This window comes from Nocardia sp. CA-084685, from assembly GCF_050955785.1.
In the GTDB taxonomy this organism is placed as follows: Bacteria; Actinomycetota; Actinomycetes; order Mycobacteriales; family Mycobacteriaceae; genus Nocardia.
Genome location: NZ_CP192094.1, coordinates 8,960,545 through 9,017,000, shown reverse-complemented (window position 1 = coordinate 9,017,000; position 56,456 = coordinate 8,960,545). Strand labels below are relative to the sequence as shown.

At 65.6% G+C, this 56,456-nt stretch carries 55 protein-coding genes and 5 tRNA genes (2 of these 60 only partly in view); 41 read left to right on the top strand and 19 right to left on the bottom strand.

All coding sequences use genetic code 11. From position 1 onward, the window contains the following. Positions 1-400 carry the 3' portion of an alpha/beta fold hydrolase gene (locus ACQP2U_RS39755; protein ID WP_433712311.1) on the top strand. It extends 359 nt beyond the left edge of the window, so the window shows 400 of its 759 coding nt (coding positions 360-759); its start codon lies off the left edge, out of view; it ends in the stop codon at positions 398-400. An 86-nt stretch (positions 401-486) separates the two neighbouring features. On the opposite strand, the gene ACQP2U_RS39750 is transcribed toward ACQP2U_RS39755, so the two are convergent. After that, positions 487-1,371 (bottom strand): A/G-specific adenine glycosylase, encoded by an 885-nt coding sequence (locus ACQP2U_RS39750; RefSeq protein ID WP_433716739.1) that lies wholly within the window; start codon positions 1,369-1,371, stop codon positions 487-489. A 147-nt stretch (positions 1,372-1,518) separates the two neighbouring features. Between ACQP2U_RS39750 and ACQP2U_RS39745 the strand changes: the two genes are divergently transcribed. Then, the gene (locus ACQP2U_RS39745) at positions 1,519-2,142 is read left to right on the top strand and encodes a carbonic anhydrase (RefSeq protein WP_062991596.1); all 624 of its coding nucleotides are present in this window, start codon (positions 1,519-1,521) and stop codon (positions 2,140-2,142) included. 120 nt (positions 2,143-2,262) lie between these two features. Next, positions 2,263-2,943, top strand: a complete 681-nt coding sequence (locus ACQP2U_RS39740; RefSeq protein WP_433712310.1) for a hypothetical protein — start codon at positions 2,263-2,265, stop codon at positions 2,941-2,943. Positions 2,944-3,030: 87 nt separating this feature from the next. Here the strand turns inward: ACQP2U_RS39740 and radA are convergent, their stop codons facing one another. Continuing rightward, on the bottom strand, positions 3,031-4,437 hold the full coding sequence (gene radA / locus ACQP2U_RS39735) for a DNA repair protein RadA (RefSeq protein ID WP_063042760.1): 1,407 nt from the start codon (positions 4,435-4,437) through the stop codon (positions 3,031-3,033). A gap of 85 nt (positions 4,438-4,522) precedes the next feature. Continuing rightward, positions 4,523-5,218, bottom strand: a complete 696-nt coding sequence (locus tag ACQP2U_RS39730) for a hypothetical protein (RefSeq protein ID WP_433712309.1) — start codon at positions 5,216-5,218, stop codon at positions 4,523-4,525. A gap of 388 nt (positions 5,219-5,606) precedes the next feature. Between ACQP2U_RS39730 and carD the strand changes: the two genes are divergently transcribed. The 6 genes from carD to ACQP2U_RS39700 all read left to right on the top strand — a co-directional run bounded on the left by carD (position 5,607) and on the right by ACQP2U_RS39700 (position 10,145). Next, positions 5,607-6,095: an RNA polymerase-binding transcription factor CarD gene (gene carD / locus ACQP2U_RS39725; RefSeq protein WP_011206964.1), complete on the top strand. Its 489-nt coding sequence runs from the start codon at positions 5,607-5,609 to the stop codon at positions 6,093-6,095. A 2-nt stretch (positions 6,096-6,097) separates the two neighbouring features. After that, a complete protein-coding gene (gene ispD, locus ACQP2U_RS39720) occupies positions 6,098-6,802 on the top strand; it encodes a 2-C-methyl-D-erythritol 4-phosphate cytidylyltransferase (protein ID WP_433712306.1) in 705 nt (234 codons plus the stop codon). Between the two features lie 2 nt (positions 6,803-6,804). Continuing rightward, entirely contained in the window at positions 6,805-7,272 is a 468-nt protein-coding gene (gene ispF, locus ACQP2U_RS39715) for a 2-C-methyl-D-erythritol 2,4-cyclodiphosphate synthase (protein WP_433716738.1), read from the top strand. A gap of 64 nt (positions 7,273-7,336) precedes the next feature. Beyond that, a complete protein-coding gene (cysS, locus tag ACQP2U_RS39710) occupies positions 7,337-8,764 on the top strand; it encodes a cysteine--tRNA ligase (RefSeq protein WP_433712305.1) in 1,428 nt (475 codons plus the stop codon). After that, positions 8,764-9,741 (top strand): 23S rRNA (guanosine(2251)-2'-O)-methyltransferase RlmB, encoded by a 978-nt coding sequence (rlmB, locus tag ACQP2U_RS39705; protein ID WP_433712303.1) that lies wholly within the window; start codon positions 8,764-8,766, stop codon positions 9,739-9,741. Before cysS ends, rlmB begins: the two co-directional genes overlap by 1 nt. 125 nt (positions 9,742-9,866) lie before the next feature. Then, entirely contained in the window at positions 9,867-10,145 is a 279-nt protein-coding gene (locus tag ACQP2U_RS39700; RefSeq protein WP_433712302.1) for a DUF4190 domain-containing protein, read from the top strand. 9 nt (positions 10,146-10,154) lie between these two features. Here the strand turns inward: ACQP2U_RS39700 and ACQP2U_RS39695 are convergent, their stop codons facing one another. From ACQP2U_RS39695 to kstR, 7 genes are all read right to left on the bottom strand, one after another. Further along, on the bottom strand, positions 10,155-10,964 hold the full coding sequence (locus ACQP2U_RS39695) for an enoyl-CoA hydratase/isomerase family protein (protein ID WP_433712300.1): 810 nt from the start codon (positions 10,962-10,964) through the stop codon (positions 10,155-10,157). 533 nt (positions 10,965-11,497) lie between these two features. Further along, on the bottom strand, positions 11,498-12,670 hold the full coding sequence (locus ACQP2U_RS39690; RefSeq protein ID WP_433712299.1) for an acyl-CoA dehydrogenase family protein: 1,173 nt from the start codon (positions 12,668-12,670) through the stop codon (positions 11,498-11,500). A gap of 670 nt (positions 12,671-13,340) precedes the next feature. After that, positions 13,341-14,210, bottom strand: a complete 870-nt coding sequence (locus ACQP2U_RS39685) for a metal ABC transporter permease (protein WP_433712298.1) — start codon at positions 14,208-14,210, stop codon at positions 13,341-13,343. Continuing rightward, complete coding sequence (locus ACQP2U_RS39680; protein ID WP_433712297.1) at positions 14,207-15,115, bottom strand: metal ABC transporter ATP-binding protein; 909 nt, start codon at positions 15,113-15,115, stop codon at positions 14,207-14,209. Before ACQP2U_RS39680 ends, ACQP2U_RS39685 begins: the two co-directional genes overlap by 4 nt. 113 nt (positions 15,116-15,228) lie before the next feature. Then, the gene (locus tag ACQP2U_RS39675) at positions 15,229-16,110 is read right to left on the bottom strand and encodes a metal ABC transporter solute-binding protein, Zn/Mn family (protein ID WP_433712296.1); all 882 of its coding nucleotides are present in this window, start codon (positions 16,108-16,110) and stop codon (positions 15,229-15,231) included. Between the two features lie 185 nt (positions 16,111-16,295). After that, entirely contained in the window at positions 16,296-18,866 is a 2,571-nt protein-coding gene (gene otsB / locus ACQP2U_RS39670) for a trehalose-phosphatase (protein ID WP_433712295.1), read from the bottom strand. A gap of 284 nt (positions 18,867-19,150) precedes the next feature. Then, complete coding sequence (gene kstR, locus ACQP2U_RS39665; RefSeq protein WP_364357558.1) at positions 19,151-19,816, bottom strand: cholesterol catabolism transcriptional regulator KstR; 666 nt, start codon at positions 19,814-19,816, stop codon at positions 19,151-19,153. A gap of 165 nt (positions 19,817-19,981) precedes the next feature. Here kstR and ACQP2U_RS39660 point away from each other — a divergent pair, with 165 nt between their 5' ends. The 9 genes from ACQP2U_RS39660 to ACQP2U_RS39620 are packed head-to-tail and all read left to right on the top strand — an operon-like array spanning position 19,982 to position 27,917. Continuing rightward, a complete protein-coding gene (locus ACQP2U_RS39660) occupies positions 19,982-22,156 on the top strand; it encodes an acyl-CoA dehydrogenase family protein (RefSeq protein ID WP_433716737.1) in 2,175 nt (724 codons plus the stop codon). Between the two features lie 25 nt (positions 22,157-22,181). After that, on the top strand, positions 22,182-23,246 hold the full coding sequence (locus ACQP2U_RS39655) for an acyl-CoA dehydrogenase family protein (protein WP_433712294.1): 1,065 nt from the start codon (positions 22,182-22,184) through the stop codon (positions 23,244-23,246). After that, positions 23,231-24,391, top strand: a complete 1,161-nt coding sequence (locus ACQP2U_RS39650; RefSeq protein ID WP_433712292.1) for an acyl-CoA dehydrogenase family protein — start codon at positions 23,231-23,233, stop codon at positions 24,389-24,391. The genes ACQP2U_RS39655 and ACQP2U_RS39650 overlap by 16 nt, the downstream gene beginning before the upstream one ends. 58 nt (positions 24,392-24,449) lie before the next feature. Next, on the top strand, positions 24,450-25,367 hold the full coding sequence (locus ACQP2U_RS39645; protein ID WP_433716736.1) for a bifunctional MaoC family dehydratase N-terminal/OB-fold nucleic acid binding domain-containing protein: 918 nt from the start codon (positions 24,450-24,452) through the stop codon (positions 25,365-25,367). Then, entirely contained in the window at positions 25,364-25,774 is a 411-nt protein-coding gene (locus ACQP2U_RS39640) for a MaoC family dehydratase (protein WP_433712290.1), read from the top strand. The genes ACQP2U_RS39645 and ACQP2U_RS39640 overlap by 4 nt, the downstream gene beginning before the upstream one ends. Continuing rightward, on the top strand, positions 25,771-26,958 hold the full coding sequence (locus ACQP2U_RS39635) for a lipid-transfer protein (RefSeq protein WP_433712289.1): 1,188 nt from the start codon (positions 25,771-25,773) through the stop codon (positions 26,956-26,958). The genes ACQP2U_RS39640 and ACQP2U_RS39635 overlap by 4 nt, the downstream gene beginning before the upstream one ends. A 48-nt stretch (positions 26,959-27,006) precedes the next feature. Beyond that, positions 27,007-27,213 (top strand): type II toxin-antitoxin system HicB family antitoxin, encoded by a 207-nt coding sequence (locus ACQP2U_RS39630; protein ID WP_433712288.1) that lies wholly within the window; start codon positions 27,007-27,009, stop codon positions 27,211-27,213. Continuing rightward, complete coding sequence (locus ACQP2U_RS39625) at positions 27,213-27,440, top strand: type II toxin-antitoxin system HicA family toxin (RefSeq protein ID WP_433712286.1); 228 nt, start codon at positions 27,213-27,215, stop codon at positions 27,438-27,440. The genes ACQP2U_RS39630 and ACQP2U_RS39625 overlap by 1 nt, the downstream gene beginning before the upstream one ends. Before the next feature lie 36 nt (positions 27,441-27,476). Beyond that, positions 27,477-27,917 (top strand): NUDIX hydrolase, encoded by a 441-nt coding sequence (locus ACQP2U_RS39620; protein ID WP_433712285.1) that lies wholly within the window; start codon positions 27,477-27,479, stop codon positions 27,915-27,917. Between the two features lie 87 nt (positions 27,918-28,004). Here the strand turns inward: ACQP2U_RS39620 and ACQP2U_RS39615 are convergent, their stop codons facing one another. Further along, positions 28,005-28,583, bottom strand: coding sequence for a TetR/AcrR family transcriptional regulator (locus ACQP2U_RS39615; RefSeq protein ID WP_433712284.1), 579 nt, complete (start codon positions 28,581-28,583; stop codon positions 28,005-28,007). A gap of 64 nt (positions 28,584-28,647) precedes the next feature. On the opposite strand from ACQP2U_RS39615, the gene zapE reads away from it, so the two are divergent. The 6 genes from zapE to ACQP2U_RS39585 all read left to right on the top strand — a co-directional run bounded on the left by zapE (position 28,648) and on the right by ACQP2U_RS39585 (position 34,024). Continuing rightward, positions 28,648-29,601 (top strand): cell division protein ZapE, encoded by a 954-nt coding sequence (zapE, locus tag ACQP2U_RS39610; RefSeq protein WP_433712283.1) that lies wholly within the window; start codon positions 28,648-28,650, stop codon positions 29,599-29,601. 137 nt (positions 29,602-29,738) lie between these two features. Next, positions 29,739-30,683 (top strand): DUF4129 domain-containing protein, encoded by a 945-nt coding sequence (locus ACQP2U_RS39605; RefSeq protein WP_433712281.1) that lies wholly within the window; start codon positions 29,739-29,741, stop codon positions 30,681-30,683. Next, complete coding sequence (locus tag ACQP2U_RS39600) at positions 30,680-31,174, top strand: hypothetical protein (protein WP_433712280.1); 495 nt, start codon at positions 30,680-30,682, stop codon at positions 31,172-31,174. The genes ACQP2U_RS39605 and ACQP2U_RS39600 overlap by 4 nt, the downstream gene beginning before the upstream one ends. A 45-nt stretch (positions 31,175-31,219) precedes the next feature. Beyond that, entirely contained in the window at positions 31,220-32,182 is a 963-nt protein-coding gene (locus ACQP2U_RS39595) for an AAA family ATPase (protein WP_433712279.1), read from the top strand. Between the two features lie 103 nt (positions 32,183-32,285). After that, complete coding sequence (locus ACQP2U_RS39590) at positions 32,286-33,572, top strand: DUF58 domain-containing protein (RefSeq protein ID WP_433716735.1); 1,287 nt, start codon at positions 32,286-32,288, stop codon at positions 33,570-33,572. Next, entirely contained in the window at positions 33,569-34,024 is a 456-nt protein-coding gene (locus ACQP2U_RS39585; RefSeq protein ID WP_433712278.1) for a hypothetical protein, read from the top strand. Before ACQP2U_RS39590 ends, ACQP2U_RS39585 begins: the two co-directional genes overlap by 4 nt. Positions 34,025-34,232: 208 nt before the next feature. Here the strand turns inward: ACQP2U_RS39585 and ACQP2U_RS39580 are convergent, their stop codons facing one another. Continuing rightward, the gene (locus tag ACQP2U_RS39580; protein ID WP_433712276.1) at positions 34,233-35,093 is read right to left on the bottom strand and encodes a MaoC/PaaZ C-terminal domain-containing protein; all 861 of its coding nucleotides are present in this window, start codon (positions 35,091-35,093) and stop codon (positions 34,233-34,235) included. A gap of 173 nt (positions 35,094-35,266) precedes the next feature. Then, positions 35,267-36,991 carry a 3-oxosteroid 1-dehydrogenase gene (kstD, locus tag ACQP2U_RS39575; RefSeq protein WP_433712275.1) on the bottom strand — a complete coding sequence of 575 codons (1,725 nt, stop codon included), beginning with the start codon at positions 36,989-36,991 and terminating at the stop codon, positions 35,267-35,269. 105 nt (positions 36,992-37,096) lie between these two features. On the opposite strand from kstD, the gene ACQP2U_RS39570 reads away from it, so the two are divergent. From ACQP2U_RS39570 to ACQP2U_RS39505, 14 genes are all read left to right on the top strand, one after another. Beyond that, positions 37,097-38,737 (top strand): FAD-binding protein, encoded by a 1,641-nt coding sequence (locus tag ACQP2U_RS39570; protein WP_433712273.1) that lies wholly within the window; start codon positions 37,097-37,099, stop codon positions 38,735-38,737. Position 38,738: 1 nt separating this feature from the next. Further along, the gene (locus ACQP2U_RS39565) at positions 38,739-39,524 is read left to right on the top strand and encodes a 2-keto-4-pentenoate hydratase (RefSeq protein ID WP_433712271.1); all 786 of its coding nucleotides are present in this window, start codon (positions 38,739-38,741) and stop codon (positions 39,522-39,524) included. Positions 39,525-39,534: 10 nt separating this feature from the next. Further along, positions 39,535-40,449: an acetaldehyde dehydrogenase (acetylating) gene (locus ACQP2U_RS39560; RefSeq protein ID WP_433712270.1), complete on the top strand. Its 915-nt coding sequence runs from the start codon at positions 39,535-39,537 to the stop codon at positions 40,447-40,449. Between the two features lie 12 nt (positions 40,450-40,461). Next, positions 40,462-41,496: a 4-hydroxy-2-oxovalerate aldolase gene (gene dmpG / locus ACQP2U_RS39555; protein WP_433712269.1), complete on the top strand. Its 1,035-nt coding sequence runs from the start codon at positions 40,462-40,464 to the stop codon at positions 41,494-41,496. 528 nt (positions 41,497-42,024) lie between these two features. After that, positions 42,025-42,909 (top strand): hypothetical protein, encoded by an 885-nt coding sequence (locus ACQP2U_RS39550; RefSeq protein ID WP_433712268.1) that lies wholly within the window; start codon positions 42,025-42,027, stop codon positions 42,907-42,909. Continuing rightward, the gene (locus ACQP2U_RS39545) at positions 42,894-44,231 is read left to right on the top strand and encodes a hypothetical protein (protein ID WP_433712267.1); all 1,338 of its coding nucleotides are present in this window, start codon (positions 42,894-42,896) and stop codon (positions 44,229-44,231) included. The genes ACQP2U_RS39550 and ACQP2U_RS39545 overlap by 16 nt, the downstream gene beginning before the upstream one ends. A 599-nt stretch (positions 44,232-44,830) precedes the next feature. Beyond that, the gene (locus tag ACQP2U_RS39540; RefSeq protein WP_433712266.1) at positions 44,831-45,316 is read left to right on the top strand and encodes a hypothetical protein; all 486 of its coding nucleotides are present in this window, start codon (positions 44,831-44,833) and stop codon (positions 45,314-45,316) included. Positions 45,317-45,324: 8 nt separating this feature from the next. Further along, positions 45,325-47,046 carry an asparagine synthetase B family protein gene (locus ACQP2U_RS39535; protein WP_433712265.1) on the top strand — a complete coding sequence of 574 codons (1,722 nt, stop codon included), beginning with the start codon at positions 45,325-45,327 and terminating at the stop codon, positions 47,044-47,046. A gap of 17 nt (positions 47,047-47,063) precedes the next feature. Further along, positions 47,064-47,795: a hypothetical protein gene (locus tag ACQP2U_RS39530; protein ID WP_433712264.1), complete on the top strand. Its 732-nt coding sequence runs from the start codon at positions 47,064-47,066 to the stop codon at positions 47,793-47,795. Between the two features lie 455 nt (positions 47,796-48,250). Beyond that, positions 48,251-48,328, top strand: a tRNA-Tyr gene (locus ACQP2U_RS39525). A gap of 4 nt (positions 48,329-48,332) precedes the next feature. Then, positions 48,333-48,408 (top strand) — tRNA-Glu (locus ACQP2U_RS39520). 1 nt (position 48,409) lies between these two features. Continuing rightward, positions 48,410-48,482: transfer RNA gene (locus ACQP2U_RS39515), tRNA-Ile, on the top strand. Positions 48,483-48,487: 5 nt separating this feature from the next. Further along, positions 48,488-48,560, top strand: a tRNA-Asp gene (locus ACQP2U_RS39510). Between the two features lie 4 nt (positions 48,561-48,564). Beyond that, positions 48,565-48,637 (top strand) — tRNA-Lys (locus ACQP2U_RS39505). A 196-nt stretch (positions 48,638-48,833) separates the two neighbouring features. Here the strand turns inward: ACQP2U_RS39505 and ACQP2U_RS39500 are convergent. Continuing rightward, complete coding sequence (locus tag ACQP2U_RS39500; protein ID WP_433712263.1) at positions 48,834-49,403, bottom strand: TetR family transcriptional regulator; 570 nt, start codon at positions 49,401-49,403, stop codon at positions 48,834-48,836. Between the two features lie 126 nt (positions 49,404-49,529). On the opposite strand from ACQP2U_RS39500, the gene ACQP2U_RS39495 reads away from it, so the two are divergent. After that, positions 49,530-50,960 (top strand): MFS transporter, encoded by a 1,431-nt coding sequence (locus ACQP2U_RS39495; protein ID WP_433712262.1) that lies wholly within the window; start codon positions 49,530-49,532, stop codon positions 50,958-50,960. Between the two features lie 37 nt (positions 50,961-50,997). Here the strand turns inward: ACQP2U_RS39495 and hsaB are convergent, their stop codons facing one another. Genes hsaB through hsaA form a run of 4 tightly spaced genes read right to left on the bottom strand, consistent with a single transcriptional unit; the run spans position 50,998 to position 54,552 of the window. Continuing rightward, the gene (gene hsaB / locus ACQP2U_RS39490) at positions 50,998-51,573 is read right to left on the bottom strand and encodes a 3-hydroxy-9,10-secoandrosta-1,3,5(10)-triene-9,17-dione monooxygenase reductase subunit (RefSeq protein WP_433712261.1); all 576 of its coding nucleotides are present in this window, start codon (positions 51,571-51,573) and stop codon (positions 50,998-51,000) included. A gap of 29 nt (positions 51,574-51,602) precedes the next feature. Next, entirely contained in the window at positions 51,603-52,508 is a 906-nt protein-coding gene (hsaC, locus tag ACQP2U_RS39485) for an iron-dependent extradiol dioxygenase HsaC (RefSeq protein WP_433712260.1), read from the bottom strand. Further along, positions 52,508-53,386 (bottom strand): 4,5:9,10-diseco-3-hydroxy-5,9,17-trioxoandrosta-1(10),2-diene-4-oate hydrolase, encoded by an 879-nt coding sequence (hsaD, locus tag ACQP2U_RS39480; RefSeq protein ID WP_433712259.1) that lies wholly within the window; start codon positions 53,384-53,386, stop codon positions 52,508-52,510. The genes hsaC and hsaD overlap by 1 nt, the downstream gene beginning before the upstream one ends. 2 nt (positions 53,387-53,388) lie before the next feature. Further along, positions 53,389-54,552 (bottom strand): 3-hydroxy-9,10-secoandrosta-1,3,5(10)-triene-9,17-dione monooxygenase oxygenase subunit, encoded by a 1,164-nt coding sequence (gene hsaA, locus ACQP2U_RS39475; protein ID WP_397033904.1) that lies wholly within the window; start codon positions 54,550-54,552, stop codon positions 53,389-53,391. Positions 54,553-54,791: 239 nt separating this feature from the next. Between hsaA and ACQP2U_RS39470 the strand changes: the two genes are divergently transcribed. Both ACQP2U_RS39470 and ACQP2U_RS39465 read left to right on the top strand, forming a co-directional pair. Continuing rightward, positions 54,792-55,988: a Rieske 2Fe-2S domain-containing protein gene (locus ACQP2U_RS39470; RefSeq protein ID WP_433712257.1), complete on the top strand. Its 1,197-nt coding sequence runs from the start codon at positions 54,792-54,794 to the stop codon at positions 55,986-55,988. Further along, positions 55,988-56,317 (top strand): hypothetical protein, encoded by a 330-nt coding sequence (locus ACQP2U_RS39465; RefSeq protein WP_433712256.1) that lies wholly within the window; start codon positions 55,988-55,990, stop codon positions 56,315-56,317. Before ACQP2U_RS39470 ends, ACQP2U_RS39465 begins: the two co-directional genes overlap by 1 nt. Here ACQP2U_RS39465 and ACQP2U_RS39460 read toward each other — a convergent pair whose 3' ends face one another. Further along, on the bottom strand, positions 56,318-56,456 hold the final stretch of the coding sequence (locus ACQP2U_RS39460; protein WP_433712255.1) for a cupin domain-containing protein. Its footprint extends 272 nt past the window's final position; the window shows 139 of its 411 coding nt (coding positions 273-411); its start codon lies beyond the right edge, outside the window; the stop codon is at positions 56,318-56,320.

The window sequence follows — 56,456 nt, the reverse complement described above, 5'->3', positions numbered from 1 at the left end:
GATCGAGGCCTGGCCGCAGCCATTTCCGAATGCGGACGCGGTGTTGGATTTCTTCGGCCCGATCGCCGGGCGGTACTTCCTCGACTCTTTCGATCAGGGGCCGGACGGCTATCGCCTACACGGTTCGGTCGCGACCTTCCGCGATATCTCCGAGGAGTGGGGGACCCGCGACTTCTGGACGCAATGGCGCGCGGTCGAAGCGCCGGCGCTCTTGATCGAAGGCGAATTCACCATCACCCCCGCGGGGCAGATGCGGCAGATGGCCGAGGTCCATCCCGATGCCGTCTACGTCCGAATCCCGAACTCCGGACACCTGGTTCACGACGATCAGCCCGAGCGCTACCGCACCGAGGTAGAAGCCTTCCTTCGCAAAATTCTCGACCACCGCGTACGAGATTGATCTCGTCAGCTGGACAGGGCTGACAAGCCGTCGTGGCCCTTCATGTGGTCGGGATTGCGGCCACTACAACCCCGGTTGCGATTGGTTCAGCCCTCGCCGGCCAGGGCGAACAGCCCGTCGGGAGTCTGTTCGATGAGGCCATCGACGAGCAGCGAGTCCAATGCGCGGTCGCGTTGGCCGGGATCGCGAGTCCAGGCCAGATCCAGGCGGATTCGCTCGACCGGACCAGCCGCCTCGCGCAACACGTCGAGCAACCGGCCACGCGCCTGACGATCGGTGCCCTCGTACTTCTGCGTCTTGCGCACCACATCGGAGACCGGCCTGCCCGCGGAAACCCACGCGCATTCGGGCAGCGGGCAGCGCGAGCAGTCGGGCGTGCGAGCCCTGCATACCGTCGCGCCGAGCTCCATCAGCGCGGCGGAAAACATTGCGGCATGGTCGATTCGGCGCGGCAGTAGCGCTTCGGTCTCGGGCAGATCGCGCGACGACGGATTCCCCGCCTCCGCCCGCCCGTGCACCGCACGCGCGACCACGCGGCGAACATTGGTGTCCACCACCGGAACTCGCTGTCCGTAGGCGAAACAAGCCACCGCACGCGCGGTATACGCGCCGATACCCGGCAGACCGAGCAGCACATCGACATCGGTCGGCACCTCGTCGCCGTGCTCCTCGGCGAGCACCTTGGCGCATTCGTGCAGCCGCAACGCCCGCCGCGGATAGCCGAGCTTGCCCCAGGCGCGCAGCACCTCGGCCTGCGATGAGGCCGCCATGGCCGAGGGGACGGGCCAGCGCGCGACCCACTCGCGCCAGATCGGCTCGACCCGCACCACCGGCGTCTGCTGCAGCATGATTTCGCTCATCAGGATCTGCCAGGCGGTGACGTCCTCGCGCCGCCACGGCAGGTCCCGCGCGGTCGCCCGGTACCAGTCCAGCAACGACTCGGCATCCACCCGGTTGCTGCCCGTCGTGATCTCGGTTTTTCCGCCTGTACGCTGTTGCGCTGCGCCGCCCTCCGACACTGCCCTCACCGTTCCTATTGTCCTGCGGCCGGTCGATATTTGCCGAGCCGTAACGAACCGGACTCGCTGGTAACCACTGCGATGTGCACAATGGTCGGTATGCCGGATTCCAACCCGATCAGTGCCTGGAAATCCCTTCGCGAGGGCAATGAACGCTTCGTGAGCGGCAACCTGCTGCATCCTAGCCAGGGTGCGGTCGACCGGGCCAAGCTCGTCAGCGGCCAGCACCCGCACGCGATCCTGTTCGGCTGCGGTGACTCCCGCGTTGCCGCAGAACTGATTTTCGACCAGGGCCTCGGCGATATGTTCGTCGTGCGCACCGCGGGCCATGTCGTGGACAGCTCGGTGCTCGGCTCGATCGAGTACGGTGTGCAAGTCTTGAATGTGCCGCTGATCGTGGTGCTCGGGCACGACAGCTGTGGTGCGGTGAAGGCCACCATCGACGCGCTCGACGGCGGTGAAGTACCCGGCGGATTCATCCGCAGTGTGGTCGAGCGGGTCGCGCCGTCGATTCTGATCGGCCGCAGGGAGGGACTGTCCACCGTCGACGAGATGGAGGCCAGGCATGTGGTGGAGACCAGTCGACTGCTCATGCAGCGCTCGATGATCATTTCGCAGCGCGTTGCGACGGGTGAGTGCGCGATCGCCTGCGTCACGTACAAGCTGGCCGAGGGCGAAGTGAAGTTGCAGCGAGTCGTCGGCAATATCGGTGAGCTGGTCTGATACCGCGGTCCGAGACGCCTGACGGTGGGAGCGGAATTTACCTGCCATGCGCGGGTTTTCCGATCCGACACGCCGGGGTCCTGAGTCGCTGTACCGGATCGTGCCCTTACCGTTGACTCCGTGCTGGAACCGAATGGACCGCTGCCTCCGGAGATCTACTGGCGACGCCGCGCGCTCGCCGTAGGCGTCCTGGTCGTGGCGCTCGCACTGGTGATCTGGTTGGTATTGACGGTCACGCGCGGCGGCGATTCGCCCGGTACGACCAAGGCGGCCGCGGCGAGTTCCGCGTCGGCGACGAATAAGCCAGCGGGCGCGTCCGCCTCGACGCCGCCGCCGACGACCGGCGAATCCAGTGCGAAGCCCTCCGGCACCACCGCCGCGGCTGCCAACAACAGTCAGGTCGCCGCGGGTAGCTGCCCGGATCAGTCGCTCGCGGTGAAGGTTACCGTCGAGCAGCCGACCTACAAGACCGGCGAGAATCCGGTATTCGGCATCGTGATCACCAATATCTCGTCTACGGCCTGTTCGCGCGATGTCGGCTCCGGACTCCAGCAGGTCTCGGTGACCACCCTCGACGGCCAGCGCCGCCTGTGGTCGAGCACCGACTGCTACCCGGACGGCGCCCCCGACGTCCGCACCTTGAACCGGGGCGAGCAGGCGGCCTTCATGGTTACCTGGTCCGGCTCGACCTCCCAGCCCAATTGTGCGGGCGACCGCGTCCAGGTCCCGCCCGGCGCGTATGCCGTTATCGCCCAATTGGGTTCACTACGCAGCGCCGCCGAACCCTTCAACATCGCATGACCTGTCGCATATCCAGTGGCCATCGCGCACAGCCCGCGCGCGACAGCCACTGGCAGTGCGTGATCACTCGGGTTGTGCGGGAGCGGGTCAGAAGTCGGGGGCGGTCTCGGTGGCCGCGGCGCGCTGTTTGCGAAGACCCGCGAGGCGGATGGCCGATTTGACGTCGGTCACCTCGTGGATCTTCATGCCGCTCTTGGTGCGTGCCAAGCCTGGTGGCACCAGGGCGGTGGTGAAGCCGAGGCGTTCGGCTTCGGCGAGTCTGCGCTCCAGACCGGTGACCCGGCGCACCTCACCCGCCAACCCGACCTCACCGAGGATGACCCAGCCGACCGGCAATGCCTGATCGCGCTCGGCACTGGCAATGGCAAGTGCCACAGCGAGATCCGCGGCGGGCTCGAGCAGGCGCATGCCGCCGACCGTCGCGGCGTACACGTCGTGCTTGCCGAGGAACACCCGCCCGCGGCTCTGCAGTACGGCGAGCACCATCGCGACCCGGTTGTAGTCGAGTCCGCTCACCGCGCGCCGCGGATTCGGGATCTCGGTGTGCACGGTCAACCCCTGCACCTCAGCGACCAGCGGCCGCTTACCGTCCATCGCCACCGTGACCGCCGTGCCCGATACCGAATCGGTGCGGTGGTGCAGGAACAGTCCGGACGGATCGGTGACGCAGGAGATCCCGTCGTCGTGCAATTCGAAACAGCCGACCTCATCGGAGCTGCCGAAGCGGTTCTTGATGCCGCGCACCATGCGCAGGGTGGAGTTCTTATCGCCCTCGAACTGCAGCACCACATCCACCAGATGTTCGAGCGTGCGCGGGCCCGCGACATTGCCGTCCTTTGTGACATGTCCGACCAGCAGCACCGCGATTCCGCTCGCCTTGGCCAGTGATGTCAGCGCCGCCGCCACCGCGCGCACCTGGGTCACGCCGCCGATGGTGCCGTCCACCTCCGGGACGAGCATGGTCTGCACCGAATCGACCACCAGCAGCGTCGGGCGCACCTGTTCGACATGGCCGAGCACGATCGACAGATCCGATTCGGCTGCGAGATAGACCCTTTCGTGTACCGCATTGGTCCGGTCGGCGCGCAGCCGAACCTGTCCGGCCGATTCCTCGGCGGTGACATACAGCGACTTCTCGTCGCGCTGGGTGGCCCACCGGTGGGCGACCTCCAACAGCAGCGTCGACTTGCCGACGCCGGGTTCACCGGAGAGCAGTACGACCGATCCGGGCACGATGCCACCGCCGAGCACTCGGTCGAGTTCTTCGACACCGGTCGGCCTGGCCTTGGTGACCTTCGAATCGATATGCGAGATGGGTGCGGCGGCGGTGCTCGGCAGCATGGCCTTGCGCCCGACCGGTGATGCCGCCGTGGCCGCCGATCCGGCTACCTCGTCGACGGTGCCCCATGCGCCGCAGTCCGGGCATTTGCCCACCCACTTGGCGACCTCGTACCGGCATTCGGAGCATCGGAAGATCGACTTGGTCTTGGCCACACGCGCACCTTACGTATCGCCCCCGACAACCTGATACGAAAACGGCTGCCGCGCGAATGCGCGACAGCCGTTCGAAGGCAGTGGATCAGTGTCCGCCCTTGTGCTCGCCTTCGGTCGCCGCGGCCTGGCCCTCGTGCCGGTCGGTTTCCGCGCCAGCGTCGACTGGGACCTGCACGGTGACGGTGCCGTTCTGCTTGAAGTTGAATGTCACCGGGTAGGTGAGGCCTGGGGTGATGTCCTTGGTCAGGCCGGTGATCTCGATCAGGCCCGGCTTCTTCTCCGGGTCGACGGTGTTCTTCTGGCTGGCCGTTCCGGGCGCGGCGCTGCTGCTCGGCGTCGCGCCGTGCTCGTCGGACTTGGCGGCGGTTGCGGCACCGGGGGAGGTCGCCGCGACGACGGTCTGCTGCGGGGCGATCTGGAAGGCCGAGGCACCCGCGGGCGGGGTGATCTTCACCGTGCCGAGGTCGGTGGTGATGCTGGTCAGCTCGTCGGTGACGGTCTCGCCATTGTTGACGACCGACAGCGCGATGATCGCCTTGCCGCCCTTGGCATTGGTGTAGTCGGTGCCGATGGCCGGGAAGACGATGTGCACATTGCGCAGCGAGATCCGGTCGATGTCGGCGTGGTTGCCGTTGACCGCGGCGACCTGGGTCGCGGTCTGCGCGACCTGGCCCGAACTGCAGCCGGACAGCACGAGGGCCGCTCCGGCGGCGAGCGCGGCGACCGAAACCATGCGACGACGCGCCCCTGTCGAGGCGGTCACAGCTTTCAGGGCAGTCACGGGTTGTCCCTCCATGTCGACCGGGCTTACTCCGCTAGGGAGAGTAATAACTAGGCAGCGTAGTAGTAGCGTCCGCGGCCGGGGCGCGGGGGTTGTGTTGAATCCGTGGGTCCCCAGGGCTGGCAGGTTCGGACACCCCCATGCTCGGCATCCGTTGGGTAACGGTTTTGCGTGGCGGCGGCGTGGTTGCGGACACGATACTCGGCTCGCGGACCGTCCGGTGTGCTATTCGCGCCGGTCGATAACCTGTTCTGGCACAACGCAATGCACACCGCGCCGGTTCTGTCAACCCCCACGGTTGGCTCGTTGTGGCCCTGACCTGCACAGTTGATCGCGCCGTTATCGAGTCGCATGTTAAACTGTGAACATCGAAAGGGGCACGGGACACATGATTTTTAAGGTCGGAGACACCGTCGTTTACCCCCACCACGGAGCGGCGCTGATCGAAGCTATCGAGACTCGCACCATCAAGGGTGAGCAAAAAGAGTATCTGGTCCTGAAGGTCGCCCAAGGTGACCTGACTGTTCGCGTTCCCGCAGAGAACGCCGAATATGTCGGCGTGCGCGACGTCGTCGGCCAGGAGGGTCTCGATCGAGTCTTCCAGGTGCTGCGTGCGCCGCACACCGAAGAACCGACTAACTGGTCTCGCCGCTACAAGGCCAACCTGGAGAAGCTCGCCTCCGGCGATGTGAACAAGGTGGCCGAGGTCGTTCGCGACCTCTGGCGTCGGGAGCAGGACCGCGGCCTGTCTGCGGGTGAGAAGCGGATGTTGGCCAAGGCCCGTCAGATTCTCGTCGGTGAGCTCGCGCTCGCCGAGGGGACCGATGACGGCAAGGCCGAGACGCTCCTCGATGAGGTTCTCGCCGCGGCTTCCTGACCGTGAACGTTTCCAACAGCGACGGATCCGTCGTTGCGTTGGTGCCTGCCGCCGGTCGTGGCGTGCGTCTGGGTGAATCGACTCCCAAGGCGTTCGTCACGGTCGGCGGCACACCTATGGTCCGGCTGGCCGTCGACGGCCTGATCGCCTCCGGCGCGGTCGACCGGATCATCGTGATGGTCCCCGCCGAACTCGTCGAGAGCGCCGTTGCCCTGCTGCCGCCCTCGGAGTCCGTGCGCGTGGTCATCGGCGGCGCCGAGCGCACCGATTCGGTGCGCTGCGGTATCGCCGCCGCCCCCGATGCCACCCATTTCCTCGTGCACGACGCCGCCCGCGCCTTGACTCCGCCCGAGCTGATCGCCCGGGTCGTAGCGGAACTGCGCGCCGGGGCCGAGGCCGTCGTGCCCGCATTGCCGGTGGTCGACACCATCAAATCCGTCGACGCGCGCGGCGAGGTCACCGGCACGCCCGACCGCGCCGGTTTGCGCGCCATTCAGACCCCCCAGGGTTTCGCCGCCGACTTGCTGCGCGCTGCCTATGCCGATCAGCGGCTGCAGACCACCGATGACGCCGGTCTGGTCGAACTGCTCGGCACCCGGGTGCGCACGATTCCGGGCGACCCCATGGCTTTCAAGATCACCACCCGGCTCGACCTGGTGCTGGCGAATGCCGTGCTGGAGGGTGCGCGGACGGCAGGTCCGGCATGAGTATGCGCGTCGGCATCGGTAGCGATGTCCATCCGATCGAGGCGGGCAGACCGTGCTGGATGGCGGGTCTGCTCTTCGACGGCGACGACGGTTGCGCCGGACATTCCGACGGCGATGTCGCCGCGCACGCACTGTGCGATGCGCTGCTTTCCGCGGCCGGACTCGGCGATGTCGGTGCGATCTTCGGTACCGGTCGGCCGGAATGGGCGGGCGTTTCCGGCGCGGCCATGCTCAAAGAAGTGCGAAGGCTCCTCGATGAGGCGGACTTCGAAATCGTCAATGCGGCGGTCCAGGTGATCGGCAATCGGCCGAAGATCGGACCGCGTCGCGCCGAGGCCCAAGAGGTGCTCGGCGAGCTGCTCGGCGCCCCGGTCTCGGTGTCGGGCACCACAACCGACGGCCTCGGATTGACCGGCCGCGGCGAGGGCATTGCGGCAGTGGCCACCGCCCTGCTACAAGAGTGTCGCTGATCCAGCTTCCGCCGACCTGAGCCGCTCCGTGAACGGCCTTATCTACCAGCTAGGATCGACTTCCGTGACTCTGCGCCTTTTTGACACCGACACGCGGACCATGCGCGATTTCGCGCCATTGGTCCCCGGCCGTGCCTCGGTGTACCTCTGTGGCGCCACCGTGCAGGGGGAACCACATATCGGCCATGTGCGCAGCGGAGTCGCATTCGACGTACTACGGCGCTGGCTGCTCGCCCACGACTACGACGTGTGGTTCATCCGCAATGTCACCGATATCGAGGACAAGATCCTGACCAAGGCCGCCGAGGCGGGTCGGCCCTGGTGGGAGTGGGCGTCCACCTACGAGCGCGCGTTCGACAAGGCCTACCAGACCCTCGGCGTACTGCCGCCTTCGGTGGAGCCGCGCGCGACCGGCCACATCACCCAGATGATCGATCTGATGCAGCGGCTGATCGAGCGCGGGCACGCCTACGCCTCCGCGGGCAACGTCTATTTCGATGTGGTCAGCTATCCGGAATACGGCAGCCTGTCCGGGCACAAACTCGATGACGTGCACCAAGGCGAAAGCGCGGGCGAGGGCAAGCGCGATCCGCGCGACTTCACGCTGTGGAAGGCCGCCAAACCCGGCGAGCCGACCTGGCCGTCGCCGTGGGGTCCCGGTCGACCCGGCTGGCATCTGGAATGCTCCGCCATGGCCGAGTTCTACCTCGGCTCCGAATTCGATATCCATTGCGGCGGAATGGATCTGGTCTTCCCGCACCACGAGAACGAGATCGCCCAGTCCAAGGCGTCCGGTGCGGGTTTCGCGCAGTACTGGCTGCACAACGGCTGGGTGACCATGGGCGGCGAGAAGATGTCCAAGTCGCTGGGCAATGTGCTCTCGGTGCCGAATGTGCTGAAAAAGGTGCGGGCCGTTGAACTTCGGTTCTATCTCGGCAGCGCGCACTACCGATCGATGCTGGAGTACTCGGATAAGGCGCTCTACGATGCCGCGGCCTCGTATCAGCGGATCGAGGCCTTCGTGCATCGGGTGGCCGAGCGGGCCGGGGAGATCGCGGTCGGCAAATGGACCGATGCGTTCGCCGAGGCGCTCGACGACGATCTGGCGATTCCGCGGGCCCTGGCCGAGGTGCACCGGGTTGTGCACGAGGGCAATAAGGCGCTGGAGTCGGGTGCGATCGATGAGGCGGTCGAGTTGGCCGGGCAGGTCCGTGCCATGCTGAATATTCTCGGCGTCTGCCCGTTCGACCCGCAGTGGTACACCCCACAGGACAATTCCGTCGCGCTGGATGCACTGGACGTCCTGGTGCGCGCCGAACTCGACCGTCGCCAGCAGGCGCGCGCCGCGAAGGACTGGGCCAGTGCCGATGCGGCGCGGGACCGGTTGCAGGCCGCCGGAATAGAAGTGACCGATACTCCGCAGGGTCCGGAATGGTCGCTGGGCGCGGCACAGCATTCGCCGGGCGCGGTACAGCGTGGAAAGGCGAACTGATGGCAGGTAATTCGCAGCGTCGCGGCGCTATTCGCAAGGGTGGCAGCAAGAAGGGCGCGGTCGTCGGCTCGGGTGGGCAGCGTCGGCGCGGTTTGGAGCCGCGCGGTGCGACCCCGCCCGCTGAGGCGCGCACCAAACATCCCGCCGCCAAGCGTGCCGCCGCCAAGGCGAAGGCAGCGGCGCAAGGTAGGTCGGGTCCGCGCGGTGGCGCGCGTCCGGCCGGACGCAAGAGTGACGACGGTCCCGAGATGGTGCTCGGCCGTAATCCGGTCGTCGAATGTCTGCGTGCCGGTGTGCCCGCGACCGCGCTGTATGTCGCGGTGGGCACCGAGAACGACGATCGGCTCACCGAAAGTGTGAAGATCGCCGCGGATGCGGGCATTTCGATCCTAGAGGTGCCGCGTACCGATCTGGATCGGTTGAGCGCCAACGGACTGCATCAGGGTGTGGCGCTGCAGGTGCCGCCGTATCGGTATGCCCATCCGGATGATCTGGTTGCGCGGGTCCAGGATTCGGCCGAACCCGCCTTGCTGGTCGCGCTGGACAATATTTCCGATCCGCGCAATCTCGGTGCGGTGATCCGTTCGGTGGCCGCCTTCGGTGGCCAGGGTGTGCTGATTCCGCAGCGGCGCAGCGCCAGCGTCACCGCGGTGGCCTGGCGGACCAGTGCCGGTGCCGCAGCCCGGCTTCCGGTCGCCCGCGCGACGAATCTCACTCGCACACTGAAGGATTGGGCGTCGCGGGGATTTCAGATCGTCGGTCTGGACGCGGGCGCTGACACCACCATCGATGATTTCGACGGCCGCATCCCGACCGTGATCGTGGTCGGTTCGGAGGGGAAGGGCCTGTCCCGGCTGGTTCGCGAAACCTGTGATTCGATCCTCGGCATTCCGATGGCGGGTCCGGTGGAATCGTTGAACGCGTCCGTCGCGGCGGGTGTCGTACTGTCCGAGATCGCGCGCCAGCGTCGAGTCTGAGGACCGCGGCTGGGGCACCGGCAGGCCTGTTCGAATCGCAACGGGCGGACCGGGAATCAGCCATCGGGCAAATCGGCCGCCGGGGTTGAACCGCAAATCGACTCCGGCCCCGTAGAATTCGACTCGTGGTCATCCCGAATCAGGCTCCCCAGGAGACAGTCGAGCATCCGCATGCGACGGCGGTGCTGGCGCTCGGTGCGGCGAGTCTGTTGTGCTGCGGTGCGCTGGGACCGGTGGCCTGGGCGCTCGGCAGACGTGCGCTCGACCAGATCGAGGAATCCCATGGTGGTTACAGCGGCCGCGCCCAAGTGCTGGTCGGCTACATCCTCGGCGTAACCGGCACGATCCTCATGGTCTGCATGGCGATCGTCTTCCTGCTCATCCTGATCGGCGGGCGCGCGTAGCCAAGCGGGTCAATCCAGGCTGGGGCGTCGCTTATCGCCACTGCTGTCCCAGGTGGGCCATTCCTCGCTGATGCTGCCGGTCCAATTGGGCTGGCGGCGCTCCCGGAAGGCCGCCATCGCCTCACCGCCGTCGATGCTCTTGCCGACGTGCTCGTTCAGATCGGTCTCCAGTTGTCCGACCATGGCCGGGCTCATGCCGAGGCTCTCCCATAGCAGCCGCTTCGACAGTGCCACCGGCAGCGGCGCCGCCCCGCTCGCGATGTCATGGGCGATGGCCAGTGCCGTCGGCAGCACCTCGCCCGCGGGCATACAGCCATTGGCCAGGCCCATGGCCTTGGCCTCGTCGCCGTCGAAGGTGCGACCGGTCAGCATGATGTCGGCGGCATTGGCCATCCCGACCAGGCGCGGCAGCGTCCAGTGCGCGTAGCCGTCTGCGACTACACCGCGACGCACTTGATTGAGTCCGTAGACCGCGTCACGGGCCATGTACCGCAGATCGCATTGCAGGGCCAGGGCGAGGCCGATGCCGACCGCATGTCCGTTCACCGCCGCGATCACCGGTTTGCGCACTCGCCACGGTGCCGGGTCGATGGTCGCGCTGACCTCGCCGACCCGGTTGGACAGATCCGCCCCCGCGCAGAACGCGGGCGCCGTGCCGGTAATTATGACCGCGCGAATCGCATCCTCTACATCGCAACGCTGTAGTGCCGCACTCAATTCGGCGGCCATGGCAGGGGTGACGGCATTCTGCTGTGCAGGTCTGTTGAGGGTGAGGACGGCGATGCCCGCGGAGACATCGACGAGCAGTTCCGAACTCATGCCACTGGATGGTAGTCGTGTTGTCGGCCGCGCGGGCGCGGCGTGTTCGCGGGCTCGGTTTAATGGCCGCGGCTTCGCCGCGGCGGGTTCGCGGCCCCCTGGTGTCTCGCGTCCGAGCCGTCGAGACTCGCGCCTGCGGCGCATGCGCTTCGACGGCTCGGACGCGAGACGGGCCGCGAACTCCTCGCTTGTAAGTCAGCTCCGTGGTGGTTGGTGGTGGCGGGGGTGTTCGGCACCTGGTGCACGCATGCCGGAAAAGCGGGGCCCGCGCCTGCGGCGCATGCGCTTGGACGGCTCGGATGCGAGATGGGCCGCGAACTCCTCGCTCGTGAGGTTCGCTCGGTGGTGGTTGGTGGTGGCGGGGGTGTTCGGCACCTGGTGCACGCATGCCGGAAAAGCGGGCCCCGCGACTTCGGCGTATGCGCTTGGACGGCTCGGATGCGAGATGGGCCGCGAACTCCTCGCTCGTGAGGCTCGCTCCGTTGGGGTGAGGTGTAGCCGTATATGCCGGTTCGATTGACATGCTGGCCAACTCACCTGCGCAAGACGTGGCGGCCGATGGCGTACTTGTGCACCTCGGTCGGGCCGTCGTAGAGGCGGAAGGCGCGCATATCGCGGAAGATCATTTCGACGACGGTCTCATCGCTGATGCCGATGCCGCCGAGCACCTGTACGCAGCGGTCGGCGACCTTGAACAGTTCCTCGGAGACGTACGCCTTGGCGATCGAGCTCTCATGCCTGGCCTTCTCGCCCTGGTCCATCAGCCAGCAGGCGTGCCAGATGGTGAGGCGGCACTGGTGCAGGGCGATCTCGTTATCGGCCAGCATGAACGAAACGCCCTCGTGGTCGCCGATCGGTTTGCCGAAGGCGGTGCGGGTCCTGGCGTATTCGACCGCGATGGACTGTGCGCGTTCGGCCGCGCCGAGCCAGCGCATGCAGTGGGTGAGCCGGGCCGGAGCCAGTCGCAGCTGGGCGTAGCGCAGTGCCTGACCGGTCTCGCCGAGCAGCGCCGCTTTGGGCAGCACCAGATTCTCGAAGCGCACCACGCCGTGACCGCCGACGTAGTTGCGGTCCATGGTGTTCATGGTGCGTTCGATGATGATGCCGGACTGGTCGCCCTCGGTCAGGAACAGCGTCGGGCCGTCGGGCACATGCGGGTTCGGTGCGACGCGCGCCATAATGATCCAGGTCTTCGCGCCGTCCGCGCCCGTAATGAGCCATTTGCGGCCGTTGATGGTGAAGTTCTCGCCGTCGAAGACGGCCTCGGTGGCCAGTTGATTCGGATCCGAACCGGCGCCGTCCGGTTCGGTCATGGCGAAGACGGTGCGGCGGTGTCCGGCGACCGCGGGGGCGAGGTGGCGCTCGATCTGCTCCGGATTGGCGATCTTGGAGAGCAGGAACATATTGCCCTCATCGGGTGCGGCGCAGTTCATGGCGACCGGGCCGAGGGTGGACCAGCCCGCCGCCTCGTAGATCACGGCCTGCTCGATATGGGTGAGGCCGCGCCCGCCGAGGGCTTCCGGGGCCTGCACGGTGAGCAGTTTTTCCGCGCGGGCGAGCTCGACGAGTTCCTGGCGCAGTTCGTCGCTGGGGCCGTGTGAGGTGAGTCGCGGATCGCGCTCGAAGGGGACGATCTTGTCGATGACGAACTGACGGACCCGGTCGCGTTCGGCGGCGAGTTCGGCGGGAATCGTGAAGTCGATCATTGGTCACCATTCGTTCGATGGGGCGCGTGGGTCGAGCATACGAAACCACAGGTTCGCGACTGAAGGCGACCGCCATCAAATGCTTTCCGCGACTACTATGCCCTGCTTACCTGCACTGATACTGGATATCAGCACGACCGGTGGGTGTGCGTGGGCTGGGGTTTGTGCGTGGGCTGGGGTGCGTGCGCGCGCTGGGGACTGTGCGCGGGCTGGTGGTGTGTGCGTGCGCTGGTGGTGTGTGCGTGCGCTGGTGGTGTTTCCGTGGCTGATGGTGTGCGTGCGGGCTGTGGTGTGCGCGCTGGGGTTTGTGCGTGAGCTGGGATGCGCGGCTCCTTTGGAGCGCGGGTGTGGTGCTGGGGTGGCCGTCCGGGGGATCGGCGTGCCGCAGATGACGTGCTTAGTGATCATTTCGCGGCGGGCGATTTCGTGCGCGGCACCTTGGGGCGCGGTGTGGTATTGGGGGCGCTGCTGGGGTGGCCGTGTGGGGGATCGGTGTGCCGTAGATGACGTGCTTAGTGGTCATTGCGCGGCGGGCGATTTCGTGCGCGGCACCTTTGGGGCGTGGGTGTGGTGCTGGGGGAGGCTCCTGGAGCGGCCGAGTGTATGAATCGGCATGCCTTACACGGCGTTCAGAAGATCTCGGTGTGGAGCGCAACACGCCTGTGTGGGGTCAGTGAGTGCGGGCGGCCTGACGGCGGCGCGGGCCGATGAGGCGGCAGATGAGGTAGATGAGGAAGGAGATGGTGGTGACGAAGGTGGAGACCGGGACGCCGGGGGCGAGGGACAATACGATGCCGCCCAGCGCCGCCGTTTCCGCGAACAGGACCGCGAGCATCGTGGCTCGCACCGGATTCGCGGTCAGCTGTGCCGCCGCGGCCGCGGGGGTGATGAGCAGGGCGAGTACCAGCAGCGCACCCACGATCTGCACACCGAAGGCCGCGGTAATGCCGAGCATGACCGCGAACACCACTGAAAGCGCTCGCACCGGAACGCCGCGTGCGAGTGCGACTTCGGGGTCCGAACTCGCGAAAAGCAGCGGCCGGTATACCACCGCAAGGACGGCGAGGACCAAAACGGTGCAGGTCGACAGCAACGCCAGCCCGTTGTAGCCGACGCTGACCACCTGACCGGTCAGCAGCGAGAACTTCGACCCGGCGCGTTCGGGACCGAGCCATAGGAACAGCACCGAGAGTCCGAGTCCGAACGACAGCACCACCGCGATCACCGAATCGCGTTCCCTGGCTTTGGTTCCGAGCAGACCGAACAGCACCGCCGCCACCACCGAGCCGACGATCGCACCCAGCCCGACCCCGATTCCGGCGAGCAGCGCGGCGGCCGCACCGGTCAGCGAGAGCTCGCTGGTGCCGTGCACCGCGAACGACATCTGCCTGCTGATGATCAGTGGTCCGATCACACCGGCCAGCAGCCCGAGCAGCGCGGCCGCGAACACCGCCTGCTGGACGAAGGAGTAGGACAGCAGGTCAGCGGTGGTGCTGAAGTCGAACATCTTCGAGACGACATCGGCGAGCTTGTCGATCACGAACGAACCCCGCTCGTTTGCGGCAGTGCATCGGAAAGTGTTGCGCCGTCGCAATGTGGGGCCCCGGCCGCACCGAGGGCGTCCATGGTGTCGCCGGTGCCGACCACGACGAGCCGCCCGCGCACCCGAAGCACATCGACCTCGGTCTGGTACAGCTCCGAGAGCACCGCGGAGGTCATCACCTCATCGGGTGTGCCGATCCGGAACTTCCCGTCGACCAGGTACAGCACCCGATCTACCAGCGGCAGAATGGGATTGATCTCGTGTGTCACGAAAAGTACTGCCGTGTCATGGGTTCGCCTGCGTCGATCGATAAGCTCCGAAACCAATCGCTGGTTCGCCAGGTCCAGGCTCAATAGCGGTTCATCGCAGAGCAGTACCTTGGGATCGCCGACCAACGCCTGCGCCACCCGCAGCCGCTGCTGTTCGCCGCCGGACATGGACTCCAGTGGCGCATAGGCGAATTTCTCCGCGCCCACATCGGCGATGGCGGCGCGGATCTTGCGTTTGCGCTCGGCCCGACGACGCAGTCCAATGCCCCAGCGGTGCCCGTCGACGCCGAGTCCGACCAGATCGACCCCACGCAGCTGCACTCCCGCATCGATCGTCTTCTGTTGCGGCACATAGCCGATATCGGGATTGCCCGCACGTGCGGGCAATCCCCCGATATGCGCGGTGCCGGAGCTCAGCGCGAGCTGACCGAGCAGCACCTTCAGCAGCGAGGTCTTGCCCGACCCGTTCGGCCCGAGAACGGCGACGAATTCACCGGGCGCGATCTCGAGATCCAGCCCTTGCCAGAGTCCGCGTTCGCCGAATGACAGGCTGGCGGAATCGAGTTCTACCGCGGCCGGGCGGGTATCGGACCGCCGCTGCACGGTGTCTTCGGTGGTCAGCGCAACTCCCATGGGCCCACCCGGCACCGGGTCACCACCCCTCATCGAATCGCCGCGCGATGCTCGCCCACCCGTCACCCGACCGCCACCCCTCACGGAATCGCTACGCGATGCTGTCATTTCGATCAGGCCAGCGCCGCGGCCAGAGCCTGGGCGTTCTTGGTCTGCCACTGAATGTAATCGACACCGTCGGACAGCGTTTCGGTTACCTCGACAATGGGCAGCCCGTTCGACTGCGCGAGCGCCCGCAAATCCTTGGTGATCTTGTCCTCGGTCTGGATGTTGTAGATCAGGGCGCGGACCTTCTTACCGGTCAGCAGATCCTGGGTGGCGGCGACGGCGGCCGGAGCCGGATCGGTCTCCTGCTCGATCGCTTCCTGGAATTCGTGCGGCGTCAGATCCTGGGTTCCGGCGGCGACCAGTAGGTAGTGCGCGAGGGGCTCGGTCTGCAGGACAGGGGTCTTGGGGTGCTCGCCGGCGATCTTGGTGGCGATGGCGGTGATCGCGGTCAGCTGGCTCTTGAATGCGGCGGCGCGGTCGGTGTAGGCGGCGGCGTGGGCGGCGTCGATTTCACCGAGGGTGCTCGCGATCCGGTCGGCGACCGTACTCACCGTGGCGATGTCGTAGAAGACGTGCTCGTTCTCGTCGCTCTTATCGGTGCGGGATTCGAAGGCGTCGACGGTGTGCTTGTCCTTGCCCTGGATGGCCTTCTCGACGAACTCGTCGTAGCCGCCGCCGTTGAAGACGATCAGATCGGCATCGCTGATCTCGGCCGATTCCACCGCCGAGGTCTCGTGCGAATGCGGATCGGCGGCGGGATCGGTGATCAGTGAGGTCACCGAGGCATCGGGGCCGGCGATGGTTGCCGCGATATTGCCCCACACATTGGTGGAGGCTACGATGCTCGGCTTATCCGAAGCCTTCGAACTACCGCATGCGGTGAGCGCCAGTGCGGTGGCTATCCCCACGGCGATACCGGCGAATTTGATGGCAATCCGTGTGTTCACGCGCGGGGTACTCCTGGTAATGCGGCAGATCTGAGCTGACTCTAGATCATAATGGAAATCGTTACCATTTGAACTGTAGCAGGATGCCCTGCTGAAGCACGAGTCGATGTTCGCCGCATCACTATGGGCCGGATATGGGGTGGGCCCCGCGAACCGATTGGTTCGCGGGGCCCGGAGTGGTCGACTCAGACGAACGCCTCCACCGGCTTACCCAACAGCTGTGCACAGCGCAGCAGGCCGAGGTGGCTGTATGCCTGTGGATGGTTGCCGAGTGAGCGCTCGGCGACCGGGTCGTACTCCTCACTGAGTAGGCCCGTCGGTCCGGCGACGTCGACCAGCTGCGCGAACAGCGCCTCGGCGTCCGAGCGCTTACCGATCAGCAGATACGCCTCGACCAACCAGGCCGCACACAAGTGGAAGCCGCCCTCGCCGCCGGGCAGGCCGTCGTCGTGGTGGTACCGGTACACCGTGGAACCGCTGCGCAGTTCCGCCTCGGTGGCGACGACCGTGGCCGCGAAACGCGGATCCGACGGCTCGATCAGTCCGCTCAGGCCGATGTGCAGGGTCGCCGCGTCCAGATCGGTGCCGTCGTAGGCGGCGGTGTAGGACTGGACGTCATCGTTCCAGCCCTTGGTCTTCACCTCGTCGGCGATGGTCTCGCGCAACGTGATCCAGAGCGGATCGATTTGACGCTGGAACCGCTGCGCGAGGGTGATCGCCCGGTCCACGGTCAGCCAGCCCATCACCTTGGAGTACACGTGGTGGCGCGGGTTGCCGCGGATCTCCCAGATGCCATGGTCGGGTTCCTGCCAGCGCCGCTGCACCGCGGAGACCATGGCGTGCACCAGTTCCCAGTCGGCGTCCGGCAGCGCCTTGGCCGGATCCGTCAGCCCCTTCGCCTCGCGGCCATGTGCCAGCGATGCGATGAGATCGACGATCGGACCGAAAACGTCCAGCTGCACTTGCATATTCGCGGCGTTACCGACGCGCACCGGACGCGAACCCGCATAGCCGGGCAGCTGATCGATCGACGCCTCGGGCGGCAGGGTTTCGCCGTAGAGCGTGTACAGCGGGTGCAGGCGCTCCGGCCCGGGCAGCGTCTCCAGGACCCGGTGTACCCAGCCGAGGAATTCCTCGGCCTCGGTCAGCGAGCCGAGTGAAACCAGTGCCTGTGCGGTGAGCGAGGCATCACGCAGCCAGCAGTAGCGGTAGTCCCAGTTGCGTACGCCGCCGATATCTTCCGGCAGCGAGGTGGTGGCGGCGGCCAGGATGGAACCCGACGGCGCGTGCACCAGCCCGCGCAGCGTGAGCGCCGAACGCTTCATCAGATCCGGCTTCAGCGGCGGCAGTTGCAGTTTGGCCGACCACTTGGACCAGTAGTCCTCGGCATCCCGGCGCCGCTCCGGCTCGCTGACCATGGCGGGCGCGAGATCCTGAGTGCCGCAGCGCATTTCCAGCACGATCGGGCCACGGGACGGATCGACGACCGCGCGCGCGGAGCTGTGCATGCCGTCGGACTGGATCTGCCAGTGCACACCGGGCGAGCGCAGCACCATCGGATCATTGGTGCCGACCACGCGCAGACCGTTCGATTCGATTTCGATGCTGACCGGCACCTGGCCGAATTCCGGTCGGGGCGCGAAGGTTACGACCGCCTTGGCATCGCCGGTGATCACTCGGGTCAGGTCGGTGCGGGTGGGTGCCACATCGTGCGGCAGGTAGTCCACCACTTGCAGTTTGGCCCAGCGGGTTTCGACGGTCATGGTGCCGTCGACGTAGCGCTGCGACAGCGGCAACCCGGGGCGTTCCGGTTCGATGGTGAAGTGTCCGGCCTGTGGTCCGCCGAGCAGATGGGCGAAGACCGCGGCTGAATCCGGCTCCGGATGGCAGAACCAGGTGACCGTCGCGTCGGGTGTGAGCAGCGCCACCGAGCGCGGACTGGCCAGCATGCTCAGCCGCTCGATGCGCGGCGCGCTCGCACCGGCCAACCAGGTGCGCCGCTCCTCGAGCAGGTAGGCCAGCGCCCAGGACACCGCCTCGGTGCTGTCCACCCGATATTTGGCCAGGCTCTCGCCCTCGCCGACCTTGATGCCGACATCCGGACCGGACAGCATGCGGAAGGCCTTCTCATCGGTGACATCGTCGCCGAAGAACACCGCCGCCGACGCGCCCTCCTGATGCCGGACGGTATCGAGCGCGACGCCCTTATCCGTCTGGATCACCGCGAGCTCGATAACCGACTTACCCTCTGTCACCTGCACGCCGACCCAACAGGCCGCCCCCTGGCGCACCGCCTTCAGTGCGCGCAGCCCGATTTCCGGACTCGCATTGCGCACATGCAGCGCGACGCTGGCCGGTTTGATCTCGACGCTGGCGCCGGGATTTTCCGCGGCGATCTGCGTCAGACTGGTCTGTACTTCGACCAGTAGTTGTTTGGCGTCATTGTCGATGGCGTGTACGAAACCCACATCGAATTCCGAACCATGACTACCGATAAGTTGCACCTCGACCGGAAGTCGCGACAATGCCGCGAGATCTCGCAGTGCACGGCCGGAGATCACGGCGGCGGTCGTTCCGGTAAGACCGGCAAGCGCTCGTAGCGCGCTTACCGATTCCCGATGGGGAAAGGCCTTGGCCGGGTCGGACACGATGGGTGCGATTGTCCCGTCGTAGTCCGATGCGACCAAAAGCCGTGGCACGCGCGCGACCGTCGACAGTGCACGGCGAAGTTCGAGTGGCAGATCCTGTGCGCTCACGCATCCAACCTAGTGATCGGAGGAGTTTTTTCAGGGGCACGCGTGACAATACTGTGTTGTATTTGCCGCACCGAAGCGTGCCGCGTCGCGTGCGCGTGATTACGCACGCGCCCAGCCGCCCCTTACTGGATCTGCCCAGCTGACGCGTTTTTACACAACTACCAGCGTGTGCAGGCTCACGTCGGCGGATCGGATTGATACTGCGCGAGAGCCACGGTGGATTTGCCGAGCATGAGCTGATCGGTGCTTGCTACCGACCTTTTCGAGCGGCCAGCAAGCGATCGCTAGCGGTTGGCGCCGTTGTCGCCGAGGAGCAGATCCACGGTGAGTTCCAGTCGCTCGGTCACATCGGTGGCAGAGGCGCGTCTGGTCAGCCAGGCGACCAGATTCGACAACCAGACATCGCTTATCACCCGCGCGATCGCCAACTGGCGTTCGGTGGGCTCGCCATCGTTCATGGCCCTGGCGAATACCCGGTCCATCACCTTGCCGACGCGATCGACCTCCGCGGCCGCCGAGGCATCGGCGAACATGAACGCCCGCGTCATCGCCTCGGTGAGCAATGGGTCACGCTGCATCATCCGAGTGATCTGGGTCAGCAGCAGATGCATGCGTTCGTTCGGCGTCTGACCGGCAAGTGGCTTGCGTTTGCCCTCGATCTGCTCGAATTCCCGCGACAGCGCGGAAACGAGCAGATGCACCTTGGACGGGAAATACCGGTAGAGCGTGCCGACCGCGACATCGGCGCGTTCGGCCACCGCGCGCATCTGCACCGCGTCGTAGCCGCCCTTGGAAGCCAGTGCGAGCGTCGCGTCCAGAATTCGCTTACGCCGTTCCCGCTGCGCGGCCGAGCTGAGCTCGTCCTCGCTCAGCGTCGTGACCGTCGCGGTAGCCGATGCTCGCCCCGCCGCATTCGAATCGGCTGGCTGCGATCGGGAGGGACTGGCCATTGATGAGAGTCCTTTCCTGCATTCCGGCAACGGGCATCGGTCGTCTCTTGACTTCCGCCCAGCTAGGATATTAGAACATGTTCTAGGTGTGGGAGTCACGCCGGAAAGGCGGTACGGACTGTGACCATCGCCACCACTGACGAGCATAAAGCCGTTCAGGAGTCGATGCGCGGATGGGCCGGATCGGTACGTCCGATTGCAACAATGCGGGACGAACCGACGGACTTCTGGCGCGCGTATTGGCCGGGGTTGGCGGACTTCGGAATTTTCCGGGTCGCCATTGCCGAAGCGGCCGGTGGCCACGGTGGATCGGTCGCCGACCTCGCGGTTTTGGTCGAGCAGGCGGCGCACGATCTGGTCGGTGGGCCGGTGCTGTCCACCGCATTGGCGAACCTGGTCACCGCGGGCGCGCTCGCCGAGGATATGCCATGCGGGGTCGCGCTCGACTTCGTTGTCGGGGACGTGGTGAGCTTACCGTCCGCATCCGAGGAGTTGTTGCTCACGGGTGTCTGGGAATCGGTGCTCGGCGCCGCGCCGGGCACTTCGGTGCTGTTGCCGGTGCGGACTCCGGATGGGTTGCGCTGGTGCGTGATCGGGCCCGATGCCGACGGTCTGCGCATCGAGGCGCTTGCCCCTGCTGACCCGAGTACGCCACTGGCGCGTGTGCACTGCGCCGAGGTACGAGTGCCCGCCGACCGGGTGTTCGAGTCGCCGCATGCGGTGGAAGAGCTTCTCGCGGTATTGGTTTCGGCCGAACTTGCCGGTGTGGCTGGCTGGTGCCTGGAGACCGCCGTCGAATACGCCAAGGTGCGTGAGCAATTCGGGCGCAAGATCGGCTCTTTCCAAGCGCTCAAACACATTTGCGCGTGGATGCTGTGCCGGGCGGAGCTGATCCGCTCTGTCGCGGCCGATGCCGCGGCCGCCGTCGACGAGGGCGGTGCGGAACTGCCCATCGCGGCGGCCATCGCCGCCGCGATATCGCTGGATGCCGCGGTCGAGACCGCCAAGGACTGCATCCAGGTGCTCGGCGGCATCGGTTTCACCTGGGAGCACGACGCGCACTTCTATCTGCGCCGGGCCACCGCGCTGCGGCAGCTGCTCGGTGGATCGGCGCGCTGGCGGGCCAGGGTTACCGAGCTGACTCGGGCCGGGCAGCGTCGGACCACCGGCGCGGATCGGGTGTTCGCCTCCGCGGCGCAAGCGACGGACCCGGAGGGCGCAGCGGCGCGGAACCACGGCGGGGATCGCGGATCGGAAACAGCCGGTGTCGAACTCGACGACAGCAATGCGAACGAGCTGGCCGCGGAGGTAGCCGCGATCGCCGCGCTGCCGGTCGATCGGCAGCGCGATGCGCTGGTCGACGCCGGGCTCGCCATGCCGCACTGGCCCGCACCGTACGGGCGTGGTGCCAATCCCATGACGGGCCTGGTGATTTCGGAGGAACTGCGGCGCGCGGGCCTGGAATCGCCGGATCTGGCGATCGGCGGCTGGGCCATTCCGACCCTGCTGCAGCACGGCACGCAGGAGCAGATCGACCGCTTCGCCTGGCCGACGCTGCGCGGCGAGGTGATCTGGTGTCAGCTGTTCAGTGAGCCGGAGGCCGGGTCGGATCTGGCGGCGCTGCGCACCACCGCCAAGAAGGTCGACGGCGGTTGGTTGCTTCGCGGACAGAAGGTGTGGACCTCGTTGGGTGATCGGGCGAACTGGGCGATCTGCCTGGCACGCACCGATCCGGACGCACCGAAGCATCGCGGTATCAGCTATTTCCTCGTCGATATGCGCAGCGCCGGACTAGAGGTGCGTCCGCTGGTGCAGATCACCGGGGAGGCGCGCTTCAGCGAGGTCTTCCTCGACGATGTGTTCGTGCCCGACGACTGTCTGGTCGGCGCGCTGAACAACGGCTGGAAGATCGCCCGTTCCACCCTGTCGACCGAACGAGTCGCCATGGGCGGCAATGGGGTCGGGCCGGTGCTCGAGGAGCTCATTGCCAAGCTGCCCGCCACCGGGCCCGGTGCGGAGCTATTGAACGATCGGCTCGGCGGCTTCGTCGCCGATGCGATCGCTGGATTATTGCTGGAACAGCGTGCCGCGGTTCGAATGCTGGCGGGCGGTGATCCGGGAGCGCAGAGCAGTGTGCGCAAACTCGTCGGTGTCCGCCACCGCCAGGCAGTGGCCGAATTCGCGGTGGAGACGGCAGGCCCAACCGGTGCGCAGGACTCAGAGGTGGTAAAAGAGTTCCTGCTCACGCGCTGTCTGTCGATCGCTGGTGGAACCGAGCAGATTCTGTTGACCGTGGCCGGTGAGCGAATCCTCGGACTGCCGCGCGACGCCGACAGCTAGTCGACCGAACAACTGGGAGTAAAGCGTGGACTTCACCCGGGACGAGGGCCAGGATGCCGTGGCCGAGGTCGTCGTGAGTTTGCTGGAGCGTGAACCGGCACGCGATATCGAGCTGTGGCCGAGTCTGATCGAGACCGGACTGCTCTCGCTCGCGCTGCCGGAACGGTTCGGCGGTGACGGCATGGGCTTGCCGGAGGTCTCGGTCCTTTTGACCGAACTGGCCACCGAAGCGGTGGCGGTGCCCGCACTGCCGACCCTCGGCTTCGGCCTATTGCCGCTGCTTGCCGCATTGCCGGACAGTGTCGCCGAGCGGGTCTATCCGGAGCTGGCCAAGGGCGCGGTACTCACCGCCGCACTGAGCGAGCGTGCGAACCCGTTCGTGGTCAAGCCGGAGACCACCGCGGTTTCCGAGGGCGACACCGTGCGCGTCACCGGTCACAAGGTGGCGGTGCCGTATGCGGAGCAGGCGCGTTGGCTCTTGATTCCGACGAATTCCGGCATCGCACTGGTGAATTCGGATTCAGCCGGGCTCACCCTGACGCCGTCACCGGCCTCCGGTGAAATTCCAGAGTGTTCGGTGCGACTGGACCAGGTCGAGATTCCGGCCGAGCAGCTGCTGCCCGGCGGCATCGCTGAATTGCACCGCCTGGCGATCGCCTCGATCGGCGCGACCGCGGACGGACTGCTCAAAGGTGCGCTGGTGCTGACGGCCGAGCACCTGCGGACCCGACGTCAGTTCAATCGGCCGCTAGCCGAATTCCAGGCGGTCGCACAGCAGATCGCCGATGTGTACGTCGTCTCGCGGACCCTGCACACCGCCGCCGTTTCGGCGAACTGGGCACTGGCACAGCCGGATTCGACACCGCTGCATCAGGAGCGCATCGATGACGACCTCGATGTGCTCGCCTACACCGTGGCCTCGGAACTGCCCGCCGCCATGCAGAAATGCCATCACCTGCACGGTGGCCTCGGGGTCGATGTGACCCACCCGATGCACCGCTACTACTCACAGGCCAAGGACATCGCCCGCTGGCTCGGCGGCGAATCATTGCGACTCGATCGATTGGGGGCCAGATGTTCATCGACCTGACCGCGGAGCAGCGCAAGCTGCGCGATGAATTGCGCACGTACTTCGCCGATCTCGTGACTCCCGAAGAGGAGGCCGAGATGGCGATCAACCGGCACGGTGATGCCTACCGCGCGGTGGTGCGACGGATGGGTGCGGACGGTTGGCTCGGTGTCGGGTGGCCGAAGGAGTTCGGCGGCCAGGGTTTCGGGCCGATGGAACAGCAGATCTTCTTCAATGAGGCGGTGCGCGCGGATGTTCCGCTGCCGCTGGTCACTTTGTTGACCGTCGGACCGACGCTGCAGAGCTTCGGCACCGACGAGCAGAAGGCCAAGTTCCTGCCCGGAATCCTTTCCGGCGATGTCCATTTCGCGATCGGCTACTCCGAACCGGAGGCGGGCACCGACCTCGCCGCGCTGCGCACGAGTGCGGTGCGCGACGAATCCGGGGACTGGGTCGTCAACGGGCAGAAGATCTTCACCACCGGTGCGCATGAGGCCGATTACATCTGGCTCGCCTGCCGGACCGGCTCGGTCGAATCGCGGCACCGTGGCATCACGATCCTGATCGTGGACACGACCGATCCCGGCTACTCCTGGACTCCGATCATCACCTGCGACGGTGCGCACCACACCAACGCCACCTATTTCGACAATGTCCGGGTGCCCGCCAACATGCTGGTGGGCGAGGAGAACAAGGGCTGGCGGCTGATCACCACCCAGCTCAACCACGAGCGGGTGAGCCTCGGCCCATCCGGCAAGATCGAACAACTCTACGACCGGGTACGCGCATGGGCGCAATCGCGCGGTGTGCTCGCCGAGGCCGATGTGCGCCGCTCACTCGGCCGCATCCACGCCATGACTCGGCTCAACGAGCTGTTGAACTGGCAGGTCGCCGCGACCGTCGCTGGTGACCAGGCCACCGTGATCGCCGATGCCTCGGCCACCAAGGTGTATTCCACCGAATCGCTGCAGGAGGCGGGCCGACTGGCCGAGGAGGTCGTCGGGCACTACGGCGATCCGGCCGATCCGGACACCGCCGAACTGCTGACCTGGCTGGACCGCAGAACCAAACAGAATCTGGTGGTGACCTTCGGCGGCGGCGTCAATGAGGTGATGCGCGAACTGGTCGCCTCCTCCGGGCTGAAACTGCCTCGGGTCCCTCGATGAATCCGCGCGCCTTCGCGCGGTACGCCACGACGACAAGGAGCCGCGCGTGCCGGAAACCATGACTCCGGAAGCGATTACCGAAGCCGCCGAGAAGATCATCGCGGCGGGTGATTGCGCGCCACGCCTCGGGCGTGACCCGGTGAACCAACCGATGATCAACAACTGGGTGGAGGCGCTCGGCGACCGCAATCCGATCTACGTCGACGAGGACGCCGCGCGTGCCGCCGGACATCCAGGCACCGTGGCCCCACCGGCCATGGCGCAGGTGTGGACCATGTTCGGGCTCAAGGGTTCACGTCCATCCGATGATCCGATGGCGCAGGTCACCGAGCTGCTCGACAGCGCGGGCTACACCTCCGTCGTCGCCACCGACTGTCAGCAGACCTATCACCGGTATGTGAATGTGGGCGAGCAGATCTCGGTGACCGGCAGGCTTTCCGAGATCCGCGGGCCGAAGAAGACCGCGCTGGGTGAGGGATGGTTCGTCACCTTCCAGACCAGCTGGCACGTCGGTGACGAGATCGTCGCGGAAATGCTGTTCCGGCTGCTGAAGTTCGCGCCGGGCACATCGAAAGCCCCTGCGGGCGAACGGGTCAAACCGCTGGTCTCTTGGGATACCGAATTCTTCTGGGAGGGGACCAAGCTCGGCGAGTTGCGGATCCAGCGGCTACCGGACGGCACGCTGCGGCATCCGCCGATTCCGGCGCTGTGGCAGGACAAGTCGGAGCAGACCGACTACGTCATCGCTTCCGGGCGCGGCGAAGTGTTCAGTTACGTCGTGCATCACGCGCCGAAAGTGCCTGGGCGGCAATTGCCTTTCGTGGTCGCGCTGGTCGAATTGGCGGAGGGTGTGCGGATGCTCGGTGAGCTGCGCGGCGTCGATCCGGCCGATGTGAAGATCGGTCTTCCGGTGCAGGTGGAATTCGAGAAGCTCGACGACGATGCCGTGCTGCCGGTCTGGCGGGTGATCGCATGACCTACATCGAACCGGCCACCGTGCAGGTCGGCACCGTGCTGCCCGAGCTGGTCATCACCGCGGATCCGACCTTCGTGATCAGTACGGCCTTGGCCACCAGGGACTTTCAGGATGTACACCACGATAGGGACAAGGCGGTTGCCCGCGGTTCCAAGGACATCTTCGTCAATATCCTCACCGATACCGGGCTGGTACAGCGCTTCGTCACCGACTGGGCCGGACCGCGCGCCATCGTCAAATCGGTCGCGCTGCGCCTGGGTGTGCCGCTGTATGCCGGTGACACCCTGACGCTTTCCGGCACCGTCTCCGCGATCCATGGCGATGACATCCACATCGATGTCGTCGGTCGCGACAGCCTCGGTGACCACATCACGGCGAAAGCCGTTATCGCACTGCGGAGGCCATGATGACCGCTGACAGCAACACCGGGATTTCCGGCCGGGCCGCCATCGTCGGCATCGGCGCCACCGACTTCTCCAAGGACTCCGGCCGCAGCGAATTGCGTCTGGCCGCAGAGGCGGTCACCGCGGCGCTCGCCGACGCTGGCCTCACACCGGCCGATGTGGACGGCCTGACCACCTTCACCATGGATACCAACACCCAGGCGGCGGTGGCACGCGCGGTCGGTATTCCGCGGCTGAAGTTCTTCAGCCATATCGGATATGGCGGTGGTGCGGCCTGCGCCACCATTCAGCAGGCGGCCATGGCGGTCGCCACCGGCGTCGCCGATGTAGTTGTCGCTTACCGCGCCTTCAACGAGCGTTCGGTATCGCGTTTCGGCCAGTTCTCCACCGCGTTGGCCACCGCGCCGACTTCATCGGGCATCGATGCGGGCTGGTCCTATCCACAGGGGTTGGGGACACCAGCCGCGCAGGTGGCCATGGTCGCGCGCCGGTATATGCATGTGTACGGCGCGACGAGCGCGGACTTCGGCCGCGTCGCCGTGGCCGACCGCAAACATGCCGCGGTGAATCCGGCCGCCTTCTTCTACGGCAAGCCGATCACCCTGGAAGACCACCAGAATTCGCGTTGGATCGCCGAACCGCTGCATCTGCTCGACTGCTGCCAGGAATCCGACGGCGGTGTCGCGATCGTGGTCACCAGTGTCGAGCGTGCTCGGGATCTGCCGCAGCGTCCGGCCGTAATCGCCGCCGCCGCACAGGGTTCCGGTGCGGACCAGTATGTCATGACCAGCTACTACCGCGATGCCCTCACCGGACTGCCGGAGATGGGACTGGTCGGCGATCAGCTCTGGGAACAGAGCGGTTTGCGTCCAGAGGATATGCAGGCCGCCATCCTCTACGACCACTTCACCCCGTTCGTCCTCATGCAGTTGGAGGAACTCGGTTTCTGCGGACGCGGCGAGGCAAAGGATTTCATTGCCGACGGCGCGATCGAAGTCGGCGGCCGCTTGCCGCTCAATACCCACGGCGGACAGCTCGGCGAGGCCTATATCCACGGTATGAACGGGATCGCCGAGGCGGTCCGGCAGATCCGCGGCACCTCCGTCAACCCTGTGGACAACTTGGAGAACATCCTGGTTACCGCGGGCACCGGCGTCCCGACCTCGGGGTTGGTGTTAACGCGATAGGTGTCGGACGAGGACGTTGATCTCACCTATTACCGTTAGAGTGAACATATGAAGCGGATGGTCCAGATTCCATATGAACTGGAGCAGGAGGAAGACGGTACTTGGGGTGCTCACGCCGTCTTTCCGAACGGCGGCGCGCACGGGGTCGGTCAGACTCCGGATGAGGCGGTTGCCGACCTACATGAAGCCGTGACACTAGTTCTGGAGGAGATCGGACTGCCGTCAGTTTTGACGATCGTCCAGGATGTCGCCTGATGCCGTCGCTTCCAGTGGTTTCAGGTGACAGGGTTATCAAGGCACTCGAGCGAGCTGGGTTCGGGCTGATCCGCGTGAACGGCAGCCATCATATGATGCGCAGTCCGGAAGGGCGGTTCACCGTTGTGCCGGTGCATCGCGGCGCCGATATCAAGCCTGGCACGCTACGGCGCATTATTCGCGATGCGGGCCTGTCGGTTGCCGAATTCGTGCAATTGTTCGATTAGGCCCCTCGGAGTGCCAGGTCCGGTGAGAGGTTCGGAATGGCCGATCGACATCTGATCGACGTCCACATCCTGCTCGTCCATGACGGTGCGGTGTTGCTCAGCAGGCGGCGCAGTGCCGACGAATTCGATGGGCTGTGGCATCTACCCGCGGGGAAGTTGGAGTTCGGCGAATCAGCCACCGTCGCTGCCGCGCGTGAGGCGGGGGAGGAGATCGGGGTCGTCATCGATCCGGCGGATCTGCGGCTGGTGCATACCGCGCACGTGACCAGCTCCGGGCGCGAAGCCCGGCTCGGGCTGTTCTTTCATGTGCGGCGCTGGACGGGTGCGCCGGAGAATCGCGAGCCCGATAAGAGCTATGGGCTGCAATGGTTTTCGCTCGATGCGCTGCCGGAGGAGTCACTGATCCGCTATTCCGCTACCGGAATCCGTGGGCTCACGATGGGTACGCCCTACAGCGAGTTGGGCTGGGCGAAGTAGCTCCGCGCTGCGGGATGAGATGGCCGGACAGGACGGGGTGCACGATGGGCACGACCTACCGCGGGGGGTTGGGTGTCGTAACCAGGGCTATGGGGTGAGCTGGCGGGACAGCACGGCCGCGAGCTGATCGATGCTGTCCCGGGTGCCTGCCGGAATATGTGCCCGAGCGCCCGCGAATCTGTCGAAGACCGCGCCTTCGACCACCGCGATGAAGTCGGCGGCGGCCGCATCGGGATCGGAAAATCCCAAGGCGTGGAAGAGCTCTCGTGCCCGCTCGGTCGAGAACAGGCTGTGTGCCAGCCGCCGGTGCAGCTCCTGGTCGCCGATCAGATCGATGATCAGCGCATGCCGGACGATCAGGTGATGGCGACGGTCGACGAGTAGCTGGTCGAGCCAGCTGGCTATGGCGGCGGCAACGGCCTCGGGCTCGATGGATGCCGAAGGGGCGAATTCGGCGACGGTGAAGTCGTCGCGGGATCGGGTGGTGATCCGGTCCGTGATGGCCTCGATGAGCGCGCGTTTGGTGCGGAAGTAATAGGAGGCCGACCCACCGGGCAGCCTGAGGGCGGTATCGAGGGCGCGGTGGGTGAGCGCTCGAATGCCTTGGGTGGCAATCACATCTATGGCGGCATCGACGAGTGCCGCGCGTCGGTCGGTTGTGGACATGATCACCTTCTCTGGCGGCCGCACCTGCTGATCCTCTACAACTGTAGAGGATCAGGAGGGTGCCATGGAAGACAGCGTCACACTGGATGCCGACCAACTCCGGGCTCGGGCGCGCTTGCTCGAACTGCTCGACCGGCGCGGCCGGCCGATAAAGCGGCATCGCGGCCTCTACCTGCACGGCAGACCCGGTCGCGGTAAGACAATGCTGATGGACGACTTCTTCGCGGGCGCAGCGTCGAACCGCAAGCGCCGCTTCCACTTCCACAATTTCTTCGCCCAATTGCACGTCGTGGCACACGAATCGGGCTCCATCGACAAGGCCATCGACCACCTGTTGGGCCATGTCGAACTGGTCTGCTTCGACGAATTCCACGTGCACGATATCGGCGACGCCATGTTGATCGCCCGCATGCTCGACGCCCTGTTCGCCCGCCGCATCGTCCTGGTGGTGACTTCGAACTACCCGCCCGAGCGGCTGCTGCCCAACCCGCTGTTCCACGACCGCTTTCTACCGACCATCGCGCGCATCCGCGCGCATCTGGATACCGTCTCGGTCGACGGTTCACTCGATTACCGCACCCGCGCCGCGCACGGCGGCAGTGGGTTCGCGTCGGGGTGTTACCGCATCGGCGACGCTGGGGACGTCGACACCGCACGGGTTGCTGTCTCGGGCACCCGCGAGATCCACGCCAGCGCCATCGACGGCTCGGCCATCACCTTCGACTTCGCGGCCCTGTGCGGCACCGCCACCGCCGCCTCGGATTACGTCGAACTCGCACGCCGCTTTCGCCGCTGGACCTTGCGCGATGTCGCAGCCCTGCGCGAGGTCCCACCCGACTGGGCAATGCGCTTGGTCAATCTGGTCGACGTGCTCTACGACGCCGATCTCGAACTGACCGTCGAGGCCCGCACCTCGCTATCGGACCTGGTGGCCGACGTCCCCGCCGTCCCGGACCTGGCACGGACCGCAAGCCGCCTCAGTGAACTCCGTCAGCCCGAATCCGTCACGCTCGGCTAGCTACGCACCCACGTAAGTGCACGGCCGGTTACGGATAAAAAGGAGCCAATCGTAAGTATTCGATTCACTCCCGAGCGGACCACTCGGCATGTAACTATGTGCCTGTTCAGAGCTGTACTCAGATGTGGTGGTAGCAAGTGGCCAGGGCGGGAGCGCCGATATCGCGCGTGATCGTGCTGATCACGCTACTGGCGTGTGCCGCGATCGCGCTGCGCGGCCACATTCCCGGGGCCCATGATTCCGGCGATCACCGCACGGTGCCATCGGCGATTTCGGTGGTATTGATGCCGGTACTGCTCACGGTATCGGTGGTGATCCTGGTCGCCGGGGTGATAGCCAGCCAGCATCGACTGCCGTTGGCCATGCCGGAGGTGGATCGTGATTCCGAGCGCAGGGACGGAGTGCTCGGCCGCACCGGCCTACTGGTGCTGGCCGCGCTGGCGGTCATCTCCTTGATCATCGCGGCGGCGTCGGCGATCTTCTTCGTCGGATTCGGTCGCGAGGGTGCACCGACGCCGTCGTCGGCGCCGCGCGCCACCACGACCCATACCCCGCAGGAGACGGTCACCGCCCCGACCCCCGATGCCGCACCCACGCAGCATCTCACCGGTACGGCGCTACTGGTCGCCATTGTCGCCGCCGCCGTGCTGGTCGGCGGGGCAATGATCGGACTCATCGTGGTCGCGGTGGCGGGGCAGCGCAGGCCCCGCGCGGTGCCGGTCTCGGTGCCCCCGGCCGCGCCGACGGTCGCGGGTTCGCTGGCCAGGGCGGCCGAGATGGGCTTGGCCGCGATGAATGTGCCTGGCCAGGACCCGCGTGAGGCCATCATCGCCTGCTATGTCGCGATGGAACGTGGGCTGTCCTTCGATCGCGCGGCCGCACCTCTGGCTTCGGATACCCCAATGGAGGTGCTGGCCAGGGCCTTCGAGCGCGGCGCACTGCACGACGCGTCGGCCCGAGAATTGGTGGCGCTGTTCGAGGAGGCCAGGTTCAGTCCGCATTCGATGCTGGAATGGCAGCGGATGCGGGCCGAACAACTGCTGCGTATCGTGCTGGCCGATCTCCAAGGGGAAATGGTATGAACCGCGCGATCGTGATCGGTGCGCTGATCCTCATCGTGCTGATCGAGCTCATCACGCTCGGCAAGGCCCGCGGCGCTTTGCTCATCGCCGCCGGAGTTCCGGTGGCGCTGGCCATGATTCAGCTCATCTGGTCGTTGACCGGCCGGTCGGCCTTGAAAACCGAGACCGGGCTGGACGACATCGACAACGGTCCCGCGGAGATGCTGCGGCACTGGCATGCCAGAGCGGAGATGCTGGCCGATCGTGCGGACGGCACCCGAGCCGACTGGGATCGGCATCTGCGTCCGCTGCTGGCCAAGGAGTTCGAGTTGTCCACCGGCCTGCGAGTCGCCAAGAACCGCAAGGCGACCGAGGCCGCCGGAATATTGCAGTTCGGTCCGGAGCTGTGGCGCTGGGTCGATCCGGCCAACTCGGCACTGCGGGATCAGACGACTCCCGCACCGGGGCGGGCGGCGCTGGACGAAATCCTGCGCTGCCTGCAGAAGATGTAATTCGTCGTCTTAGGAGAATGGGTTTGAGCGAGTGCGAGTAGACATATGACCGTGCCGATGGACGCGACCATCCAGCGCAGTGAGGCGGTGCTCCGGGAACTTTCCCGGGTGATCGTCGGCAAGCGGGATGAGTTGCAACTGATCATGATCGCCGTACTCTCCGGCGGTCACATCCTGATCGAGGATCTGCCCGGACTCGGCAAGACGCTCATCGCCAGGTCCTTCGCGGCCGCGCTCGGCCTGGAATTCACCCGCGTGCAATTCACGCCCGACCTGCTCCCCGCCGACCTGCTCGGCTCCACCATCTACGACATGTCCTCGGGCCGGTTCAATTTCCGGCGCGGACCGGTCTTCACCAATGTATTGCTGGCCGACGAGATCAACCGCACGCCGCCGAAGACCCAGGCCGCGCTGCTGGAGGCGATGGCCGAGGGCCAGGTCAGCATCGACGGTGAAACCTTCCAGCTGCCACAGCCTTTCGTCGTGCTGGCCACCGATAACCCGATCGAATACGAGGGCACCTATCCGCTGCCCGAAGCGCAGCTGGACCGGTTCGCCATGCAGCTGCGGCTGGGTTATCTGTCGGAGAACGACGAGCGCCAGATGATCCGCCGCCGGTTGGAGCGTGGTTCGGCGACACCGCAGGTGGTGCAGGTGGTGGATGCGAACGGTCTGATCGAGATGCGGCAGTCGGTCGAATTCGTCACGGTGCATCCGGATGTGGTCAGTTATGTGGTCGCGCTGGCCGGTGCGACGCGTGCGCATCCACAGGTCGAGGTGGGTGCGAGTCCGCGCGCCGAACTCGATCTGGTGCAGATGTCGCGGGCCCGCGCGCTGTTGCTCGGGCGCGATTATGTGATTCCCGAGGATGTCAAGGCGCTGGCGGTTCCGGCCATGGCGCACCGCATCACTTTGCGTCCCGAGATGTGGGTGCGCCGGATCCGCGGTGAGGACGTGATCACCGAATTGCTGCGCCGTCTGCCGGTTCCACGCGCGTCGGTGACATGACCCGGCGGGAAAGCGCATGACCGAGCCGGATGCCGCCCCTGTCATCCAGGGAATCGCGGCGGCGAACGCGGCAGCGTCGCGACCGCCGACCCGGGACGAGCCGATGGCGGGCGGTGCGCGGCATCGGGATGTGAGCGCCGCCGTCGAGGCCGAATTGCGCTGGCGTCCAGCGCCATTGGTGTTCATGCTGGCGGTGAGCGCGGCCGTGGCACTGCTACTCGCGGTGGTGCTCGGGCGCTGGCAGTTGGTCGTCTTCGCGGCTCCGCTGCTCGGTGTGCTTGCCACCGCGCCGTGGCAGCAGTCCAAGACCCGGATCCAGGTGGACGGCGGCGCCACGCTGCGGTGCTTCGAGACGGAGGAGGTCGTGACCACGATCGGCGCCTTCGTAGAATCGGGTCACGCGTTGCTTCGGTTGAAGCCGGAGAAGTCCGCGGGACTCGGGGTCGACATCGAGGAGGCGATCGATTCCGGGACGGCGCCCGCCGGGCTGCGGTTGGCTCTGACGGCGGACCGCTGGGGTCGCTATCCGCTATCGGTGCGGGTCACCGCGTTGAGCCCGGCGGGACTGTCCGTTGCCGCCGCGGTGCTGCCCGCCGGGCAACTGTTCGTCTACCCGATCACCGATCCGCAGCGAATGAAGTTGCCGCGCACCGAACTTCCCGAACGGCTCGGCACCCACCTCACCCGCAAGCACGGGCCGGGCGTGGAGTACGCCGATATTCGCGCCTACGCGCCCGGCGATCAGCTGCGCATCGTGAACTGGCCGGTCAGTGCGCGGCGCGGGCGACTATATGTCACCGAGCGGTTGACCAACCGATCGGCGGATGTGGTTGTGCTGGTGGATACTTCGCAGCAGGCACCGGGCCCGGCCACCGATTCGCTCGAGCTGTCGGTGCGCGGTGCCGCGCAGGTGGTGCAGTCGACGCTGCAGGCCGGCGACCGCACCGCGGTGGTCTGCCTCGGCCAGTCCCCGCGCTGGCTGCGCCCGGATATCGGGCGGCGGCAGTTCTATCGGATCGTGGATACCGTGCTGGATGTCGGCGATGAGCACATTCCAACCACCGGCACCTTGGCGCCGCACGCTGCCGTGCCGCTGGGTGCGATCATCGTCGCCTTCTCCACCTTGCTGGACACCCAGTTCGCGCTGGCGCTGATCGATTTGCGTAAGCGCGGACATGTGGTGGTGGTCGTCGATGTCCTGCGCGGCACGCCCTTCCACGAAGATCTCGATCCGACCCTGGCTCGGATGTGGAATCTGGAGCGCGCCTCGATGTATCGGGATATGGGGGCGGTCGGCGTCGATATCGTCGCCTGGACCGAAGGCGCGCGACTGGATCAGGTCATGCGATTGATCCCCGAGCATCGCCGAACCGTAAGGGTGCGCCGATGATTCGATTCCTTGCCATTCTGTCCGGGGTGCTTCTGGTGACCTCGGTGACGTTGATGACGCCATGGGCGGGTATTCCAGCGGCGGCACTGGTGGTGGCTGGCTGGTGGTTCCGACTGCCCGCCGTCGGCGCGGTGCTCCTGGCGGTCGGGGTGCTCGCCGCGGCGGACACTGGTGTACTGGCCGCCGCCGCAGCAGGTTTGGTGGCCACGACTTATCTGCTGAATACCGCGACCGTCGCCGCGCCGGTTGGCGTTGTGCCGACCACGGTCCCGTCCGTCACCGGTGCGGTGGCATTTTCCGCGGTGGCTGTCGGCGCGGCGCTGCTCCCGTTGCGCTTGGCCTGGGTTCCGATCGCCGCCCCAATCCTGGTGACCCTGCTGTACGCCCTGGTAATCCAGGGCGTAGCAATCAAACGAGTCCGCAACACCGACACTGCCCAATCGAACCCATAAAGCATCCGCCCCGACTGCCGTGCACCAGCGCCGAGGGTAGTCGAACAGTCGCCGAGGGACTGGCCGCGAGCGACCATTCGACTCGCATCGATGGGACCCTCGAGCCCAGCGCATGCGTTTGGTCGCCGTGGCCTTGGCTTGGAAGTGTGCCGGTGTGTTGATGGTTGGCTCCGTCAACACACCGGTGAACAGACGACCAACAGAGTGCTCAGGTGAAGCGCAGGCTGACGTCGGCGAGGACGGGGGCGTCGTCGCGGTCCGCGACGGTGGCGCTGATGATGAGCTCGCCGTCGGTGCGCCAGATTCGGGTGCGGATCGTTTCGCCTGGGAAGAGGACGCCGGCGAAGCGGGCGCGGAAGCCGGTGACGCGGCTGGCATCCGAATCGAGCACGGTGTCGGTGGCCGTTTTGCAGACGATGCCGTAGGTGCACAGGCCGTGCAGGATCGGGTTCGGGAAGCCTGCGGCGCGGGCGAATTCGGGATCCGAGTGCAGCGGGTTGCGGTCGCCGCACATGCGGTACAGCAGGGCCTGCTGGGGCTGGGTCGGGGTGGTGACGTCGAAATCCGGTGCGCGGTCGGGGAGTTCGGCTTTGGTGCTCGGTCCGCGTTCGCCGCCGAAACCGCCCTCACCCTTGGCGAAGATGGATGAGCGGGCGGTCCAGAGCGGTTCGCCGTCGGAGCCGGTGATCGTATGTTCCTGGACGACGACGGCGGCGGACCCTTTATCCCAGAGTTCGGTGATGCGCCTGGTGATGGTCGCCTTGCCCGCGGCGGGAATCGGGCGGTGTACTTCGATCTCCTGGTGGCCGTGCACGACCTTCGCCAGATCGATATCTATGCCGGGGAACCGCACCTTCGGCGGTTCCGTGTCGTGGAAGGTAGGCGCCACGGTCGCGAAGGTCGGCAGCACCTGCGGGTCGCGGTCGTCGACGTAGCGTAGTTCGGCTGGATCGGTCCAGCGTGCGCCCGCCCCGAGGCCCAAGTGGTACAACTGCACTTCGGTCGGCGTCCAGGTGAACTCCCCGCTCGGGAGCTCCGCGCCGAGTGCGATTTTCGGGTCGATGGGCATCGAGTTCTCCTTGTGAATGCTTGTGGACAGACCAGCCGCGCTACGCGGGAGACCTGTCGTGGGCGTATCCCAACGATCCGAGGCCCTTGTGGCAATTGCCTCGGATCGATCGTGCGGCGGTCGCGTGGCTGCGGGCAAGGTGGCGTCCGCTCGGTGAGACGGACGACCCGCGCTTATGCCTCAACGGTGGCCTCAGTCGACTGCTGCTTCTTGCGTTCGGCGATATCGAGCACCGCCAGGTAGCCGAAGGTGATCGCTGGGCCGATGGTCGCGCCGGGGCCCGCGTAGGTGTGACCCATGACGGGGGTCGCGCTATTGCCGGAGGCATACAGGCCCTCGACTACGCTGCCGTTCTCGCGCAGCACCCGTCCGGCGGTATCGGCGACCAGACCACCCTTGGTACCGAGGTCACCCGGCACGATCTTGGCCGCGTAGAACGGGCCCTGCACCAGACCCGCGAGGCACGGATTCGGCTTGACGGTCGGATCGCCGTAGTACCGGTCGTAGTGGCTGTTGCCGCGGCCGAAATCCTCGTCCTTACCGGTTTCGGCGAACTTGTTGAACCGCTCGACGGTCGCGGTCAGATTTTCGCCGGGTACGCCGATTTTCGTGGCCAGCTCCGCGAGGCTGTCGGCCTTGACAATCAGGTCGTTTTCCATCCAGCGGGACGGAAACCGCTGACCAGGCTGCAGTCCGGCGAAGATGTAGCGGTTCCGGTAGCGCTGGTCGAACACCAGCCACGCGGGGATGTTCTCGCCCGGACCCTCACCCTGCCCGTATTCGCCGCCGTACATGGTGTGCACCGCCTCGACGTAAGGAGCGGACTCATTTCCGAATCGCTTACCGTCGGCGTTGACCATGATGGTGCCGGGCAGATTCCGCTCGGCCAGCGCGAACCAGGGCTTGCCGCCCTTGAAGATGGTCGGCCCCCACCAGGCATCCTCCATGAAGTCGACCGCGCCGCCGACTTCCATCCCGGCAGTGATGCCGTCGCCGGTATTGGCGACCGCACCGGTAGTCCAGTCGGTGGTGATGGGTTGGCGCTGGTATTTGGTGCGCATCTCGGCATTGTGCTCGAAGCCGCCGCTGCCGAGCACTACACCGTATTTGGCGGTGAACCGCACGGTCTGGCCGTTGTGCTCGGCTTCGACGCCGGTAACCATGCCGTTGTCCACGATGAGCTTGGTCAGTGGCGTGTTCAGCAGCAGCGGCACATTCGCGTCCATGAGTCCCTTGCGCATGGCAGCGATAATCGCCTGGCCCATGCCGAGGATGTGCTTGCCGGTCCACTTGGCGAAGTAGGTGCGCGCGCCGACTCGCATGGCCCGCATGATGCCCTTGGGATGGCGACGGATCAGGTTGAGCCGGACGAAGTCGGCCTGCATGACGACGACATTGAGCGGGGCCTTGGCATACGGCGGCTCCAGGTTGAACCGCTCCTCGCCGAGGATTTTGGCATTGAACGGCGCGGGTTCGCACGAGCGGCCCTGGCCGAGGCCGCCGGGGGCCTCCGGGTAATAGTCGGAGTAGCCGGGCACCCACTTCATCTTCAGCGGTGTGTGGTCGAGGACGAAGTCGAAGGCCTCCGCGCCACGGTCGATGTAGGTGTCGATCCGGTCCTTCGGCACCACGTCGCCGACGATGCTGTGCAGGTAGGTGCGGGCGTCCTCGCGGTCGTCGGGACGGCCGGATGCCTTCAGCGCCTTGTTGCCGGGGATCCACACGCCACCACCGGAGCGTGCGGTCGACCCGCCGTAATGTGCGGCTTTCTCGATGATCACCGCGCTCAGCCCATGGTGGGCAGCGGCGAGGGCGGCGGTCATCCCGGCGGCACCGCTGCCGACCACCACCACGTCGTAGCTGTGCGGATCGTTAACCGGATCAGTCATGTAGAACACGTTATAGAATGGGACCGCATTTGGTCTATGTTGAGTGGCAGAAGACGCGCTCGGCGTGCCATTCGTCGAGAAAACTTGTTTCAGTTTCTGACCGGAGTGATGTACATGGGCCTGGATTGGGACCTGACCGCCGACGTGGTCGTCGTGGGCTATGGCGCCGCGGGAGCCGCGGCCGCGCTGGAAGCAACCGACGCGGGTGCGCAGGTGCTGGTACTGGAGCGTTTCGTGGGTGGCGGAGCGTCGGCGTTGTCGGGCGGCATCATCTACGCGGGCGGTGGTACCTCGGTACAGCACGAGGCCGGTGTGCGCGATACGCCGGAGCAGATGCTGGCCTATCTCGAGCGTGAGGTGGGCGCGGCGGTCACGCCCGAGACGCTGCGGCGGTTCGTGGACGAGAGTCCGGCGATGATCGAGTGGCTGAAGGGCCACGGTGTGCCGTTCGAGGCGTCGCTGTGTCCGTACAAGACGTCGTATCCGAATGACAGCTACTACCTGTATTACTCCGGTAGTGAGGTCTCCGGTTACGGTCGCGAGGTCGCGACGCCCGCGCAGCGCGGACATCGGGTCAAGGGCAGGGGCACGTCCGGAAAGAAGCTCACCGGCCCGCTCGCCGCTTCGGCATCACGGCGTGGGGTTCGCGTCGAAACCCTCACGCAGGCAACGCGATTGATCACCGATGACAACGGCACCGTGATCGGCGTCGAATGTGAGTCACTGCGCGACGCTCCCGGGCGGATCAGGGATCGCTACAACCGGATGGCGAAAATCGCTGCCAAACCGGGCATTTACTATCCGCCGCTGCGCAAGGCGATGGAGCGTCAGCTCGCGAGGTTGGATCGCCTGTACCGCACGCGACTTCGGATTCGGGCCCGTCGCGGTGTGGTGCTGAGCGCGGGCGGATTCATCGCGAATCGGGAGATGCTGCGGGAATACGGGCCGCAATACCGCGGCGGACTCGCGCTCGGCACCACCGGTGATGACGGCAGCGGCATCCGGATGGCCGAGCAGGTAGGTGCGGCGACGGATCGGATGGGCAATATCTCGGCGTGGCGATTCATCTTGCCGCCCAGCGCTTTTACCGGTTCAGTGCTGGTCGATGCGGGCGGTCGCCGGGTTATCGATGAGACCCGCTACGGCGCGGCGGTCGGCCACGCGCTGATCACCGAGCACGGCGGCAAGGGTTGGTTGCTCGCCGACGACCAACTCATGCGCACCGCGATATCGCAGATTCGGACGCAGTCGGCCTGGTTCCAGCGCGGACAATTCGAGGCGATGCGGCGCAATGCCGTGCGTGGCGAAACTCTGGATGCTGTTGCGGCGAAGGCCGGTATCGACGCGGACGGTTTGCGCGCCACGGTCGCCGAGCACAATGCCGCCATCGCGAACGGTGCACCCGATCCGGTCGGCAAGCCCGCCGAATTCACCAAAACCGTGGGAGCGGGGCCGTTCTGGCTGTTGGATGTTGGTATCAAACCGAGCGTCGTCAATCCGTGCCCGATGCTCACCCTCGGCGGTGTCGTCGTCGATGAGCACACCGGAGCGGTGAAATCCACTGCCGGGACCGATATTCCCGGCCTTTACGCGGCCGGGCGGACGGCCGTTGGTATCTGCTCGGACTCCTATGTCAGTGGATTGTCCCTGGCCGACTGCATTTTCTCCGGTCGGCGTGCGGGCAGATTCGCGGCAGGCGCCGAAGTGCTTTCGCGGGCCGCGGTGCCCGAAGCGACAACAGTGGAAGGAAACTAGCGTGCTGTCCGACGCGGTACGAATCGAACTGGCCGATGAACTCGAGGCCGCCGAGCGCGATCGGGTCGGCATCGACCCGCTGATCGCCCGGCATCCGGATATCGATGTCGTCGACGCCTACGAGATTCAGCTGATCAATATCCGGCGCAAACTCGATAGCGGCGCGAAGGTGGTCGGGCACAAGGTCGGGCTGTCCTCGCTGGCCATGCAGCAGATGATGGGTGTGGATGAACCCGATTACGGTCATCTGCTCGCGGATATGGAGGTCTTCGAGGATGTTCCGGTCGAGACCTCGCGCTATCTGATTCCGCGCGTCGAGGTCGAGGTCGGGTTCATTCTCGGCGCGGACCTGCCCGGCGAAGATTGCACCGAGGCCGATGTGCTCGCCGCGACGGTCGCCTATGCGCCGTCCATCGAATTGATCGATTCGCGGATCAAGGATTGGAAGATCGGGCTGGCCGACACCATTTCCGATAACGCGTCCTCGGCCGGTTTCGTCCTGGGTGCGGCGCGGGTCGCGCCGAAAGACCTGGATATCAAGGCCATCGGCGCCGTGCTCACCTGCAATGGCGAGGTGATCGCGCAGGGGCGCAGCGATGCGGTGCTCGGCGATCCGGTCATCGCGGTGGCCTGGTTGGCGCGCAAGGTCGCCGGTTTCGGGGTGCGGTTGAAGGCGGGCGACATTGTGCTGCCCGGTTCCTGCACCCGCGCCATCGATGCCCGCGCGGGTGATTCGTTCCATGCCGAGTTCGCCGGACTCGGTTCTGTCCGTTTGCAATTCAAATAGGAGGCTTGCCGTGTCCGAAACGGGGACCGTCACCGCCGCGATCGTCGGATCCGGCAATATCAGCACCGATCTGCTGTACAAACTGCTGCGCTCGAGCACGGTGAAACCGAAGTGGATGATCGGAATCGACCCCGAGAGTGAGGGTTTGAAGCGCGCCCGCGGGCTCGGGCTGGAAACCTCGCACGAGGGCGTGGACTGGCTGCTCGCGCAGTCGGAACTGCCGGATCTGGTATTCGAGGCGACCTCGGCATATGTGCATCGGGCAGCCGCGCCGAAGTACGCCGAGGCCGGAATTCGCGCTGTCGATCTCACACCCGCCGCGGTCGGGCCCGCCGTGGTGCCGCCGGTGAATCTGGTCGGGGCGAATCTCGATGCGCCGAATGTCAATATGATCACCTGCGGTGGTCAGGCCACCATTCCGATCGTCGCGGCGGTATCGCGGGTGGTGCCGGTGGCCTATGCCGAAATCGTCGCCTCGGTGTCGTCGGTGTCGGCCGGACCGGGCACCCGCGCCAATATCGATGAATTCACCAAGACCACCTCGCGTGGTGTGGAGACGATCGGCGGTGCGCAGCGCGGTAAGGCCATCATTATTCTGAACCCGGCCGAACCGCCGATGATCATGCGCGACACCATCTTCTGCGCGATTCCCGAGGATGCGGATACCGATGCGATCGCCGATTCCGTGCATCGGATGGTCGCCGATATCCAGAAGTATGTGCCCGGCTACCGGCTGCTGAACGATCCGCAATTCGATCCGCCCTCGGTGGTTTCCGGTGGGATAGCGAAGGTTTCGGTCTTCGTGGAGGTCGAGGGTGCGGGCGATTTCCTGCCCCCCTACGCGGGCAACCTCGACATCATGACCGCGGCCGCCACCCAGGTCGGCGAGGTCATGGCACAGCAGATTCTGTCGGCCCGGGTGTAAAGGAGCTCAACCATGGCATATTCCGCAGAACTCGACATCCGCGTCACCGATACCTCGCTGCGTGACGGTTCGCACCACAAGCGCCACCAGTTCACCGCCGACGATGTGCGCAATATCGTGACCGCGCTCGATGGCGCCGGTGTGCCGGTCATCGAGGTGACGCATGGCGACGGCCTCGGCGGTTCGTCGTTCAACTACGGCTTCTCGCATACTCCGGAGCAGGAGCTGGTCAAGATTGCCGCGGAGACGGCGAAGCAGGCCAAGATCGCGGTGCTGATGCTGCCCGGCGTCGGCGTCAAGGAGGACATCAAGATCTCCCAGGACAACGGTGCGTCGATCTGCCGCATCGCCACGCACTGCACCGAGGCGGACGTATCGATCCAGCACTTCGGTCTCGCGCGGGAACTTGGTCTGGAAACCGTTGGCTTCCTGATGATGTCGCACACCCAGCCGCCGGAGGCGCTGGCCAAGCAGGCGCGCATCATGGCCGATGCCGGATGCCAGTGCGTCTACGTGGTGGACTCCGCGGGTGCCCTTGTGCTCGAACAGGTTTCGGACCGAGTGGCGGCGCTGGTCGCCGAACTCGGCGATGACGCCCAAGTCGGCTTCCACGGCCATGAGAACCTGGACTTGGCGGTCGCCAACTCGGTCTACGCGATTCGTGCCGGTGCGAAGCAAATCGATGGCAGCGCACGGCGATTCGGTGCCGGTGCGGGTAATACGCCGGTCGAGGCCTTCGTCGGTGTCTGCGACAAGCTCGGGATCAAGACCGGTATCGACTTCTTCGCGATCGCCGATGCCGCCGAGGATGTGGTTCGGCCCGTCATGCCGCAGGAATGCCTGTTGGACCGCCAGGCGCTGATGATGGGGTATGCGGGTGTGTACTCCAGCTTCCTCAAGCATGCCGAGCGTCAGGCCGAGCGTTATGGGGTGTCGGCGGCGGAAATGCTGGTGCGCGCGGGCAAGCGCAAGTTGGTCGGCGGTCAAGAGGACCAGTTGATCGATATCGCCCTGGAACTCCAGCGCGAGGCCTCCGTCTCGGCCTGATCCCAGGACCACAAGGCCGCGTACCAGCAGGTGCGCGGCCTTTGCGCGACGGTGTCGCAGAGCTGGTAAACGCCTCGCAAACCTTGCTGCTTGTGTGTGGCGCCCACTGGGTTTGCGTGAGCCACTGGCTGCGGTTCGACTGGTGCGCGGGCAGTCGCAAATTGGCGGCGGCCAGCAGGACTAGCTGGTCGATATCGCGCTGGAGGTTGAGCGCGAGGCCTCCGCCTTATCCTCGGAAGGCCGCGATCGGTTTGGTCGCGGCCCTTTTGCGCGCGGGGTGGCGCATACCCGTTGAACGCCTCGCAGACGTTGCGGCTTGTGTGCGGTGCCCACTGGGTTTGCGGCAGGTGAATATTGGAATTCGGGGGTCGCGGAGGGTGGGGGAATCGGCGATCATGAATTGTGATCTGTCCGCATTGCAATGCGAATCTGCTGCGCAAAGAGCGCGGTGGTCGGCGCTGTTCGACATGTAAGCGGGAGTTCGCGCTCGAACCGAAGGAAAGTCCGTTCGGGCTGCACGATATTCGGATGCGCAAGCTCGCCGAGCGGCTCGGTGACGGACGTGGGCTGCGGTACACGCTGGTGCAGCTCTGGTATGCGGCCGGGCGCAAGAAGGTTCCGGATGCGGCGCGCGTGTTCAAGCGGGTGCGTATCGGAGTCGGGGTGGCCATCGTGGTGGGTGCCTTTCTCCTGATGGTGAGTGGCGCGGCACCGGCGGGGGTGGTGATCCCACTCGCCGTGCTGGTTTCGGCGCTGGCCCTCGTCGGAATCGGGGCGGCGCGGCCGTGGTTCCTGCGCCGGGCCACGGTGCGAATGCCGGTGTCGTACGACATGTTTCGCCGAGAGGTGGTCGGTCGGTGGACGCCGATTTACGGTGGCCCGCCGCCCGGCTCGGTCGATGAGGGGCAGGTCCGCCCACCGGCCATAGACTGGCCGCGCTCGGCGGTCTTGTGCCCGGATCGCAGCGTGCTCGCTTGCCTTGCCGCCAACAATGTGGCGCAGACCTGGTCCATGGCGTTGTGTGCGCGCATCGATCAGCTGCCGCCGGAGGTGCCGGTGATCGTGCTGCACGATGCCAGCCCGGCTGGCATTGCGGTGGCCGGGAAAGCACGCGTCGCACTTGGGAGTCGGGCCATGGTTGTCGGCCTTTCGCCGCGCGCGGTCTCGGCCAATGCGTCGGCGCTGCGGTTGCGGGAGCCGCAGCCGCAGGACACCGCATTTCTGCATGGGGAACCGTTATCGGCCGCGGAGATCGAATGGCTCTGCGAGGGGTGGTGGTCGCCGATCGCGGCGATCCCGCCCGCGAAGCTGCTGGCGGTGCTGGAGCGGGCGGTCGAGCGGGTCGAGGATGCCGTCGATCCGGATCGCCGCCGCGCCCGCGAGGTAGGTTTCCTCACGTGGCCGACCCGATGAAGCAGCACATACTCGATCGGCTACTACGCATCGCCGCCGACCGCGCCGCCGCCCCGAGCGGAATCCGATTCACCGAGCGTCAGCTCTATTACGAGCTCTGCCGCCTACTCGCGCCGACACATCGCGCGCCGGGCCGGTTCGTCTTCACGGTCCCCGCACCACTGAGCTACGCCGCCTTCCGTGCCGCGCTCGACCGCCAAGCGTTCCCGGGCCTACTGACTCCCACCCCGCCCCGAACCACACGCGCCGGACTCCACACTCCCGAACCAGACCTCTTCGACTACGGCTTACCCCGCCTACTCGTCTGCGAGTCCGATTCAGTAGCAGAGATGCTGCGCGCCAACGGATTACCGATGGAATCCGCCTGTCCGATTTTGAGTGCGTCCGAACTCCCCGTCGATCCTGGTATCGCCCAAATGCTCGCCCGAGCCGAAGGCACCATCTACCTCCTGCACGACGCAAGCTCCTGTGGCCTCACCTTCCCGGCCCGACTGACGGACCTGACCGAGATCCCTGAGGGTGTACGAGTAGTCCCCTTGGGGCTACGCCCCCGTCAAGCAGGCATCTTGCACCTGACTTACCTTCGTCACCCGATACCGAGTGCCATTGCGGCGCACGTTGATCCGCGAGAACGCGAAGGGTCGCATCGCTCGGAGTCGAGTGCTCAGACCGCGCATGAAGATTTGCTAGACCCCGAATCGGGTGCCGGGGCGGCCCAGACCGAATCGAGCGAACGCGAAAAATCGCACCACGACCCGGCATCGCAAGCGCGAGCAGCGCACATGGAGCCGTACGAGCGCCGACAGTCGAGCCCGGTGCCGCGTGCCCAGACCGCGCGCATGGATTCGCGGGAGCGTGCAGAGTTGCACGACCCTGAGTCGAGAGCTGAAGCGGCGCAGGCCGAATCGAGCAGGCGCGAAGGTGGCCCCGATTCTGCCTCGAATGCTCGGGCGACGCACGTGGATCCGCGCGAGCGCACACAGTCGCGCCCGGTGCCGCGTGCTGAGGCTGCGCGCATGGATTCGTGGCAGAGTGCAGAGTTGCATGACCTCGAGTCGAGTGCCACAGCGGCGCAGGTGGATCCGCGCCAGCGCGGTGAGCAGCGCCCGAACGCGGTGCCGCGTGCCCAGGCAGCGCAGTTGGACTCATGGGAACGCGCATGGCTGAACCGCGGCCGGTTCGTCGAAGTCGAAGCGGTGCGCCCGGCATCGCTACTGCGCACGGTGCACCGCCTCGTCCGCGAGGTTCGCCCGGCCCGAACGAGCCTGCCCGAACTGCGCCGCGCCCGAACCACGGGCTTCATGACTTGGCCTGCAGCATGAGGTCGCTCAGCATGGTGGTGCAGCCGTGTGCGATGCCAGTCGATCTTGGCGGAGCTTTGGGTGTCTCGTTCGCGAGGCGTGCGCCGCGAGCGCTCGATCGAACTGCGCCGCGCCCGAACCACGGGCTTCATGACTTGGCCTGCAGCATGAGGTCGCTCAGCATGGTGGTGCAGCCGTGTGCGATGCCAGTCGATCTTGGGGAGTTTCGGGTTTTTCGTTCGCGAGGCGTGCGCCGCGAACGCTCGATCGAACTGCGCTGTTCCCGGAACCTGGGCTTTCTGACCTGGCGCGGCGCATGAGGTCTGTCAACGCCATGCGGCAGCCGCACGTGGTGCCGCTAGAAGTCGATTTCGGGGAGCGCCTGGCTGCCGCGAGGGCGCGGCACCGAACTGGATGCGGTCGCCCCGGTCTCGCTACTACGCACCATGCACTGCTTTGTCAGAGCGACCCACTGCGCGCGGAAGGTGCGCCATCCATCCGGCGTCGCTGCTTTGCGCCGCCTCCTTCCGGAGGCATGCGCCGCGAAACCTTCGATCGAACTGTGCTGTGCCCGGGACGCGGGCTTTCCGACTTGGTCCGCTGCGGGAAAGGGAATTGTTGTGCCGGAGCATCGGCAGATCACGTATACCGATGAATTGCTTGCTGACGGATCTGTGCATCGGCGGTATGCCGATGGGCGGCAGGAGTGGCGGACGCGTGATGCGCAGGGAGTGGTCTCCTGGCGCGATGATCGGGGGAACTCGGGGACCGATGAGGGGCTCGGGCCGAAGATCGTGAAGCGCGTGTACCGCAACGGATCCGTGCTTTATGGCAGGGAGGCCGGATTCGGGCGCACGCTCTGGGGTGACGGGATGTTGACCGTCAATCGGTCCTCGTTCGGTGGTCGGCTCGGCGGCATTCTGGCCGCGGTAGCGGGCGGTGCGCTCCTCGGCGCGTTGGTCATGCCGCCGAATGCGCTGAGTGCCGAGGAAGAGGAGCAGTTGCGCCGCCAGGCCGCCGCACAGTCGTCCAGTTCCGGCGACGGGGACGGCGATTACGGCGGTTGGGACGATGACGGCGGGGACGACGGCGGCGATTTCGGCTGAGGGAAACGATGTCTCGTTGGTGTGCATTCTCGACGCCGGACGATCCGGCCGGTCAGGTGCGAGCGGTCGGCGGCGACCCGGTGTCGGTGAGCGGCCGTTATGCGCTGGGGTTGCTCGACGGACCGGGCATCGCTGACGGCCCCTTCGCCGTTGGTGAGCTGACCGCTGTCGGTGAGGTCACGCTGTTCAACGCGGCCGGGCTGCGCGCCCGACTCGGCGCGGATATGCCGCCGAACTGCACAGACGGTGAGCTGCTGCTGCACTGCTACGCACGTTTCGGACTCGACGGAATCGCCGCCGCCGACGGAATGTTCGCACTGGCCATCGCCGACGGCGACGACCTGGTACTGATCCGCGATCACGTCGGCACTCGCACGCTTTTTCATGCACGCGCAGGCAATGGCTGGGCCGCATCCACCTCGCTGCGGGCATTGCACCGGTGGCCCACACTGCGGACCGGTCTGCATCTACCCGCGGTTCGATCCTTCCTCACCTTCGCCTACCTGCCAGGACGCGAGACACTGCTGCGCGGCATCCACGAGGTCTTGCCGGGACATTGTGTTCGCCTGCACGGCGACGGCACGATGACCGAGGAAAGCTACTGGGAGCCAATCGAAGTCGAGGACACTCGATCCGCCGCCGACCACGCACTCGAACTCCGCGAACTGCTCGGGGATGCCGTCGCCCGACGACTGCCTGCGGGCGACGAGGTCGCGGTGCTGCTTTCCGGCGGCATCGACAGCAGTCTGGTCACCGCCCTCGCCACCAAACTGCACGATCAGCGCGTGCACTCGTATTCCATCAGCTTCGGCGGCGCCACACCGAACGAACTCGCATACTCGGGACTCGTTGCCACACACTGCAATACCGAACACCGAGTGCTTACGGTGCCCGGCGAAACGGTCGCGTCACGACTGGCGGAGACCGTCTCGTTACTCGACTGCCCGGTCGGCGACCCACTTACCGTGCCCAACCTACTGCTCGCGGAAGCCGTTGCCGCGGACGGCATTCGGGTTGTTCTCAATGGCGAGGGCGGCGACCCGGTCTTCGGCGGCCCGAAAAACCTGCCGATGCTCATCTTCGAATTGTCCCGTGACGACCCATCGCCGGACGCCAGGGCGCTGGCTTATCTGGACAGCTACCGCAAGTGCTATGGCGACTTGCCGGTCCTACTGAGCCCCGACGTCCTGACCGCACTGGCAGCGGCACCGCCACTGACCGATCTGCTCGCGCCCTACCTGCGCCAGGGCCGGATGACCGGCCTGCTGAACCAACTGCTGCACACAAACCTGCGCACCAAAGGCGCGCATCACATTCTCACCAAGGTCGAACGACTCACCGCGGCGAGCGGTTTGGAGGGCCGTGCACCGCTGTTCGACCGCGCCGTCATCGACCTTGCCTTCCGCGTACCAGGTCGGTTCAAGCTCGCGGGTACCAGCGAAAAGTGGATCCTCAAACAGGCAGTGCGCGACCTACTTCCGGCAACCATCGTGGACCGCCCGAAGAGCGGTATGCGAGTTCCGGTGCAGCAGTGGCTTTCCGGACCACTGCGCGAGCTCGGACATGATCTGCTGCTCGGCTCATCCGCGCGGGCGCGCGGCCTGTTCCGCGAGGACACCATCCGGTCGTGGCTGCGCGGCGACGGTGCGCTGTTGCCGCGGCAGGGTGGCAAGTTGTGGTTGGTGCTGTCGTTGGAGCTGTGGTTGCGGTCCTTCGAAGTAGGGCCATGAGTTGAAGTAGGAGCCGAATGTCCGATCCCCGAATCAAGCACCACGCCGACGATGAGAACGAGATCCACGACCTGGCCGAATTCGTCGACGCTGGACGCAATGTCGTCACACCCGTCGCGCAGTTCCCGCCCGAGGTCGCCGCGGTGGTCGTGCATGCCTTCGCCCAGATAGTCCGGAATGCGAAGGCGAGTCGCGCCGCGACCGTGCCCGACGCGGATGGCATCATCCGTTCCCAGACTTTCGAAGAGGGCGACGTCTACATGATCGAGTCGCCCTTCGATGGCTTCTTCGCCGACCGATACATCATGGATTTCTACAATGCCGAGGAGCGCGGCATTTGTTCGCGCATGCATCTGCACACCGGCCTGCGCTTCGTGCGCATGATGACCGGTCCGGACACCAATATCCGGGTGAGCAGCCTCTCGCCATTCCGGGTAACCGATGTCGAAGGCGTGACGCCCTTCGCGCCCGAGCAATTCGAGGACGACCTTCCCGACACGCCACCCGGCCTGCACCGCACCAGATACAACCTGGTCGTGCCGCCCTGCTCCTTCGTCGATATGCAGATCCCCCGCAGCGTGAGCCATCAGTTCAATGCCATCGGCCCCCACGCCGTCATCGACTCGGTCCATCCGGAGGAGTCCATCGAGGTCTTCCGCGAACAGATGTCCGGCTTCAAGATGATGGCCCAAACCGTCTTCCTGGCAGAGGAATTGCCGGATTCCGCCACCTGCACCTCGCTCACGTAGTGGACTCGACCCCTTGTCTGTCCGCGCGGTCGCGTCGCACGCCTGACGGGGCGGCTCGCATATCCAGTGGACACCGCGCAGAGGATGCAACCTATGCGCGACGGCCACGCGATGTGCGACAGCCTATTTGGGCGATTAATTCGGTTGCGGGCTCGCGGAGCCGTGCATACCTTGGATATAGCGAAGTTCGAGGGAAGGGCCGGCAATGATCACCAAGGCGAAATTCGAGAGGCGTCCGCGCTTGTTCGATGCTGCCTTGGAAATTGCGGCCTCGCAGAGTATTTCGTCGTACGACATTTCCAGCGCCGCGTGCAGTCCGTGACATAGCTCTTGTGTCGCAACGGGTCGCGCCAGGCAAACGCCGGGGAGCGACCCTTCTTGATTTTGCGGTCGGCCACTCGTTCAACCACACGTATTGTCTTCGAAAACTCAATAGGGACAGCGTATTTCACGCTGGGGATGATGGGCCTGGTGGCTCACCCTGACTGTAAATCAGGTGCTTCGGCAGGTAGGTTCGATTCCTACCGTCCCCACTGCGGCGCAGTTGCTCTGCTGGTATGGGCAACCTGACTTTCATTCAGGGACCACGTCGGTTCGATTCCGATCTGCGTCACACCCGTTTAGCTCAATGGTGGAGAGCGCCTCTCTGATACGGAGGAGATGGGAGTTCAATTCTCTCAACGGGTATCCCTGGCCTCGTGCTCTGTTGGTTGAGCACTCTGATTGTCGATCAGAACGACGCGGGTTCGATTCCCGTCGAGGTCGCGATGCGCCTGTAGCTCAGCTGGTAGAGCTGCGGACTTTTAATCCGAAGGTCGTAGGTTCGATCCCTACCGGGCGCACGACCGGGAAAGTCAACCAGACGGGCGTCTGGGATCGCTTGCTAAGCGAATCGAGGCCCAACGGCCTTGGGGATCGTGCCCTCGTCTTTCCGCCACCCTCACCTCGGAAAGTCATGCGGACCGGCGTCCGTCACCGTCTCGAGAACGGCTGGTCCCGTGTGAATGGGATGGGGATCGACACCTCGGCTTTCCGCGTTCAGTTCCGCGCGCGCATACCGTCCAGCGTCACATCCAGCATGTGATCGGCGGCCTCGGGTACCGTTTCGCAGGCGACCCCGATCCCGTGGCCGAATCTGAGCAGATCGCGCGGCTCGATATCGCGACGGATATCGCCGGAATCCTGTGCCGCCTGCAGCAGCGCGGCCGCCGCATCGGTGATCATCGATCGACACAGGGTGAAGGTCGGTGACCCCTTGTCCATACCGGCCTTCATGGTGGTCGCCAGACTGCGGTTGGCCATCACCCAGTGCACCTGTTCGCGCAGCCACGTTTCGAAAGCCGCGGCGGCCGAGTTGGTTTCGAGCAGTTCGTGGGCGCGGGCGCTCAATCGTTCGATGCTGGAACGGTATACGGCCTCCACCAGCACCTCGCGGCTCGGGAAGTGCCGGTAGAGCGTGCCGATACCGACACCGGCGCGGCGGGCGATCTCTTCCAGCGGGGCGTCTGGGCCTTGTTCGGCGAATGCCTGCTGAGCGGATGTCACGATCCGCTCATAGTTGCGCCGGGCGTCCGCGCGCATCGGCCGTCCTGTCGACGGTGCTGCCATATTCCCTCCACTGGAAAACGGAAGGACCCTCCAGATAGGCTTGCGTAAATGGAGGAACCCTCCATATGATAGCTCTATCGGAAGCGGAGGCTCCCTCCGTTTGAGTCCCATTCGATGGAGCGTTCTTTGTCCACCACCTTGTCCGCGGACACCCGTGTGCCCGCAATCTCCAGCGCCGGACGGCTGCGCTCCGGCATTGTGCTGGCCACGCTGCTGACCTGCCAATTGATGATCATCCTCGACATCACCGTGATGAATGTGGCGCTGCCGCGCATCCGCACTGACCTGCACTTCAGCGCGACAAATCTGTCCTGGGTGATGAATGCCTACACCCTGGTCTTCGGCGGTCTGCTGTTGCTCGGTGGCCGCGCGGGCGATCTGTTCGGTCGTCGCAACCTGTTCATCGCCGGTACCGCTCTGTTCACGCTGGCATCGCTGGCGGGCGGACTGGCACCGTCGGCCACCTGGCTGCTCATCGCCCGTGTCGTGCAGGGCATCGGCGGTGCCATGGCCGGGCCGAGCACCCTCGCACTGCTGACCACTACATTCAGTGAAACCAAGGCCCGGATGCGGGTGCTCGCGCTGTTCTCCGGCATGTCGAGTGCGGGTTTCGCGATCGGTCTCATCGTCGGCGGCCTGCTGACCGAATGGCTGAGCTGGCGCTCGGCGCTGTTCATCAATGTGCCCTTCGGCTTGGCCGTCGTTGTGCTCGCGCTGCGCTATCTGCCAGAAGCCGCGCGTCAGCCCGCCCGCCTCGACCTGCCTGGTGCGGTCACGGCGACCGGCGGTGTCGCCGCGCTGGTCTACGGCTTCATCAGTGCCGCATCGCACGGCTGGAGCGACGCGGGCACCGATATCTGGCTGACTGTCGGCGCGGCACTGATCGCCGCCTTCCTGACCATCGAGGCGCGCACGGCCCAGCCCCTGCTGCCGCTGCGACTGTTCGCCGATCGCAATCGTGCGGCGGCCTACGCCAATATGTTCCTCGGCCCGATGGCCGGTATGTCGATGTTCTTCTTCCTCACCCAGTATCTGCAGGAAGTGCGCGGATTGAGCGCGCTGGCAACAGGTTTCGCCTTCATGCCGACCGCGCTGATGATGTTCACCATGATCCGGCTGATCCCGCGGCTGCTACCGCGCTTCGGTCCGAAACCGGTGACGGTAATCGGCACGCTGCTGATGGCATCCGGGTTGGTGCTGCTGACCCGGCTGACCGTCGACAGCACCTACTTCCCGATGCTATTCATCGCCATGATCCTGATGGGAAGCGGTATCGGCCTCGCCTTTTCGCCGCTCAACGTGATCATCATGTCCAGCGTCGCGCCGACCGAAGCCGGTGCCGCGGGTGGTGCGCTGCAGACCCTGCAGCAGACCGGCGCCTCCCTCGGCCTCGCCATACTGGTCACCATCTTCGGCACTGCCGCCCGTGATGCCGGAGGTTCGGCACACCACGCCCTGGTCAGCGGCATTACCGCCGCCTTCGCAGGAGCGGTGGTCATTGCCGCACTGACCTTCGTCGTCGCACTCACCTTCCGCAGCACCCGTTCGGCGGGGTGAAATATGCCCCGCCCGGATCCGGGGCGGGGCCATATGTTCAGAGCCAGGTGTCCAGCGTCGTCGTTGTAAGGAAATGCTCCAGGTCATGCCGCCACGGGGCCGGTACGGTTTTATCCGGTTCGATGGCGGTGTACTGGCCGCGATAGAACAACAGCGGCCTGCCGGAGCTGGTCGACTCCGACAGGGCCAGTACTCGGCCGATCACGATGTAGTGATCGCCGCCGTCGACGACGCTGTCCACCTTGCACTGGATGGTGGCCAAGGCATCGTCCAGCAGTGGGAGCTCCAGTTCCGAAGTGTGCCAATTCGTTTCGGCGAACTTATCGGGTTCGCGGGAACCGAAGCGGGCACACAGTTGCTGCTGTTCCTCGGCGAGGACATTCACACAGAAGCCGCCGGACTGTTCGATGGCCGCCCAGGACCGGGAGGTCTTGGTCGGGCAGAACAGCACGAGCGGCGGATCTAGGGACAGGGCGGCGAAGGATTGGCAGGCGAACCCGATCGGGGCGCCCTCGGCGTCGAAAGTGGTGATCACCGTGATGCCGGTGCAGAACTGCCCCAATACATTTCGGAACTGTCGCCCGTCGATCGCCGGATGTTCGTCGGTCGTCATCGTCTCCCCGCTCGCCCTGTCCCGCATTGCTACTGCTGCCGCTGTCCGACCGTGAAGTCGTGACCCCACAGGCTGACCGCCGTGGACTCCCGCGCGATCCAGTCGTCATCGTCGACTTCCAAGCCTTCACAACCGAATTCGACGTCGAAGCCGCCCGGTGTCTTCATATAGAACGACAGCATCTTGTCGTTGACGTGCCGACCCAGCGTCGCCGACATCTTCACCTTCTTGCGCAGCGCGCGATCCAGGCAGAGCCCGACATCGTCGGAGCCCTCCACCTCGAGCATCAGGTGCACGATGCCGCTGGGGGTTGGCATGGGCAGGAAGGCCAGCGAGTGGTGGCGCGGGTTGCAGCCGAAGAAGCGCAACCAGGCCGGTTCACCGTCGGCGGGTCGTCCGACCATTTGCGGTGGCAGCCGCATCGAATCGCGCAGCCGGAAGCCGAGCACATCGCGGTAGAAGGTCAGCGCGGCCGCATCATCCTTGGTGCTGAGCACCACGTGGCCGAGTCCCTGTTCTCCGGTGACGAACCGGTGCCCGTAGGGGCTGACCACGCGCCGATGTTCCAGTGCGGCACCGTGAAATGCCTCCAGGGTGTTGCCCGACGGATCCTCGAACGAGATCAACTCGTAGACCCGGCGATCGGCCTTCTCCTGCGCGGTGCCCTCCTTGAACGGCACCCCGGCCGCGTCCAGTCGGTCCCGAATATCTTGCAGCTCAGCGGCGTTGGCCGTCTCCCAGCCGGAGACCTGCAGCTGATCCTTCGCACCCGGCGAGATGACGAGCCGAGCCGGGAAGTCGTCCATGCGCAGATACAGCGCCTCGGGATCGCTGCCCTTGCCCTCGACCATGCCGAGCACCTTGAGCCCGTATTCACGCCAGGCCGCCATATCGGTGGCCTCGATGCGCAGATACGCCAGTGATCGAATGCCCATCACTTCTCCTTCACACCGGCAAGGAAATCCGTTGCCAGCCGGTTGAATTCGTCGAACTTCTCCAGCTGGGCCCAGTGCCCGCAACCACCGAAGACGTGCAGCTGCACCCGTGGAATCATCTTCGTCGCCACCAGCGCGCCATCGAGTGGATTCACCCGATCTTCCCGGCCCCAGATGAGCAGCACCGGCTGGCGCAGCTTATAGGCGTCGCGCCAGATCATGCCCTGTTCGAAATCGGCCCCGGCGAAGGACTTTCCCATCGCCCTGGTCGCGGCCAGCGCCTCGGGCGTGCTCGCCGAGGCGAAGCGCTCCTCGATCAGCTCATCGGTGATCAGCGACTGATCGAAGACCATGATCCGCAGGAATGCCTCCAGGTTTTCCCTGGTCGGCTCGTAATTGAACTTCGCGAGGTTCTTCACGCCCTCGGTCGGATCCGGTGCGAACAGGTTGACGCTCAACCCGCCCGGACCCATCAGCACCAGCTTGCCCGCCCGATCCGGGTAGTCCAGCGCGAATCGCACCGCGGTACCGCCGCCGAGCGAATTGCCCAGGAGGTGTACGCGTCCGGTGATCTCCAGCGCGTCGAGGAGATCCCGCAATGCCGATGCGCTGTGCACGAAGTACTGCGGATGCTCGGTGGGCTTATCCGAGAGCCCGAATCCCGGCTGATCCACGGCGAGCACGTGGAACTCGCGCGCCAGCACCGGGATATTGCGGGCGAAGTTCGACCACGAGGAGGCGCCGGGCCCGCCGCCGTGCAGCATTACGATCGTCGGGCCGTTGCCGACTCCGGCCTCGTGATAGTGCAGGCACAGATCGGGCCGCACCTGCGCGTATCGCGAGGTCGATTCGAAGGTGAGCTCGGTTGTCGCCGTCACGGCTAGACCATGCCGTCGGTAACCGGAAGCCCGAATTCGTGCGTTCCGTACATGACATAGGCGCGCTCGGGATCATTGGCCGCGTGCACTCGACCGGCGTGCGCGTCGCGCCAGAAGCGTTGCAGTGGAGTGCCGTTCGCCAGCGCGGTGGCGCCAGATGCCTCGAAGAGCTTATCGATCGAGGCGATCGCCCGGCCGGTCGCGCGCACCTGGTCGCGGCGGGCCCGCACTCGCAGGTCGAATGGAATCTCCTTGCCGGCCACCAGCAGTGCGTATTCATCGGCGACATTGCCCGACAGCTGACGCCAGGCCGCATCGATATCGCTGGATGCCTCGGCGACCCGCACCTTGGTGAACGGATCCTCCTTGGCCTTCTCACCGGCGTAGGCCGCGCGCACCCGCTTGCCCTGATGCTCGACATGGGCGGCGTACGCGCCGTAGGCCATGCCGACAATAGGCGTGGAGATTGTCGTGGGATGGATTGTGCCCCAAGGCATCTTGTACACCGGGTCGGTGTTCTGTTCCAGGCCGGGGGATTTCAGCTCGCTCATCGCTCGGAAACTCAGGAACCGATGCTTCGGCACGAAAACATCCTCCACCACAACGGTATTGGATCCGGTGCCGCGCAGGCCGACCACATTCCACACGTCATCGATGCGGTAGTCGCTGCGTGGGATCAGGAAGCTGCCGAAGTCGACCGGCTTGCCGTCCTTGATCACCGGACCGCCGAGCACCGCCCAGGTAGCGTGATCCGAGCCCGAGGACCAAGCCCACGCGCCCTTGACGATATAGCCGCCGTCGACGACTGTGCCCGCGCCCATCGGAGCGTACGACGAGGAGATGCGGACCTCGTTGTCCTCGCCCCACACATCCTCCTGCGCCTGCTGGTCGAACAATGCGAGGTGCCAGTTGTGCACGCCGACGATGCCAGCCACCCAGCCGGTGGAGCCGCATGCGCTGGCGAGCTTGCGAACCGTGTCGTAGAACACGACCGGGTCGGCCGCATGGCCACCCCACTGCTTGGGCTGCAGCAGGCGGAAGAAGCCGGTCGCCTGCAGTGCCTTCATCGATTCGTCGGGGATGCGCCGCAGGTCCTCGGCCTCCTGTGCGCGCTCGCGCAGCGTCGGCAACAGTGCTTCGACCCGTTCGGTCACTTCTTGCGTCATCGCGGGACCTGCTCCTGCCTGGTCGGATTGGTAACCGGTACTCATTTGCCTCTGAGACTAGAACAGGTTCTTATTTCTGTCGAGAACGGGTGACCATAAGGGGCATTCGTCACCGATTCGCAGGTGGTCGCCGGAATCGCTGGCGTGGAACGCGACATTTTTGTAACGTGTTCTAGTACAGAAGGAGGAGGAACGCGATGGCAGTTACCCCGCAAGGGAGCGGTGCGAAAGGAAGGGGGATGGCAGGAGGCGCAGCCGACGGGGTGGGTAAGCACCGCGAGCTCGATGTGGGCTCCGCGCCCACCCGATATGCGCGGGGATGGCATTGCCTCGGGTTGGCGAAGTCGTTCCGCGACGGCAAGCCGCATGCGGTCGAGGTGTTCGGAACCAAGCTCGTCGTCTGGGTCGACAGCAATGACGAACTCCGGGTGCTGGACGCCTACTGCAGGCATATGGGTGGCGACCTGAGCATGGGTGAGGTCAAGGACGGCGATATCGCCTGCCCATTCCACGACTGGCGCTGGTCCGGCACCAGCGGCAAATGCACCGCGATTCCCTATGCGCGGCGCGTGCCGCCACTGGCGCGCACCCGCAAATGGACCACCCTCGAGCGCAACGGCCAGCTGTTCGTCTGGCACGACGTCGAGGGCAGCCAGCCGCCGCCGGAGGTGACCATTCCGCACATCGTCGGCCCGTACACCGACGCGGATGGCAATCCGAGCGAACAACTCGACAGCGGGTGGACCGAATGGACCTGGAACTCCCTGCTGATCGAGGGCGCGAACTGCCGCGAGATCATCGACAACGTGGTGGATATGGCCCACTTCTTCTATATCCACTTCGCCTTCCCGACGTACTTCAAGAACGTCTTCGAGGGGCATATCGCCACCCAGTTCCTGGAGACCAAGGGTCGTCCCGATATCGGTATGGCCTCGAAGTACGGCGGCGACACCCTGCTGAAGTCGGAGGCGTCGTACTTCGGGCCCTCTTACATGATCAACCCGCTGGTCAATATCTACAGCGGATACGAGGTCAAGAGCGTCCTGATCAACTGCCACTACCCGGTGACACAGGATTCGTTCGTGCTGCAGTGGGGCGTCTCGCTGGAGAAGCCGAAGGGCGTCGATGGTGAGATGGCCGATAAGTTGGCCGCGAAGATGACCGAAGGCATCAGTGTCGGGTTCCTGCAGGACGTCGAGATCTGGAAGCACAAGTCCAAGGTCGAAAATCCGCTGCTCTGTGAGGAGGACGGCCCGGTTTACCAGCTGCGTCGCTGGTACGACCAGTTCTATGTGGACCTGGCCGACGTGACCGACAAGATGACCCAGCGCTTCGAATTCGAGGTGGATACCACCAAGGCGAATGAGGCATGGGAGGCCGAGGTCGCCGAGAATCTCCGGCGCAAGCGGGAAACGGAAGCGGAAGCGGGAGTCTGATGGCGCCGACCTGGGCGAAAGCACCCGACTTCGCCGACCAACCGGCGCGGCGGGCCGCGGTGCAGGCCCAGACCGTCGTCGATAAACAGCGCTATCTGGAGGAGGGACTGACGCCGCTGCGGTGTCAGTCCTGCCAGAGCGAGGTGCTGGTGCGCAAGAGTTCGTCGCACCAGACCTCGGTGCAGTGGACCGAGAATCCGGCCGCGCGCTGCCCGGTTTTCGCCCGGCTGAGCGCGCAAGGGTACGGGCCGGGGCGTCCGGAAACTTGTGCGCAACTGGAGAAGACGATCAAATGGGCGGTCGACGAGGGCGTGTTGGAGATCGACTGATCAGTCGAGGGTGAAGTCGGCGAAGTCGAATCCCGGCGCAACGATGCAGCTCACGAGCACATATTCAGCGCCGACTGGCCGCGCGGCCTGACTGACCCCGCCGGGCACCACCGCCTGCAATACCTGCCCGTGCTCGACA

What these genes read in the sequence shown, in the direction of transcription:
- ACQP2U_RS39615 (WP_433712284.1), bottom strand. Translation starts at nt 28,583, where the DNA reads ATGTCCACAACCGACCGACGCGCGGCACTCGTCGATGCCGCCATAGAT.
- ACQP2U_RS39660 (WP_433716737.1), top strand. Translation starts at nt 19,982, where the DNA reads ATGCGCGGATGGGCCGGATCGGTACGTCCGATTGCAACAATGCGGGAC.
- dmpG (WP_433712269.1), top strand. Translation starts at nt 40,462, where the DNA reads ATGGCATATTCCGCAGAACTCGACATCCGCGTCACCGATACCTCGCTG.
- hsaA (WP_397033904.1), bottom strand. Translation starts at nt 54,552, where the DNA reads ATGACGCAAGAAGTGACCGAACGGGTCGAAGCACTGTTGCCGACGCTG.
- ACQP2U_RS39580 (WP_433712276.1), bottom strand. Translation starts at nt 35,093, where the DNA reads ATGCCCATCGACCCGAAAATCGCACTCGGCGCGGAGCTCCCGAGCGGG.
- ACQP2U_RS39530 (WP_433712264.1), top strand. Translation starts at nt 47,064, where the DNA reads ATGTCCGATCCCCGAATCAAGCACCACGCCGACGATGAGAACGAGATC.
- carD (WP_011206964.1), top strand. Translation starts at nt 5,607, where the DNA reads ATGATTTTTAAGGTCGGAGACACCGTCGTTTACCCCCACCACGGAGCG.
- ACQP2U_RS39690 (WP_433712299.1), bottom strand. Translation starts at nt 12,670, where the DNA reads ATGATCGACTTCACGATTCCCGCCGAACTCGCCGCCGAACGCGACCGG.
- ACQP2U_RS39650 (WP_433712292.1), top strand. Translation starts at nt 23,231, where the DNA reads ATGTTCATCGACCTGACCGCGGAGCAGCGCAAGCTGCGCGATGAATTG.
- hsaC (WP_433712260.1), bottom strand. Translation starts at nt 52,508, where the DNA reads ATGGGCATTCGATCACTGGCGTATCTGCGCATCGAGGCCACCGATATG.
- ACQP2U_RS39695 (WP_433712300.1), bottom strand. Translation starts at nt 10,964, where the DNA reads ATGAGTTCGGAACTGCTCGTCGATGTCTCCGCGGGCATCGCCGTCCTC.
- kstR (WP_364357558.1), bottom strand. Translation starts at nt 19,816, where the DNA reads ATGGCCAGTCCCTCCCGATCGCAGCCAGCCGATTCGAATGCGGCGGGG.
- ACQP2U_RS39680 (WP_433712297.1), bottom strand. Translation starts at nt 15,115, where the DNA reads ATGGGAGTTGCGCTGACCACCGAAGACACCGTGCAGCGGCGGTCCGAT.
- ACQP2U_RS39620 (WP_433712285.1), top strand. Translation starts at nt 27,477, where the DNA reads ATGGCCGATCGACATCTGATCGACGTCCACATCCTGCTCGTCCATGAC.
- zapE (WP_433712283.1), top strand. Translation starts at nt 28,648, where the DNA reads ATGGAAGACAGCGTCACACTGGATGCCGACCAACTCCGGGCTCGGGCG.
- ACQP2U_RS39500 (WP_433712263.1), bottom strand. Translation starts at nt 49,403, where the DNA reads ATGGCAGCACCGTCGACAGGACGGCCGATGCGCGCGGACGCCCGGCGC.
- ACQP2U_RS39595 (WP_433712279.1), top strand. Translation starts at nt 31,220, where the DNA reads ATGACCGTGCCGATGGACGCGACCATCCAGCGCAGTGAGGCGGTGCTC.
- ACQP2U_RS39600 (WP_433712280.1), top strand. Translation starts at nt 30,680, where the DNA reads ATGAACCGCGCGATCGTGATCGGTGCGCTGATCCTCATCGTGCTGATC.
- ACQP2U_RS39535 (WP_433712265.1), top strand. Translation starts at nt 45,325, where the DNA reads ATGTCTCGTTGGTGTGCATTCTCGACGCCGGACGATCCGGCCGGTCAG.
- ACQP2U_RS39465 (WP_433712256.1), top strand. Translation starts at nt 55,988, where the DNA reads ATGGCGCCGACCTGGGCGAAAGCACCCGACTTCGCCGACCAACCGGCG.
- ACQP2U_RS39550 (WP_433712268.1), top strand. Translation starts at nt 42,025, where the DNA reads ATGCGCAAGCTCGCCGAGCGGCTCGGTGACGGACGTGGGCTGCGGTAC.
- ACQP2U_RS39470 (WP_433712257.1), top strand. Translation starts at nt 54,792, where the DNA reads ATGGCAGGAGGCGCAGCCGACGGGGTGGGTAAGCACCGCGAGCTCGAT.
- ispF (WP_433716738.1), top strand. Translation starts at nt 6,805, where the DNA reads ATGCGCGTCGGCATCGGTAGCGATGTCCATCCGATCGAGGCGGGCAGA.
- ACQP2U_RS39570 (WP_433712273.1), top strand. Translation starts at nt 37,097, where the DNA reads ATGGGCCTGGATTGGGACCTGACCGCCGACGTGGTCGTCGTGGGCTAT.
- ACQP2U_RS39645 (WP_433716736.1), top strand. Translation starts at nt 24,450, where the DNA reads ATGACTCCGGAAGCGATTACCGAAGCCGCCGAGAAGATCATCGCGGCG.
- ACQP2U_RS39635 (WP_433712289.1), top strand. Translation starts at nt 25,771, where the DNA reads ATGATGACCGCTGACAGCAACACCGGGATTTCCGGCCGGGCCGCCATC.
- ACQP2U_RS39630 (WP_433712288.1), top strand. Translation starts at nt 27,007, where the DNA reads ATGAAGCGGATGGTCCAGATTCCATATGAACTGGAGCAGGAGGAAGAC.
- ACQP2U_RS39590 (WP_433716735.1), top strand. Translation starts at nt 32,286, where the DNA reads ATGGCGGGCGGTGCGCGGCATCGGGATGTGAGCGCCGCCGTCGAGGCC.
- ACQP2U_RS39745 (WP_062991596.1), top strand. Translation starts at nt 1,519, where the DNA reads ATGCCGGATTCCAACCCGATCAGTGCCTGGAAATCCCTTCGCGAGGGC.
- rlmB (WP_433712303.1), top strand. Translation starts at nt 8,764, where the DNA reads ATGGCAGGTAATTCGCAGCGTCGCGGCGCTATTCGCAAGGGTGGCAGC.
- ACQP2U_RS39625 (WP_433712286.1), top strand. Translation starts at nt 27,213, where the DNA reads ATGCCGTCGCTTCCAGTGGTTTCAGGTGACAGGGTTATCAAGGCACTC.
- hsaB (WP_433712261.1), bottom strand. Translation starts at nt 51,573, where the DNA reads ATGACGACCGACGAACATCCGGCGATCGACGGGCGACAGTTCCGAAAT.
- ACQP2U_RS39640 (WP_433712290.1), top strand. Translation starts at nt 25,364, where the DNA reads ATGACCTACATCGAACCGGCCACCGTGCAGGTCGGCACCGTGCTGCCC.
- ACQP2U_RS39585 (WP_433712278.1), top strand. Translation starts at nt 33,569, where the DNA reads ATGATTCGATTCCTTGCCATTCTGTCCGGGGTGCTTCTGGTGACCTCG.